The organism is Serratia sp. CoH_134_PS_4 (assembly GCF_058190535.1).
Map to the genome: position 1 here is coordinate 1 of NZ_JBXWKI010000016.1, position 56274 is coordinate 56274.

The 56274-nt window shown below is 51.8% G+C and carries 59 protein-coding genes and 4 tRNA genes (1 of these 63 only partly in view); 32 read left to right on the forward strand and 31 right to left on the reverse strand.

Annotation, left to right across the window (positions count from 1 at the left end; genetic code table 11):
* A partial coding sequence (rne, locus tag AC2FCQ_RS20590; protein ID WP_490658450.1) for a ribonuclease E occupies positions 1–2737 on the forward strand: 2737 nt, incomplete at its 5' end.
* A gap of 62 nt (positions 2738–2799) precedes the next feature.
* Here the strand turns inward: rne and AC2FCQ_RS20595 are convergent.
* Positions 2800–3087 carry a putative quinol monooxygenase gene (locus AC2FCQ_RS20595; RefSeq protein ID WP_209634167.1) on the reverse strand — a complete coding sequence of 96 codons (288 nt, stop codon included), beginning with the start codon at positions 3085–3087 and terminating at the stop codon, positions 2800–2802.
* Positions 3088–3311: 224 nt separating this feature from the next.
* Between AC2FCQ_RS20595 and pyrC the strand changes: the two genes are divergently transcribed.
* From pyrC to AC2FCQ_RS20635, 8 genes are all read left to right on the forward strand, one after another.
* Positions 3312–4358, forward strand: a complete 1047-nt coding sequence (gene pyrC, locus AC2FCQ_RS20600; RefSeq protein WP_209632725.1) for a dihydroorotase — start codon at positions 3312–3314, stop codon at positions 4356–4358.
* An 80-nt stretch (positions 4359–4438) separates the two neighbouring features.
* Complete coding sequence (gene dinI / locus AC2FCQ_RS20605; RefSeq protein WP_037423878.1) at positions 4439–4678, forward strand: DNA damage-inducible protein I; 240 nt, start codon at positions 4439–4441, stop codon at positions 4676–4678.
* A gap of 136 nt (positions 4679–4814) precedes the next feature.
* Positions 4815–5093 carry a hypothetical protein gene (locus tag AC2FCQ_RS20610; protein WP_265554968.1) on the forward strand — a complete coding sequence of 93 codons (279 nt, stop codon included), beginning with the start codon at positions 4815–4817 and terminating at the stop codon, positions 5091–5093.
* 191 nt (positions 5094–5284) lie between these two features.
* Positions 5285–5539, forward strand: coding sequence for a biofilm formation regulator BssS (gene bssS / locus AC2FCQ_RS20615; RefSeq protein ID WP_037423884.1), 255 nt, complete (start codon positions 5285–5287; stop codon positions 5537–5539).
* Between the two features lie 143 nt (positions 5540–5682).
* The gene (gene solA, locus AC2FCQ_RS20620; RefSeq protein WP_404759836.1) at positions 5683–6798 is read left to right on the forward strand and encodes an N-methyl-L-tryptophan oxidase; all 1116 of its coding nucleotides are present in this window, start codon (positions 5683–5685) and stop codon (positions 6796–6798) included.
* Positions 6799–7022: 224 nt separating this feature from the next.
* Entirely contained in the window at positions 7023–7649 is a 627-nt protein-coding gene (locus AC2FCQ_RS20625; RefSeq protein ID WP_209632722.1) for a helix-turn-helix transcriptional regulator, read from the forward strand.
* Between the two features lie 132 nt (positions 7650–7781).
* Positions 7782–7898, forward strand: coding sequence for a DUF2770 family protein (locus AC2FCQ_RS20630; RefSeq protein ID WP_209632721.1), 117 nt, complete (start codon positions 7782–7784; stop codon positions 7896–7898).
* A 4-nt stretch (positions 7899–7902) separates the two neighbouring features.
* Positions 7903–8880 (forward strand): zinc-dependent alcohol dehydrogenase family protein, encoded by a 978-nt coding sequence (locus AC2FCQ_RS20635; RefSeq protein ID WP_490307692.1) that lies wholly within the window; start codon positions 7903–7905, stop codon positions 8878–8880.
* On the opposite strand, the gene AC2FCQ_RS20640 is transcribed toward AC2FCQ_RS20635, so the two are convergent.
* Positions 8867–9919 (reverse strand): AI-2E family transporter, encoded by a 1053-nt coding sequence (locus tag AC2FCQ_RS20640; protein WP_490307693.1) that lies wholly within the window; start codon positions 9917–9919, stop codon positions 8867–8869. The genes AC2FCQ_RS20635 and AC2FCQ_RS20640 overlap by 14 nt on opposite strands.
* Positions 9920–10344: 425 nt before the next feature.
* Here AC2FCQ_RS20640 and AC2FCQ_RS20645 point away from each other — a divergent pair, with 425 nt between their 5' ends.
* Both AC2FCQ_RS20645 and AC2FCQ_RS20650 read left to right on the forward strand, forming a co-directional pair.
* Positions 10345–10899 carry a cytochrome b gene (locus AC2FCQ_RS20645; protein ID WP_404759838.1) on the forward strand — a complete coding sequence of 185 codons (555 nt, stop codon included), beginning with the start codon at positions 10345–10347 and terminating at the stop codon, positions 10897–10899.
* A gap of 23 nt (positions 10900–10922) precedes the next feature.
* Positions 10923–11501 carry a YceI family protein gene (locus tag AC2FCQ_RS20650; protein WP_265554978.1) on the forward strand — a complete coding sequence of 193 codons (579 nt, stop codon included), beginning with the start codon at positions 10923–10925 and terminating at the stop codon, positions 11499–11501.
* Between the two features lie 37 nt (positions 11502–11538).
* Here AC2FCQ_RS20650 and trhO read toward each other — a convergent pair whose 3' ends face one another.
* Positions 11539–12609, reverse strand: coding sequence for an oxygen-dependent tRNA uridine(34) hydroxylase TrhO (gene trhO, locus AC2FCQ_RS20655; protein WP_490307694.1), 1071 nt, complete (start codon positions 12607–12609; stop codon positions 11539–11541).
* Positions 12610–12818: 209 nt separating this feature from the next.
* On the opposite strand from trhO, the gene AC2FCQ_RS20660 reads away from it, so the two are divergent.
* Positions 12819–13916, forward strand: coding sequence for an NADH:flavin oxidoreductase/NADH oxidase (locus AC2FCQ_RS20660; protein WP_265554980.1), 1098 nt, complete (start codon positions 12819–12821; stop codon positions 13914–13916).
* Between the two features lie 18 nt (positions 13917–13934).
* On the opposite strand, the gene AC2FCQ_RS20665 is transcribed toward AC2FCQ_RS20660, so the two are convergent.
* Positions 13935–14096, reverse strand: a complete 162-nt coding sequence (locus AC2FCQ_RS20665) for a histidine kinase (RefSeq protein ID WP_209632714.1) — start codon at positions 14094–14096, stop codon at positions 13935–13937.
* A 275-nt stretch (positions 14097–14371) separates the two neighbouring features.
* Between AC2FCQ_RS20665 and AC2FCQ_RS20670 the strand changes: the two genes are divergently transcribed.
* The 4 genes from AC2FCQ_RS20670 to AC2FCQ_RS20685 all read left to right on the forward strand — a co-directional run bounded on the left by AC2FCQ_RS20670 (position 14372) and on the right by AC2FCQ_RS20685 (position 19139).
* Positions 14372–15292, forward strand: coding sequence for a Kdo(2)-lipid IV(A) acyltransferase (locus AC2FCQ_RS20670; RefSeq protein ID WP_037423910.1), 921 nt, complete (start codon positions 14372–14374; stop codon positions 15290–15292).
* Positions 15293–15393: 101 nt separating this feature from the next.
* Positions 15394–15678, forward strand: a complete 285-nt coding sequence (locus AC2FCQ_RS20675) for a YciI family protein (RefSeq protein WP_209632713.1) — start codon at positions 15394–15396, stop codon at positions 15676–15678.
* Positions 15679–15873: 195 nt separating this feature from the next.
* Positions 15874–17112 (forward strand): multidrug efflux MFS transporter MdtG, encoded by a 1239-nt coding sequence (gene mdtG / locus AC2FCQ_RS20680; protein WP_209632712.1) that lies wholly within the window; start codon positions 15874–15876, stop codon positions 17110–17112.
* 473 nt (positions 17113–17585) lie between these two features.
* Positions 17586–19139, forward strand: coding sequence for a peptide MFS transporter (locus tag AC2FCQ_RS20685; RefSeq protein WP_265554985.1), 1554 nt, complete (start codon positions 17586–17588; stop codon positions 19137–19139).
* Between the two features lie 49 nt (positions 19140–19188).
* Here AC2FCQ_RS20685 and AC2FCQ_RS20690 read toward each other — a convergent pair whose 3' ends face one another.
* From AC2FCQ_RS20690 to AC2FCQ_RS20705, 4 genes are read right to left on the reverse strand one after another with little or no spacing between them, the layout of a single operon-like run.
* Positions 19189–19587, reverse strand: coding sequence for a VOC family protein (locus AC2FCQ_RS20690; protein ID WP_265554987.1), 399 nt, complete (start codon positions 19585–19587; stop codon positions 19189–19191).
* A complete protein-coding gene (locus AC2FCQ_RS20695; protein WP_209632709.1) occupies positions 19587–20006 on the reverse strand; it encodes a YeeE/YedE family protein in 420 nt (139 codons plus the stop codon). The genes AC2FCQ_RS20690 and AC2FCQ_RS20695 overlap by 1 nt, the downstream gene beginning before the upstream one ends.
* Positions 20007–20010: 4 nt before the next feature.
* The gene (locus AC2FCQ_RS20700) at positions 20011–20445 is read right to left on the reverse strand and encodes a YeeE/YedE family protein (RefSeq protein WP_209632708.1); all 435 of its coding nucleotides are present in this window, start codon (positions 20443–20445) and stop codon (positions 20011–20013) included.
* Complete coding sequence (locus tag AC2FCQ_RS20705; RefSeq protein ID WP_209632707.1) at positions 20442–20753, reverse strand: ArsR/SmtB family transcription factor; 312 nt, start codon at positions 20751–20753, stop codon at positions 20442–20444. The genes AC2FCQ_RS20700 and AC2FCQ_RS20705 overlap by 4 nt, the downstream gene beginning before the upstream one ends.
* Before the next feature lie 141 nt (positions 20754–20894).
* Here AC2FCQ_RS20705 and AC2FCQ_RS20710 point away from each other — a divergent pair, with 141 nt between their 5' ends.
* Positions 20895–21656: an AraC family transcriptional regulator gene (locus tag AC2FCQ_RS20710; protein ID WP_209632706.1), complete on the forward strand. Its 762-nt coding sequence runs from the start codon at positions 20895–20897 to the stop codon at positions 21654–21656.
* On the opposite strand, the gene leuA is transcribed toward AC2FCQ_RS20710, so the two are convergent.
* The gene (leuA, locus tag AC2FCQ_RS20715; protein ID WP_209632705.1) at positions 21641–23311 is read right to left on the reverse strand and encodes a 2-isopropylmalate synthase; all 1671 of its coding nucleotides are present in this window, start codon (positions 23309–23311) and stop codon (positions 21641–21643) included. The genes AC2FCQ_RS20710 and leuA overlap by 16 nt on opposite strands.
* A 207-nt stretch (positions 23312–23518) precedes the next feature.
* On the opposite strand from leuA, the gene AC2FCQ_RS20720 reads away from it, so the two are divergent.
* Positions 23519–23896 carry a MysB family protein gene (locus AC2FCQ_RS20720; RefSeq protein ID WP_209632704.1) on the forward strand — a complete coding sequence of 126 codons (378 nt, stop codon included), beginning with the start codon at positions 23519–23521 and terminating at the stop codon, positions 23894–23896.
* Positions 23897–23959: 63 nt separating this feature from the next.
* Complete coding sequence (locus tag AC2FCQ_RS20725) at positions 23960–24508, forward strand: GNAT family N-acetyltransferase (protein WP_490307695.1); 549 nt, start codon at positions 23960–23962, stop codon at positions 24506–24508.
* 2 nt (positions 24509–24510) lie between these two features.
* Here the strand turns inward: AC2FCQ_RS20725 and AC2FCQ_RS20730 are convergent, their stop codons facing one another.
* The 3 genes from AC2FCQ_RS20730 to mdoG form a co-directional block, all read right to left on the reverse strand.
* Positions 24511–24756 (reverse strand): YceK/YidQ family lipoprotein, encoded by a 246-nt coding sequence (locus tag AC2FCQ_RS20730; protein ID WP_265554997.1) that lies wholly within the window; start codon positions 24754–24756, stop codon positions 24511–24513.
* A gap of 162 nt (positions 24757–24918) precedes the next feature.
* Positions 24919–27480, reverse strand: coding sequence for a glucans biosynthesis glucosyltransferase MdoH (mdoH, locus tag AC2FCQ_RS20735; protein WP_490307696.1), 2562 nt, complete (start codon positions 27478–27480; stop codon positions 24919–24921).
* Entirely contained in the window at positions 27473–29041 is a 1569-nt protein-coding gene (gene mdoG / locus AC2FCQ_RS20740; protein ID WP_209632700.1) for a glucans biosynthesis protein MdoG, read from the reverse strand. Before mdoG ends, mdoH begins: the two co-directional genes overlap by 8 nt.
* A gap of 259 nt (positions 29042–29300) precedes the next feature.
* On the opposite strand from mdoG, the gene mdoC reads away from it, so the two are divergent.
* From mdoC to AC2FCQ_RS20755, 3 genes are all read left to right on the forward strand, one after another.
* Entirely contained in the window at positions 29301–30431 is a 1131-nt protein-coding gene (gene mdoC, locus AC2FCQ_RS20745; protein WP_209632699.1) for a glucans biosynthesis protein MdoC, read from the forward strand.
* A gap of 325 nt (positions 30432–30756) precedes the next feature.
* Complete coding sequence (locus tag AC2FCQ_RS20750) at positions 30757–30984, forward strand: hypothetical protein (RefSeq protein WP_209632698.1); 228 nt, start codon at positions 30757–30759, stop codon at positions 30982–30984.
* Between the two features lie 302 nt (positions 30985–31286).
* On the forward strand, positions 31287–33008 hold the full coding sequence (locus tag AC2FCQ_RS20755; RefSeq protein ID WP_209632697.1) for a potassium/proton antiporter: 1722 nt from the start codon (positions 31287–31289) through the stop codon (positions 33006–33008).
* A gap of 634 nt (positions 33009–33642) precedes the next feature.
* Here AC2FCQ_RS20755 and AC2FCQ_RS20760 read toward each other — a convergent pair.
* The 4 genes from AC2FCQ_RS20760 to AC2FCQ_RS20775 form a co-directional block, all read right to left on the reverse strand.
* Entirely contained in the window at positions 33643–33774 is a 132-nt protein-coding gene (locus tag AC2FCQ_RS20760; RefSeq protein ID WP_017892391.1) for a hypothetical protein, read from the reverse strand.
* A 69-nt stretch (positions 33775–33843) separates the two neighbouring features.
* The gene (locus AC2FCQ_RS20765) at positions 33844–34347 is read right to left on the reverse strand and encodes a YlaC family protein (protein ID WP_037419616.1); all 504 of its coding nucleotides are present in this window, start codon (positions 34345–34347) and stop codon (positions 33844–33846) included.
* Between the two features lie 127 nt (positions 34348–34474).
* On the reverse strand, positions 34475–34774 hold the full coding sequence (locus AC2FCQ_RS20770; RefSeq protein WP_209632696.1) for a sigma-S stabilization anti-adapter protein IraP: 300 nt from the start codon (positions 34772–34774) through the stop codon (positions 34475–34477).
* Positions 34775–34962: 188 nt separating this feature from the next.
* Positions 34963–35057, reverse strand: a tRNA-OTHER gene (locus AC2FCQ_RS20775).
* A gap of 257 nt (positions 35058–35314) precedes the next feature.
* Between AC2FCQ_RS20775 and etsA the strand changes: the two genes are divergently transcribed.
* From etsA to AC2FCQ_RS20800, 5 genes are all read left to right on the forward strand, one after another.
* Positions 35315–36499, forward strand: coding sequence for a macrolide efflux RND transporter periplasmic adaptor subunit EtsA (gene etsA / locus AC2FCQ_RS20780; RefSeq protein ID WP_404759841.1), 1185 nt, complete (start codon positions 35315–35317; stop codon positions 36497–36499).
* Positions 36496–38436, forward strand: a complete 1941-nt coding sequence (locus AC2FCQ_RS20785) for a MacB family efflux pump subunit (RefSeq protein ID WP_265555004.1) — start codon at positions 36496–36498, stop codon at positions 38434–38436. The genes etsA and AC2FCQ_RS20785 overlap by 4 nt, the downstream gene beginning before the upstream one ends.
* Positions 38437–38439: 3 nt before the next feature.
* Entirely contained in the window at positions 38440–39804 is a 1365-nt protein-coding gene (etsC, locus tag AC2FCQ_RS20790; protein WP_404759843.1) for a macrolide efflux RND transporter outer membrane subunit EtsC, read from the forward strand.
* A 403-nt stretch (positions 39805–40207) separates the two neighbouring features.
* Positions 40208–41710 carry a glycine betaine/L-proline transporter ProP gene (proP, locus tag AC2FCQ_RS20795; RefSeq protein WP_209632692.1) on the forward strand — a complete coding sequence of 501 codons (1503 nt, stop codon included), beginning with the start codon at positions 40208–40210 and terminating at the stop codon, positions 41708–41710.
* 138 nt (positions 41711–41848) lie between these two features.
* Positions 41849–41983 carry a hypothetical protein gene (locus AC2FCQ_RS20800; protein ID WP_490307697.1) on the forward strand — a complete coding sequence of 45 codons (135 nt, stop codon included), beginning with the start codon at positions 41849–41851 and terminating at the stop codon, positions 41981–41983.
* 121 nt (positions 41984–42104) lie between these two features.
* Here the strand turns inward: AC2FCQ_RS20800 and celB are convergent, their stop codons facing one another.
* The 4 genes from celB to AC2FCQ_RS20820 all read right to left on the reverse strand — a co-directional run bounded on the left by celB (position 42105) and on the right by AC2FCQ_RS20820 (position 45561).
* Complete coding sequence (celB, locus tag AC2FCQ_RS20805) at positions 42105–43466, reverse strand: PTS cellobiose transporter subunit IIC (RefSeq protein WP_404759845.1); 1362 nt, start codon at positions 43464–43466, stop codon at positions 42105–42107.
* A gap of 57 nt (positions 43467–43523) precedes the next feature.
* Positions 43524–44825 (reverse strand): 6-phospho-beta-glucosidase, encoded by a 1302-nt coding sequence (locus AC2FCQ_RS20810; protein ID WP_490307698.1) that lies wholly within the window; start codon positions 44823–44825, stop codon positions 43524–43526.
* Positions 44818–45144, reverse strand: a complete 327-nt coding sequence (locus AC2FCQ_RS20815; protein ID WP_209632689.1) for a PTS lactose/cellobiose transporter subunit IIA — start codon at positions 45142–45144, stop codon at positions 44818–44820. Before AC2FCQ_RS20815 ends, AC2FCQ_RS20810 begins: the two co-directional genes overlap by 8 nt.
* 111 nt (positions 45145–45255) lie before the next feature.
* Positions 45256–45561: a PTS sugar transporter subunit IIB gene (locus tag AC2FCQ_RS20820; RefSeq protein WP_209632688.1), complete on the reverse strand. Its 306-nt coding sequence runs from the start codon at positions 45559–45561 to the stop codon at positions 45256–45258.
* 407 nt (positions 45562–45968) lie between these two features.
* On the opposite strand from AC2FCQ_RS20820, the gene AC2FCQ_RS20825 reads away from it, so the two are divergent.
* A complete protein-coding gene (locus tag AC2FCQ_RS20825; RefSeq protein ID WP_209632687.1) occupies positions 45969–47111 on the forward strand; it encodes a MurR/RpiR family transcriptional regulator in 1143 nt (380 codons plus the stop codon).
* Between the two features lie 242 nt (positions 47112–47353).
* Positions 47354–47584, forward strand: a complete 231-nt coding sequence (locus AC2FCQ_RS20830; protein WP_209632686.1) for a biofilm development regulator YmgB/AriR family protein — start codon at positions 47354–47356, stop codon at positions 47582–47584.
* 812 nt (positions 47585–48396) lie between these two features.
* On the opposite strand, the gene AC2FCQ_RS20835 is transcribed toward AC2FCQ_RS20830, so the two are convergent.
* The 6 genes from AC2FCQ_RS20835 to uvrY form a co-directional block, all read right to left on the reverse strand.
* Positions 48397–48482 (reverse strand) — tRNA-Leu (locus AC2FCQ_RS20835).
* A 10-nt stretch (positions 48483–48492) separates the two neighbouring features.
* Positions 48493–48566: transfer RNA gene (locus AC2FCQ_RS20840), tRNA-Cys, on the reverse strand.
* Between the two features lie 57 nt (positions 48567–48623).
* A tRNA-Gly gene (locus AC2FCQ_RS20845) sits at positions 48624–48699 on the reverse strand.
* 145 nt (positions 48700–48844) lie between these two features.
* Positions 48845–49393, reverse strand: coding sequence for a CDP-diacylglycerol--glycerol-3-phosphate 3-phosphatidyltransferase (gene pgsA / locus AC2FCQ_RS20850; RefSeq protein WP_209632685.1), 549 nt, complete (start codon positions 49391–49393; stop codon positions 48845–48847).
* A gap of 58 nt (positions 49394–49451) precedes the next feature.
* Positions 49452–51284, reverse strand: coding sequence for an excinuclease ABC subunit UvrC (gene uvrC / locus AC2FCQ_RS20855; RefSeq protein ID WP_209632684.1), 1833 nt, complete (start codon positions 51282–51284; stop codon positions 49452–49454).
* The gene (gene uvrY, locus AC2FCQ_RS20860; protein WP_012006273.1) at positions 51277–51933 is read right to left on the reverse strand and encodes a UvrY/SirA/GacA family response regulator transcription factor; all 657 of its coding nucleotides are present in this window, start codon (positions 51931–51933) and stop codon (positions 51277–51279) included. Before uvrY ends, uvrC begins: the two co-directional genes overlap by 8 nt.
* Positions 51934–52717: 784 nt before the next feature.
* Between uvrY and AC2FCQ_RS20865 the strand changes: the two genes are divergently transcribed.
* On the forward strand, positions 52718–52942 hold the full coding sequence (locus AC2FCQ_RS20865) for a DUF2594 family protein (RefSeq protein ID WP_020826235.1): 225 nt from the start codon (positions 52718–52720) through the stop codon (positions 52940–52942).
* A 115-nt stretch (positions 52943–53057) separates the two neighbouring features.
* Positions 53058–53399, forward strand: coding sequence for a GlpM family protein (locus AC2FCQ_RS20870; protein WP_209632683.1), 342 nt, complete (start codon positions 53058–53060; stop codon positions 53397–53399).
* Positions 53400–53414: 15 nt separating this feature from the next.
* On the opposite strand, the gene AC2FCQ_RS20875 is transcribed toward AC2FCQ_RS20870, so the two are convergent.
* The 3 genes from AC2FCQ_RS20875 to AC2FCQ_RS20885 all read right to left on the reverse strand — a co-directional run bounded on the left by AC2FCQ_RS20875 (position 53415) and on the right by AC2FCQ_RS20885 (position 54681).
* Positions 53415–53846: a hypothetical protein gene (locus tag AC2FCQ_RS20875; protein WP_209632682.1), complete on the reverse strand. Its 432-nt coding sequence runs from the start codon at positions 53844–53846 to the stop codon at positions 53415–53417.
* A gap of 224 nt (positions 53847–54070) precedes the next feature.
* Complete coding sequence (locus AC2FCQ_RS20880) at positions 54071–54385, reverse strand: hypothetical protein (RefSeq protein WP_490307699.1); 315 nt, start codon at positions 54383–54385, stop codon at positions 54071–54073.
* Positions 54386–54450: 65 nt separating this feature from the next.
* Positions 54451–54681: a hypothetical protein gene (locus AC2FCQ_RS20885; RefSeq protein WP_209632681.1), complete on the reverse strand. Its 231-nt coding sequence runs from the start codon at positions 54679–54681 to the stop codon at positions 54451–54453.
* Between the two features lie 168 nt (positions 54682–54849).
* Here AC2FCQ_RS20885 and AC2FCQ_RS20890 point away from each other — a divergent pair, with 168 nt between their 5' ends.
* Positions 54850–55209 (forward strand): hypothetical protein, encoded by a 360-nt coding sequence (locus tag AC2FCQ_RS20890; protein ID WP_490307700.1) that lies wholly within the window; start codon positions 54850–54852, stop codon positions 55207–55209.
* Between the two features lie 57 nt (positions 55210–55266).
* Here AC2FCQ_RS20890 and AC2FCQ_RS20895 read toward each other — a convergent pair whose 3' ends face one another.
* Positions 55267–55422 (reverse strand): hypothetical protein, encoded by a 156-nt coding sequence (locus AC2FCQ_RS20895; protein WP_209632679.1) that lies wholly within the window; start codon positions 55420–55422, stop codon positions 55267–55269.
* A 48-nt stretch (positions 55423–55470) separates the two neighbouring features.
* Positions 55471–56274: the 3' portion of an FAD-dependent oxidoreductase gene (locus AC2FCQ_RS20900; protein WP_490307701.1), read on the reverse strand. 459 nt of this gene lie beyond the right edge of the window; only the last 804 of its 1263 coding nucleotides appear in the window; the start codon falls outside the window, past its right edge; the stop codon is at positions 55471–55473.

The following is a 56274-nucleotide window of genomic DNA, read 5'->3' on the forward strand; positions in this document are numbered from 1 at the left end:
CCGCGACTATCTGCGCCCAGACATCGGCGAAATCCTGATCGACAATCCCAAAATTCTCGATCTGGCCAAAGAGCACATTGCTGCCTTGGGTCGCCCGGATTTCAGCAGTAAAATCAAACTGTACAGCGGTGAGATCCCTCTGTTCAGCCACTACCAAATCGAATCTCAAATCGAATCCGCTTTCCAGCGTGAAGTGCGCCTGCCTTCCGGCGGCTCGATTGTTATCGACTCCACCGAAGCACTGACCGCTATCGATATTAACTCCGCGCGTGCAACTCGTGGCGGCGATATCGAAGAAACGGCGTTCAACACTAACCTGGAAGCCGCGGACGAGATCGCTCGCCAGTTACGCTTGCGTGACCTCGGCGGCCTGATCGTTATCGACTTTATCGATATGACCCCGGTTCGTCATCAACGTGAAGTGGAAAACCGCCTGCGTGATGCCGTTCGTCAAGACCGCGCGCGTATCCAAATCGGTCGCATTTCCCGTTTCGGCCTGCTTGAGATGTCGCGTCAGCGCCTCAGCCCGTCGTTAGGCGAATCCAGCCATCACGTCTGCCCACGCTGTAACGGCACCGGCACCATCCGTGATAACGAATCACTGGCTCTGTCCATTCTTCGTCTGATCGAAGAAGAAGCGCTGAAAGAAAACACCAAAGAAGTTCACGCTATCGTGCCAGTTCAGGTTGCTTCTTACCTGCTGAACGAAAAGCGTGAATCGGTGAGCGCGATCGAGAAACGTCAGGGTGGCGTGAAAGCGATCATCGTGCCGAACGATCAAATGCAAACCCCGCATTACTCTGTGCTGCGCGTGCGTAAGGGTGAAGAGACACCAACCCTGAGCTACCTGTTGCCGAAACTGCACGAAGAAGAAATGGCTCAGCCGCTGGAAGATGCTCCGATGGAGCGTAAACGCCCAGAGCAGCCAGCGCTGGCTTCGTTCTCTCTGGCTGCTGACGCACCACCACCGGCTGAAGAACCGGCAGTGGCGAAGTCTACCGCCACCGTTACTGCAACCAAACAAGCCGCGCCAGTTGCTGCAAAACCGGGCCTGTTAGGCCGTCTGTTCGGTGGCCTGAAAGCGCTGTTTGCTGGTGAAGAACAGCCTGTTGTCGAAGCCAAACCCGTTGTTGAAGCGCCGAAGCAAGAAGGTAACGGTGAAAACCGCCGCCAGGATCGTCGCGGTCAACGCCGTCAAGGTACTGGTCGTAAAGAACGCGGTGAGCGTGGCGATCGTCCAGAACGTGGCGAGCGTAAAGAACGTGGTGACAACCGTGATCGCGATAACCGTGAACCGCGTGAAAATCGCGAACCACGTGACAACCGCGAAGGCCGCGAAACACGTGAAGTACGTGATGAACAGCGCCGCAACCGCCGCAATGCGCCACAAGCCACTGCATCGGTCGATGAGCCACAGTCTGAAGAGGCCGCAAAAGCACAGCGTGAAGAGCAGCAACAACGCCGTGAGCAACGTGCCGAGCGTCAGCGTCGTCGTCAGGAAGAAAAACGTCAGGCTCAGCAGGAAGTGGCCGCGCTTGAAAGCGTAGAGACCACCACGGTCAGCACCAGCAATGACGAAGATCTCGAAGAACGTCAGATGCAGAACATGCAGCGCCGTCAGCGTCGTAATCTGCCACAGAAAGTTCGTGTATTGTCTGCGGAAGAAGAACTGCATCGCGCAGCGGAAGAATTATTGGCACCCAAAGCGCCAGTAGCAAAAGCTCAGGACGTGAAGCCTGCCCAGGTTGAAGACAGCGTTAAACTGCTGCCTGAAACCCTCGAGGCGCAGGCCGAAGATGATGCACAAGGTGATAACCGCGCTAACGGCGAAAACGGCATGCCACGCCGCTCACGCCGTTCTCCACGCCACCTGCGCGTCAGTGGTCAACGTCGTCGCCGTTACCGTGATGAGCGTTACCCTACTCAGTCGCCAATGCCATTGGCTGGGGCTTTCGCCTCTCCGGAAATGGCCTCAGGCAAGGTCTGGGTAAGTTACCCTGTCACACAGATTGCGCAAGTGATTGAAGAAGCTGAAGTTCAGGCGGAGGCTATCGAGATCGCTACTGACAATGTCATGGCACCGGAAGCCGTCAGCGTAACCGCACCAGCGGTCGTTGATACCGCCGTACAAGCCGTTAGTGCGCCAGACGTTGCAGTTGAAGCACTTGAAGCAGAAACCCAACCGGTTGTTGAAACCGTTAAGCCGATTATCACGGCTCAGGCTGAAGAAATCACCGCAGCTCCTGTGGTTGAGGCACCGGCCGTAGAAGAAACGGCTGCAGCTGAAGTCGCGCCAGTGGTTGAGGCCGCTCCAGTGGTTGAGGCCGCTCCAGTGGTTGAAGAAGCGCCAACAGTTGAAACTGCCCCAGAGGTGGAAGAAACGCCCGTTGTGGACACCGCAGTGACTACCGTTACTGAAGACACGTTTGTTGCCGAGCAGGCATCCGTGGTCGCAGAACCGGAAGCCGCTGTCGAGCCTGTGCAGACCGTTGTTGCTCCAACCGTTGTTGAAGAAAAAGTGTCTGTTGTACAGCAGCAACCCGCACCGCTGTACAAGCATATCGCAACGGCACCAATGACCAAGGCCCCTGCACCGGATTATGTGCCGGAACAGCAGCAACACAGTGATTGGCAGCGCCCTACCTTCAACTTCGAAGGTAAAGGTTCCGCCGGTGGCCATGCGGCGGCGAACCAAGCCACCGCACCGGCAACCAAACCGCAGCCGGTTAACGATTAACGTAATCTGCTCCGATCAAAAAACCCGCCATAAGGCGGGTTTTTTATTGCAACAAAATCGGCTCAGGCAATTTTCTTCAGGCGTTTGATATCCAGCGAATCAAGTTTGCCATCAAGCTGGCTGACGAATTGCTTAAAATGCTCGGTGGCATTGTGCTTTTCCAATGCCTCTTCGCTTGCCCAGCGTTCAAAAAATACGAAGGTGCCTGGCTGTTCCAATTCGCGGTGCAAATCATATTGCAGGTTACCCAACTCCCGACGGCTTGGTTCGATAATCTCATGTACCGTATCGCTCACTGCAGATACAAATTCAGGTTTCGCCTGTAGGGTCGCAATTACTCGCACTTCCATTTTTTTCTCCCATTCCACATGAATAACCTTGATTACCCGGCAGTTTGCACCCGGGAACCATTAAAATCCTTCTCACTATGCGCCTGATAGCCAATTGATTTCAACTTGCTGTGAACAAACAGATGCATCGCAAGCGCTTTCAGCTTATCCTTACACCCCGGCGTGAATAACCCCCATTATTCGCTTTTATGTAGACCCGTTTCTAACCGCCGGAGCCTTGCAACATGACCGCACAACCTCAAGCCCTGAAAATCCGCCGCCCTGACGACTGGCACATCCATCTGCGCGATGATGACATGCTGAAAACGGTTTTGCCCTATACCAGTCAGGTTTTTGGCCGGGCGATTGTGATGCCGAACCTGGCTCCACCAATTACGACCGTCGATGCCGCCCGCGCTTATCGCGACCGCATTCTGGCAGCAGTCCCTCAGGGGCATAGCTTCACCCCGCTGATGACCTGCTACCTGACGAATTCGCTGGCCGCCACCGAACTGGTCACGGGGTTCGAACAAGGTGTTTTCACTGCCGCCAAGCTGTATCCGGCTAATGCCACCACCAACTCCAGCCACGGTGTCAGCGATGTGAAAGCTATCTACCCGCTGTTCGAACAAATGCAGAAAATCGGCATGCCGCTGTTGATTCATGGTGAAGTGACCGATGCCGCCGTTGATATTTTCGATCGCGAGGCTCGTTTTATTGAGCAGGTTATGGAGCCAATTCGTCAACAGTTCCCAGAACTGAAAATCGTCTTCGAGCACATCACCACCAAAGAAGCGGCCCAATATGTGCAGGAAGGCAATCGATTCCTTGGCGCCACTATCACTCCACAGCACCTCATGTTTAACCGTAACCACATGCTGGTTGGTGGCATCCGCCCGCACCTGTTCTGCCTGCCTATCCTTAAGCGCAACATTCATCAGGATGCATTGCGCAAAGCGGTTGCCAGCGGCTCAGATCGCTTCTTCCTCGGCACCGACTCTGCCCCGCATGCCAAACACCGTAAGGAATCAAGCTGTGGCTGTGCAGGTGTATTCAATGCCCCTAACGCCATCCCGGCCTACGCCAGCGTATTTGAACAACTAGGCGCACTAGAGCATCTGGAAGCATTCTGCTCACTGAATGGCCCGCGTTTTTATGGTTTGCCGGTCAATACCGATTTTATCGAGCTGCAACGCGTCCCGACCACCCAGCCGGAAGAGATCCTCATGGGTGACGAAACGGTAGTGCCCTTCCTGGCAGGAGAGAGCCTGAACTGGTCAGTGAAGGCGTAAGCATCTTTTTTTAACGTAGCCTCTTGCCCCCGGTCGCAGTTAACTGTATAAATATCCAGTAAATCGCTTCGGGGGCAATTATGCGTGTTGAAGTCACTATAGATAAAACCAAACCACTACCGTCAGGGGCCATAGAGGCTCTGACCGGCGAACTGAGCAAGCGAGTCAATCGCCAATTTCCAGACACCGTGGTTCAGGTACGTTATGCCGGCTCAAACGGGCTCTCGGTACTTGGCGGTCTCAAAACAGATAAAGACCTGATCGCAGACATCCTCCAGGAAACCTGGGAAAGTGCTGACGATTGGTTTAGCGCAGAATAATACTGCAATGTAGTTTTTGCCGGGGGTCGCTCTCCGGCTTTTTTGTATTTGAAGCCTGGCGAAGGGGGTTTAATTTTTTGCTGGAAGAAACCCTTTATCTGGTCTGTACTGAATGCTTTAACAGGAGGTATTTGACATGGCCCCAGACAAAGTGAGAAACGAAGAAGCGATGACGTTTGGCGAGTTGCTGGCACTGATCGCCGATCAAAAACGACGTTTAAGCGTGTTGGAAGTGGCATTCTCCTATCTGGCCTTTGGTCTTGATGACAAAGCCAACCAATTGTTAATCCACAGCCTAAAGCTGGAATCGCAAAATCAAAATCGCGATGCCGAAACACAGCAGCACTTTGCCCATCTGGCCTCCGAGTTAGAAAAACGGCTACACCGAAACGCCCCCCCACCTGATCTTACATAGCACCCGGTCTTCCCTCTTTCGCGAGCGAACCTGTAGAATAATCACTCAAATAAATATTTATTTTGCAAAAGAAGGTGGGAAAAGCTCCACCACCGAAACCAGATGCGTATACTGTAATTGCTCACATGATGATGGGCCGCATTGATCCTCGTTAGTCACTCACGGTAGTCACTACTCAATAAGGGGTCTTTATGGACAGAAATGATGAAGTAATTCAGACACACCCGCTTGTTGGTTGGGATATCAGTACTGTCGACGTTTATGACGCCATGATGATACGCCTTCATTACCTGTCTTCACTAGACCAGACACCCGAAGACGCCCAAGTAGACAGAACGCTTTGGCTAACCACAGATGTCGCACGTCAATTAATCAATATCTTAGAAGCTGGCATCGCCAAGATTGAAGCAACGGATTACCAGGACCTTGATCGTAAAAAACACTAGTTCACTCTACCCAAAAGCCTAAGGCGCCAGTATTTATCCCTGGCGCCTTTTTATTTGCCTGTAACTCGTGCAACAAGTGCATTGCGACGCCCAACCTTTTATCATGACGGCATAAGAGAGATGTCACAGAGAGGTTATGGCACGTGGAATATGACTTAATTGTTGTGGGCAGCGGTTCGGTAGGTGCAGCGGCGGGTTACTATGCGACACGGGCCGGCCTTAAAGTATTAATGATAGACAGTGCGATGCCCCCACACCGTAACGGCAGCCACCACGGCGATACGCGCATCATCCGTCATGCCTACGGCGAAGGCGAAAAATATGTTCCGTTGATTCTGCGTGCCCAAGCCTTATGGAACGCACTGATTAAACAAACGGGTGAAGAGTTGTTCCAGGATTGCGGTGTGCTGAACATGGGGCCGGAGCAATCAGAATTTATTCGTAATGCCCAGCACAGCGCGCAAAAATTCCGACTCAATACGCAAAACTTGAGTGCGGAAGAGATAAACCAGCGCTGGCCGGAATTCAATGCACCTGAGGGCTACGTCGGCGTATTTGAGCCGGATGCAGGGTTCCTGCGCTCGGAAAAAGCCATCACCAGCCTGATCAAGCTCGCGAAAGACGCCGGTTGCAGTCAGTTGTTCAATTGCCCAGTCAGTGCAGTGCAGCCTATCGACGGTGGGGTTGAAGTCATTACCGCTGAAGGCCACTTTCAGGGGCGCAAGGCCGTAGTCACTGCCGGTACCTGGGTAAACGCGCTACTACCCCGGCTCCCAGTTACCCCGCTGCGTAAAGTCTTTTCCTGGCATCAGGCCGATGGCCGTTACAGCATCAATAACCGGTTCCCAGCCTTTACTGTCGAAGCGCAAGACGGCAACCATTACTATGGTTTCCCTGCCGATAACGACGGGTTGAAGGTGGGTAAACACGATGGTGGCCAACCTATAGATAAGCCTGAAGAGCGTAAACCTTTTGGCAGTTTTGCCAGTGACGGCACCGAAGTTTTCCATTTCCTGCGCCAATTCTTGCCAGGTGTAGGGGTATGTTTACACGGTGAAGCATGCAGTTATGACATGAGCCCAGATGAGGACTTTATTATCGATACGCTGCCAGGCTGCGATCGCTTAATGGTTATCACTGGCCTGAGCGGCCATGGTTTCAAGTTTGCCAGCGTATTGGGTGAAATTGCTGCGCTGTTTGCCGAAGATAAAACGCCCCCGGTGGACATCCTGCCCTTCTCATTAAAACGCTTTGATTAAGCCCTTCGCTTCACTCAATCGCGCCCGCCACCCGCTGCGGGCGGCGGTTGAGTGCCTAAGTTACAACCAAAAATAGTCATAACAACCTGAAATTAAATGTAAAAAATATTTCAACGGAAATTTCTGTCGTAAGTATCCGGATTTCCGAATTGATCCGCTGTGGTGTAAGTTCTATTTTACAGCTGATATGCCATAGTAATTCTTCGATCAACAAGGACGTCACCATGAAACTGCTTGTCGTGGACGAATGCTGCTTCACTCGGGTCGGAATAGATAACTATTTTACTGACAATGTTTTCGCCCAGGTAAAATGTTGCCACAGCCTTGAACAGGCGACCCCCCTGCTAGATCACTACCGGCCAAGCCACATTCTGGTGAACCTGACCAAACAGTGCCGCCATAGCGAAGATGACGCCCAACTTCAGGCCTTTATTGATGCTACATCATCGGCACTGTTGTTTATTTATCTGGATACCCCCTACCCCTATAGCGAAACGCCAATGCGTATCGCCGACCACGCATTCCTGTTCAATAAAGCCACTCTGCCGGTGACCTTGCGCATGATGCGCGAAAAGCCGGTGTCACTGATGGACTGCAGCGTTGAACATTCGCTGTTCAGCCCACAGGAGCTGACGGTAATGAAGCATTGGATGGCTGAAATGCCCAATTACCGCATCGCGAAAAAACTGCAAATCAGTTCGCATACGGTCTACGTTCACAAACGTCATATCACAGAGAAAATCAATGCCCGCAACCGGCTGGAATTTTATTCACTGTATAACGTGCTGCGCTACTTCTATCCGCCAAGCGTGCCTTCCAGCGCTATGCCACTGTCTTTGATGGCGGTGTAACCAAAGCCTGCGCTAGCAGGCTGCTGTTAATCTTGAGGTATGCCTCTGTCCCACGTTTTGTTCTCTCGACAGTATGAACGCCGGCCGCAAAAATACTATAATCTGCCCGTCCTTACCTTGTGGCCTCTAAGAATGTTAAACAAAATACTGTCGGCGATCGTCAACAACGTGCGCGAACATCTGGTGCTGTATCTCTGTCTATGGCTGGTGTTATTGGTGCTGGACGTCTATTTCTTCTTTATCGCTTAAACGCATGCCATCTCCCCTTCCGCGCCTGTGCTTTCGCCGTTTTGGCAACCCTGAGCAAGTCATTGATTTGGAACACACCCGTCTTCCTGCGCAACAGCCCAACCGCCTGCGTTTACGGATGCATTATGCACCGATCAACCCCTCTGATCTGATCCCAATCCACGGCCAGTATGCACACCGTACCGCCTTGCCTCAGGTACCCGGCTACGAAGGCATGGGCGTTGCTATCGATTCTCATGGTCACTCTACCGATAGGCGGGCGCTGGCGATCATGGGTGATGGCAGTTGGCAAACCTGTGTCACGATTGAACAAGCCAGGGTCGTCTGGGTGCCGGATGATATTGATGATGCCAGTGCAGCACAAATCTATATCAACCCTCTCACCTGTTGGGTATTGCTGACACAGTGGCTGTCACTGAATGCTGGCGACATCCTGTTGCTAAACGCTGGGGGATCGGCAATAAGCTTTCTGTTTTGCCAATTGGCCGCGCTGCGTGGTATCAAATTGATTGTGGTCGTACGCAATACGGCACATCGACAGGCGTTACTGAATGCCGGTGCATGGCGAGTCTACGAAAAGAGTTTGTTGCAGCAATATGAGTTACAGCTACTGACCGGCCATACCGCGAAGGCAGCGATCGACTGTGTTGGTGGTGAGGAGGGTTTACAGCTGGCACGTTCGGTGGGCCCTTCCGGTGATTTTGTCGCCTTGGGGTTACTCAGTGGCCAACAGGTTGACTGGCAACGTATTGCTCAGCAATTGCGGCTGCGTACCTCACTGTTTCATCTGCGCAAGTGGAATGCACAAGCCACACTGACTCAGTGGCAAGCTGCATTCCAGCAGCTTTTTCATTTGGTCCGTAGCGGCCAACTGACCCTGCAGCCCCCAGCAGCAGTCTATCCCCTACGGCACTATAAACTGGCGCTGCAGCATACCGCCGACAGCAAAACGCAGGGGAAAGTCTTCTTTACTCCGGAGTAACCTGTTTTACTGGCTGCCCATCACCGAGAATTACAGCCAATTTGTGCCCGCCTTCGGTGGTCTCCAGTGCGATACGCGTAATAATGGTCAGTGGCACCGACAGCAACATCCCCACTGGCCCCATCAGCCACCCCCAGAAAATCAGAGACAAGAAGACCACCAGCGTCGACAGCCCCAACCCCCGCCCCATAACGCGCGGTTCCAACATATTGCCAATCACCAGGTTGATGGCGATAAAACCCGCAGCCACCACCAGTGCATCGCCAAAACCATTAAACAGCAAAGCCTGGACCAAAGGAGGAACAGCGGCAATCACCGAGCCGATATTGGGAATATAATTTAGCAGGAACGCCAGCAGTCCCCAGATAAACGCAAAACGCACGTCGACCGCAGCCAGAAACCCCCAGACAATAACGCCCGTTGCCAAACTGATTACCGTTTTGATCACCAAATAACGGGTAACGCCATCCAGTGCACGTTGAATATTGACAATACCTTCACTCGGCTTGTCGAGCGCTTGCTGTAATTTGTAAGGCAAGAGTTGTACTTCAAACAGCATAAATACCACTGTCATCAACAGCAGAAATATATTGGTCATTGCCCCTGAAAAACGGCTCAACAGGCGGGTAACCATATTCATGGCCGCACTGGGATCGACATACTGCAACATTGCCTCGGTAGAAATAGTGATATTGGCGCGGTCTGCGTAATGCTGCAGCTCTCCCAGCTTTTCCATCATCATGCCGCGGTACTGCGGTAACGAGCGGGCAAATTCGTTTAGCGAGGCACCCAATATTCCGATGAACAACATCAATATGATGACAACGGCGACCACCAACAAGGTCACGCCCAACACACGCGGTATCCGCCAACGTTCAAGCTGCGTCACGAGCGGATTCAGTACCATAGCGAGGAATACCGCCAGTAAGAATGGCACCACGACATCCGCTGCGGCTTTGACACCCGCGAGAATAATCACCACCATCGCCAGCATAATGGCCAGGCGCAGGCTGCGATCGGTCGACTCTGTTCGGCCCATGACATTTCCTTGCGTTAATAGCGCTGGCCCGACGGACCACCAGATACCCGTTATGTTAGCAAACTCTGCCTCAGCGCAGCACGGGTATTGCAGGTTGGATAGAAAATACCCTTTTTCAAAACATCAACTGAAAATAGTTGGCAATCTTGACTAGGGTTTATTTGTCAAAACCTCTCAGCACATTTACGCAAAATGACAAAAGCTGACAATAATAAATAAATTCGTTATTTTTCAAACCATAACAAAAAATTAATTTACCACAGCATCTATTAACTCCAACTATTTCACTGATTGACTTATCGCTATCTTAACCAAATCCACTGATTGATATTAATAAGAAGTAACATAGTTAAATTTATTATTGATTTTATGTTTCTTAAAGTTTAATTATTGCAGCCAGAAAATGAGGAATGTAAGGAAACGCGATGCTCTGGAAAAATACCGCGAACCGGTTTGGCCATATTTCAGTGCTGATCCACTGGTTGGTTGCGCTGGCGGTGTACGGCATGTTTGCCCTTGGTCTATGGATGGTCACGCTTGGCTATTATGATGTCTGGTATCACCAGGCACCGGAAATCCATAAAAGCATCGGCACGCTGCTGTTTGTCATCATGGTGATCAGAGTGATTTGGCGCTTTGTTTCACCGCCCCCTAAACCGTTGGCCAGTTACAGTCGCTTCACGCGTGTTAGTGCAATCTTGGCGCATTTGGCACTCTACGTGGTGCTGTTCAGCATCCTGATTAGCGGCTACCTGATTTCTACCGCCGATGGCCAGCCTATCAGCGTTTTCGGCTGGTTCGACGTCCCTGCCACCGTCACTGGCATGGCGGAACAGGCCGATACCGCCGGCACTGTTCATCTTTACCTGGCCTGGGCCGTGGTAGTGCTTTCAGTGCTGCACGGTTTGGCTGCGCTTAAACATCACTTCGTTGATCGTGATGTTACTTTGAAACGGATGCTGGGTAGCAGCGCCGATTAACCTTTGGATTTATGGAGATTGCTATGTTAAAGAAAACCGTACTGGGCCTGGCGACAGGCGCACTGCTGCTGAGCGCCGGTTCCGCACTGGCTGCTGACTACAAAATTGACAAACAAGGTCAGCACGCCTTTATCGAATTCCGCATCCAGCACCTGGGTTACAGCTGGTTGTACGGCTCTTTCAAGGATTTTGACGGTGGTTTCACTTTCGACGATAAAGATCCGTCCAAAGACAAGGTGAACGTCACTATCAACACTGCCAGCGTCGATACCAACCACGCTGAGCGTGACAAACACCTGCGCAGTGCAGAATTCCTGAATGTGGAAAAGAACAAACAGGCCAAATTTGAATCCACTGAAGTGAAAAAGAACGGCGAAGGCTATGCGATTGTCGGCAACTTGACACTGAACGGCGTGACCAAACCGGTTACGTTGGACGCCAAGCTGATCGGTCAGGGTAACGACCCATGGGGTGGATACCGCGCAGGCTTCGAAGCCAACGGTAAGATCAAACTGAAAGACTTTGGCATCACTACCGATCTTGGCCCGGCGTCTCAGGACGTAGAGCTGATTATTTCCGTGGAAGGCGTTCGCGCGAAGTAATGCAAAAGCGCGGCAAGACTGCCGCGCTTTTTAGGGCTCAGTTGGCTGAGCCTTTATCTTCTTCCGGTGCAGGAATATGCATCGTGGTCTGCAATAACCCTTTCGACTTATTGAAAATCTTGATGCCGTTCTCACGGCCGGCACGGCGTGCACGCTGCTCTTCACGCGGCAACTTCAGCTCTTCGCGGCAGATCTCGCTGCAACAACCTTCAAATTTAGCGGCACAACTCGGGCACTGAATAAACAGTAAATGGCAGCCATCATTCTTGCAGTTGGTGTGAGTATCACAGGCAGCACCGCACTGGTGGCAGTTGGCAATCACATCATCAGAAATCCGCTCGCCCATACGCTCGTCAAACACAAAGTTCTTGCCGACAAACTTCAGCGGCAGCCCCTGCTCTTTTGCTTTGCGTGCGTACTCGATAATACCGCCTTCTACGTGATAGACGTTTTTAAAGCCGTTATGCAACATATAGGCACTGGCTTTTTCACAACGGATACCGCCGGTGCAGTACATGACAATATTTTTGTCTTTATTGTCCTGCAGCATTTCAACGGCCATTGGCAATTGATCACGGAAAGTGTCTGAAGGCACTTCGATGGCATTCTCAAAGTGGCCGACTTCGTATTCGTAGTGGTTACGCATATCCACAAACAGCGTATCCGGGTCGTCAATCATTTGGTTAACGCGATCGGCCTGCAAATACTCACCGACGTTAGCCGGGTTAAAGCTTTCGTCATCAATACCATCAGCGACAATGCGATCACGCACCTTCAGGCGCAATACCCAGAAGGATTTACCGTCGTCTTCTAGGGCAATATTCAGCCGAACCTGGTCCAGTGCCGGATGCGAAGCAAACAACGCGGCCTTAAACGCCTCAAACTTATTTTGCGGCACGCTGATCTGCGCATTGATGCCTTCTTTAGCCACATAAATGCGGCCGAAGACCTTTAGCTTGTCGAATTGGACATACAGGCTGTCACGAAACGCCTTAGGATCGTCGATGGTGAAATATTTATAAAAAGAAACTGTAGTGCGCGGCTCGGTTTCCGCCAGCATGCGCGCCTTCAGTTCCTCATTAGAAATTCGGTTATGTAACACTGGCATGGTGTACTTTCCTGTCTTTCGGGAGGTGACTGATTTGAACGCGCGCAGGCCGCTGGCCCACGCGCGGCGCACATAATACCCGAAAAATCGGCTCAACACAGCATTAACCCGCTGGCGCTGTTGAGTGCGAAAACTTGACGTTGTTCACGAATCCCGATAAGCCTAAGGAGATCTTACCCACCCTATTTACCACGGACCTGGAGGACATTATGAGTCAGTTATTTACCCCGATTGCGCTGGGGAAACTGAATTTGCCCAACCGTATTATTATCGCGCCAATGTGCCAATATTCAGCCGACAACGGCAAAGCAACACAATGGCATACCATGCATCTGGGTAGCCTGTCATTATCCGGCGCCGGCCTGCTGATTGTGGAAGCCACATCGATAGCTCCCGAAGGCCGTATCACGCCCAGCGATCTCGGTTTATGGGATGACGCCACCGAACTCGCACTGGCTGAGGTGGTGAACGCGGTAAAAAAACACGCCACCATGCCGTTAGGCATTCAACTTGCCCATGCAGGGCGCAAAGCCTCCTGTGCCGTACCTTGGGCTGGCGGTGGACAACTCAGCGCCGCAAACGGAGGCTGGCAAACATTGTCTGCCTCGACCCTGCCCTTTGCCCCACAGGATGAAAAACCGGTGGCAATGAGTCTGGAAGAGATTGAACAGCTCAAAGCGCAGTTCGTTGCGTCGGCAAAACGTGCGGACCGACTCGGTTTTGAACTGATTGAGCTGCATGGCGCGCACGGCTATCTGCTGCATCAGTTTCTTTCACCGCTGTCCAATCAGCGCAACGATCAGTATGGTGGCTCATTGCAAAATCGCATGCGCCTGTTGCTGGAGATTTTCAACGACGTGCGTGCAGTCTTTCCGGCGCACAAGGCGCTCGGTGTACGTATTTCTGCCAGTGACTGGGTTGACGGAGGGTGGGATGAGCAGCAGTCGGTGCTGCTGGCAAAAGCGCTAAAAGAGCTGGGCTGTGACTACATTCATGTGTCCAGCGGGGGGACGTCACCGCTGCAAAAAATCCCGGTTGGACCTAATTATCAAGTCCCTTTCGCCGAAACCATCAAGCGGGAAACCGGGTTGCCGACGATTGCGGTAGGGCTAATCACCGAGCCAGAACAGGCGGAAGCGATTGTCGCTACCGGGCAGGCAGATATGATCGCACTGGCGCGTGGCATCCTTTACAACCCACGCTGGCCATGGCATGCCGCGGCGAAACTGGGTGAGAAAGTCAGTGCACCACCGCAATACTGGCGTTCAGAACCACATGTGTTGAAAGGTCTGTTTAAAAACGCCTGATAAATCCGGGGTGGATGCTCAGTGGCCACCCCGGCATTCAGTAAACCCGGAAGTCACTATTCCCGCCAACAGGACGATTCCTGCCGTGACCAGCAAAGGGTTAAACTGGAGGTGTGCGCCAAGGCTGCCCAACAGCGTTCCCGTGACCAGCAGCCCTACACTTATCCATGATGCCAACATAATACCCCCTAAATAATTGCGCGGGATGATACGCATCTGTCGCTGACAGGCTTTGTCCTTTCGAGCGGTATCGTCGGATTATTCATCAATTGATATCGATTCATCACCGAAAATGATGTTTTAATGCGGTGCCTTTTCACGTTGCGTGAGAAAAATGTCACAATAGTTGGTTATAAACGGCAGAAAAAGAATGCCTGGCAAAATTGCCTTTGGGTGATGGCCCCTGGTATTACTCTGTTATTATTGTCAAATGACTGCTTCTAAGCTGAGAACACATGACTCAAGTTCCTTCTTTTAATCGCTCTTTATTGCACCCACGCTACTGGCTTACCTGGTTCGGCATCGGTTTGCTCTATTTGCTGGTCCTGCTGCCTTACCCCGTCATCTATCGCCTTGGCACCTCGCTGGGTCGTTTCTCCATGCGCTTTCTTAAGCGCCGAGTAGCGATTGCTCAGCGTAACCTGGTGCTGTGCTTCCCAGACATGCCGCAGGCAGAGCGCGATGCATTGGTTGTGCAGAATTTTGAATCTGTCGGTATGGGGCTATTTGAAACCGGTATGGCGTGGTTTTGGCCAAACTGGCGAATCGAGCGCTGGTTCCAGGTCAGTGGACTGGAACATATTCAGAAGGCGAAAGATAACCATCAGGGGGTTTTGCTGATCGGTCTGCATTTTCTGACGCTGGAACTGGGTGCCCGCATATTTGGTATTCACAATCCGGGCATCGGGGTTTACCGGCCGCATGACAACAAACTGATGGACTGGCTGCAGACCTGGGGGCGTATGCGTTCCAACAAGTCCATGTTGGACCGTAAAGACGTCAAAGGCATGATCCGGGCGCTGAAACAAGGTGACATCATCTGGTACGCCCCAGATCACGACTACGGCCCACGCAGCAGCGTGTTTGCTCCCCTGTTCGCCGTGGAAAAAGCCGCCACCACCACGGGTAGCTACGTGTTGGTTCGGATGGGTAAACCCGCCATTATTCCCTTTACTCCACGCCGCTTACCCGATGCAAAAGGGTATGAGTTGATTATGCAGCCGGCGGTGGAAAACTTCCCGCTGGATAATGAGCTCGAAGCTGCCGCTTTTATGAATAAAGTGGTAGAGAAGGAAATCCTGATGGCGCCGGATCAATACATGTGGCTACACCGCCGCTTCAAAACCCGGCCGGAAGGCGAGCCTTCTCTCTATTGACCCCCTAACCCGCCGTTTGGCGGGTTTTTTTATACCGCAGATCTTGAGAAACGTCGGCAACGGTGGGATGGTAAGCCTTTGTTGCTCATCCTGGAGTTGTTATGTACATCGTTAACCTCACCTACCACCGCCCGATAGCAGAAGTGGACAGTCACCTTGAAGGGCATGTCGCCTGGCTGAAGAAATATTTCGAGGACGGCACCTTTATCGCCTCCGGCCGCAAGAACCCACGTACTGGCGGTGTAATCCTGGTGAAAGGCATCGAACGTTCGCAATTGGATGCCATTGTGGCGCAAGATCCCTTCAATGCCGTTGCCCACTATGAGATTACCGATGTCGCCCTCTCGACCACGTCCAAGGGTTTCGAACAGCTCGCCGGGCTTTAAATAGGCTTTTTCCGCGCGCACAGCGCGGAATATTGCCAATACGCTATTTTTAAAACTTTATTTCATTTTCCTCGCATCCCCCACCACATCAATTGATGCCGTCTATAATTAAGCGCATACTTACCAGGCTAACTTTTTTGCTTTGCTCCTTGCCTCCACGCAAAAGCAAAGCGTCCTCCTCAGCAGCAGGCACTTATGGCTTCGGCACCAGACCCCATCAACTGGAAACGCAATCTTTTTGTCACCTGGCTAGGGTGTTTCCTCACCGGCGCCGCATTCAGCCTGATCATGCCTTTCCTTCCGCTTTATGTGGAAACCCTTGGTGTAACCGGTCACGAAGCGCTGAATATGTGGTCTGGATTGGTATTCAGTATTACCTTCCTGTTTTCTGCAATTGCCTCCCCATTCTGGGGGGGATTGGCTGACCGCCGTGGGCGTAAGCTCATGCTGCTACGTTCAGCGTTGGGGATGTCGATTGTGATGCTGTTGATGGGAATGGCGCAAAATATATGGCAGTTTTTGGCGCTACGAGCAGTTCTGGGTCTCCTCGGAGGCTTTATTCCCAATGCTAACGCGCTAATTGCCACGCAGGTGCCAAGAAATCGCAGCGGGTGGGCCTTGGGCACGCTATCGACAGGCGGCGTCAGCGGTGCATTGATTGGGCCACTGATCGGCGGTCTGTTAGCCGATCAGTACGGATTGCGGCCTGTGTTCTATATCACTGCTGCCGTGCTGTTGGTCTGCTTTATCCTGACGCTGCTGTGCGTAAAAGAACAATTCACCCCAGTGCAGAAAAAGGACATGCTGCACGCCCGGCAGGTGTTCGCTGCGCTGAAAAGCCCCAAGCTGATCCTCAGTCTGTTTGTCACAACCATGATTATTCAAATTGCCACCGGGTCCATTGCACCTATTCTGACGCTGTATGTCCGCGATTTAGCTGGCAATATCCATAACCTGGCCTTTGTCAGCGGTTTGATCGCCTCGGTGCCGGGCGTCGCCGCGCTGATGAGTGCCCCCCGGCTGGGCAAACTCGGTGACAGGATCGGTCCAGAACGCATTCTGGTCGTTATGCTGATCGTCTCGGTGTTGTTGCTGATCCCCATGGCCTTTGTGCAAACGCCATGGCAGTTGGGTGTATTACGCTTCCTGCTTGGCGCTGCCGACGGCGCGCTATTACCGGCTGTGCAAACACTGCTGATCTACAACTGTACCAACCAGGTCGCCGGACGGATATTTAGCTATAACCAGTCTTTCCGCGACATCGGCAACGTCAGCGGTCCGCTGTTAGGGGCAGCAGTATCTGCCAGTTATGGCTTCCGTACGGTATTTTGCGTCACTGCTTTGGTGGTGCTATTCAACGCCATTTATTCCTGGTGGTGTTTACAACGGCGTCCGGCACGAATGAGAGAAGATACCCTGCAGGAAGAGCAATAGCTGTATTTATCACCAACTCCCTCACCTAAATGGGTCGATGGCCCGTTTACCCTACTTTTAGTATTGATACCCCATGCTGTCTCTTCTGCAACGACAACAAACACAATCACGTTTTAATTATTTGTTTTTAAACAAATAATAAACTTTTAGCGCAATAAACCACCTGTCAATAACATTCCTTTCCCAACCAACATAAAAACCAGAAAAGTAGATGTTTGTCGACTTTTCATCTAAAAAATGGGATACAGGGACTAGACAAAACCATCATCCAGTTATCAAATGGTTAAATAATATCACGCCCAATGTAAACCATTGGCCAAGTGAAAAAAGACCAACGCGCTTTCCACGGTTAACGGGCGCTGCGGCCGCGGTTTTGTCGGGTAATCCGCACTGGGTGGGTCACCTTCCTTAAATACACATACATACCACAGTATAAGCTGCATCAATGCAGCGCATTTTATTGGGAAGACGTTATGCAATCCTCTGTTAATAAACAAGAAAGTCGGACATTCTTCGGCCATCCCTATCCGCTGGGATCCCTATTCTTTACAGAAATGTGGGAGCGGTTCTCGTTTTACGGTATTCGCCCATTACTGATCCTGTTTATGGCCGCGACGGTCTATGACGGGGGTATGGGTCTCGCACGTGAAAATGCCTCGGCAATTGTGGGTATTTTCGCCGGCAGTATGTACCTTGCCGCCCTGCCGGGCGGCTGGTTAGCAGATAACTGGCTTGGCCAGCAAAAAGCCGTCTGGTACGGCTCGATTATGATCGCCCTTGGTCATCTGTCGATCGCCCTGTCCGCCATCATGGGCAATAACCTGTTCTTCATTGGTCTGATGTTTATCGTGCTGGGTTCCGGTTTATTTAAAACCTGTATCTCGGTGATGGTGGGCACCCTGTATAAAAAAGGCGACAATCGCCGTGACGGTGGCTTCTCGCTGTTCTATATGGGCATCAACATGGGTTCGTTTATCGCCCCGTTGATCTCTGGCTGGTTGATTCGTTCGCACGGCTGGCATTGGGGCTTCGGCATCGGGGGTATCGGTATGCTGGTGGCACTGGTGATCTTCCGCGTCTTTGCGGTACCGGCGATGAAACGCTATGACAGCGAAGTTGGCCTGGACTCAACCTGGAATAGCCCTGTAACCAAGAAAAATGGCGTTGGTGCCTGGTTGATTGCATTGGCCATCGGCGTCGCCGTGGTTGTTACCCTGATTGCCCAAGGCATCATCGTGATTAACCCTGTCGCCGTAGCCAGCATGCTGGTATACGTCATTGCGGCCTCGGTAACCCTGTACTTTATTTACCTGTTCGTGTTTGCCGGCCTTAGTCGCAAAGAACGCGCGCGCCTGCTGGTGTGCTTTATTCTGCTGGTATCTGCGGCGTTCTTCTGGTCCGCTTTCGAACAGAAACCAACATCGTTCAACTTGTTCGCCAACGACTACACCAACCGTATGATTGGCGACTTCGAGATCCCTGCGGTGTGGTTCCAGTCAATCAACGCGCTGTTCATTATTCTGCTTGCCCCGGTGTTTAGCTGGGCATGGCCTGCTCTGGCACGCAATAAAGTGCGCCTGAGCAGCATCACCAAGTTTGTTATCGGTATTCTGTTTGCCGCGGCAGGTTTTGGTCTGATGATGCTGGCAGCACAGAACGTGCTGGGCAATGCTGGCGCAGGCGTATCCCCGCTGTGGCTGGTTGGCAGTATTTTGATGCTGACGCTGGGTGAGCTGTGCCTTAGCCCAATCGGGCTGGCAACCATGACGCTGTTGGCGCCAGAAAGAATGCGCGGCCAGATGATGGGCCTGTGGTTCTGTGCCAGTGCGCTGGGTAACCTGGCCGCAGGCCTGATTGGTGGCCATGTAAAAGCCGACCAACTGGAAATGCTGCCTGACCTGTTTGCCCGCTGCTCTATTGCGCTGTTGATCTGCGCCGCAGTATTGACGCTGCTGATCGTACCGATCCGCCGCATGCTGGAAAATACCCAGGGTAAAAGCGCACAGAAACCGGCAACCAATGCCTGATAACGGTTTCGCTTAACCCTTCAGCCAGCGCCCGGTGCGCTGGCTTTTTTTATGCTTCCCACGCCCGTTGTTGTAACACTACCCGATAACCGTCCAGATCTTCGAATGTCCGCCCGTTGACATCCCAATAGGGGTTATATGCCGCAACGCGCCTAAAACCGGCGGCCGACATACGTTGGCATCCTGCCAGCCACGCCTTTTCATCCGGTAAATAAAACACCAGCAGATGGTCCTGCGTCGGCGCCTGCCCCACGTTGACACCGCGATGGTGAGTGAATTCCAGGTGGTAACCATGCTCCGGATGCCCAACCATCACGCCGTCAAATCCCTGATGATCCTCGAACTCACCCAGCCGTTCGAAACCCAGCCCTTGGCAGTACAGGGCCGCTATCTCCTGTAACCTGTCGGTCGGACGTGCAATACGCAGCACCGCGTTAGCTGTTGCCATTATTTTCTCCGTAGTATCATCGTTTCATACAGGGCCATTCCCACCAACATCGCCACAACAAACTGCACCCCAGCCAAGGATCCCGCTCCGGCAAGTACCCAGGCCGGCCCTGGGCAAATGCCCGCCATTCCCCAACCAATCCCGAATAACGCACTGCCGATCAGTAAACGACGATCCAGGCGTCTGTTGGTGGGAATCTGCATCTCCTCACCCAGTAAAGCATGCTGCCGACGACGCGCCCAAAGGAATGCGGGTGCCGCCACGGCTATCGCCCCCACCATGACCAAAGCCAATGACGGATCCCACTGACCGGTAATATCGAGAAAAGCCACTACTTTGGCCGGATTAGCCATCCCGGCAATCATCAAACCGAGACCGAAAATAGCGCCACTCAGTAAAGCAAACAGGAGTTTGAACATGCGGTTAAGCCCCCACCCAATGACGGACGGCCCATACCGTAATAAAGCCCAGCAGCATAAATACCGCCGTAGCCGCCAGCGAACGCGGCGCTAATCTTGCCGTGCCGCAAACACCGTGACCGCTGGTGCAGCCACCGCCCAACCGCGTTCCCAAACCAACCAGCAATCCCGCAGAAATCAGCCATAAACTGCTGCCACTGATCGGCATTACCGGTAAGGGTACCGCCATACGGTACAGCCAGGGAGAAATCAGTAACCCGATAAGAAATGCGGCCCGCCAACGCTTCTCTTTGCCTTGAGGTGTCAACAGGCCACCGGTAATCCCACTGATACCCGCAATACGGCCGTTAAACAGCAACAGCAGTGCCACCGCAATACCGATAATGCCCCCCCCAATCAGGGATGACGCTGGCGTAAAGTGCTGCCAATCGATGCTCATCGTGACTCTCCCGGTTGCGGACAATAGAGCTGATACAAAGTATGGATCACCGCCAAGGCTTTTTCATCACTCACGACGTAGTAGATTTGCTTACCCTCCCGACGCGTTGACACCAGCCCTTCCTGCCGCAATACACCAAGCTGCTGCGAAAGGGTTGGCTGACGAATATCCAGCGCCAGCGCCAATTCCCCTACCGACATTTCACCCTGGCTAAGCTGGCAAAGAAGTAGCAAACGGTCCTCATTACCCAGCGCCCGCAGCAGCGTTCCTGCCTGTGCCGCCGCCTGTCGCATACTGCCGATATCCATTGCTTCACCCCAAACAATATACTAAATTATATATTATATGTTTATATACTATAATTTATCACTCTGCCATAGGCTGGTACGAAATGTTTCAGCATGGCATGCTGCCGTTATCATTTCTCCGCGTATCGGGATGCCCCAATAATGCTGCTTTTCCATGGCGCTGTGCCCGCCAATCGCTCAATTGTGCCGGTCTCCAAAGATTATCAACACGGCGACTTCGAACCGCCTCACTACCATGACTGTGCGCAATTAATTCACAGTCTTAGCGGCGTGGTACAGGTGAATACCCGTCAGGGAAGCTGGGTGGTGCCACCTGGGCGGGGTGTCTGGTTGCCTGCACGGGTTGAACACAGCCTACGCATCACCGGCAGAGTGGCGGCAAGAGCCCTGTTGGTCGATCCGCTGGCACGCGCCGATCTCCCTGCACGCTGCGAGGTGGTACAAATCTCACCGCTGCTGCGCGAGCTGATTATCTGCGCGATGGATATTGCGGTGGATTATCCCGTAGGCGGTCGTGAGGAGCGGATCATGGAGCTGATTCTGGATGAGTTGCGCGTCCTGCCGATTCTGCCGTTGAATTTGCCAGAACCCCGCAGTGAAGCTTTACTGTCGTTGTGCAGACATATTCAGCAATCCTTGGCACACCCCTGGGAATTAGAGCACGCCGCCGGTTACATCAACGTCAGCGGCCGCACACTGTCGCGCCGATTCCAACGAGAGACAGGGTTGCGCTTTGGCGATTGGGTACGCCGTGCACGTTTACTGGCCGCACTGAACGCCCTGGCTGCCGGGCATTCAGTATTGGAAGTGGCGCTGGATTTAGGCTACGACAGCCCGAGTGCTTTCAGCGCCATGTTTCGCCGCGTATTGGGCGTTGCACCCAGCGCTTACTTCACCAGGTAGCGCGCCGCAACATTGAATAACGCTTGCAGCGAGGCGCTGGCAGAATCGACGTCGATTCCCACACCGTAAGCGGCCTCGCCATGTGCCAGAGTACAACGAATATAGGCAACCGCACGGCTGTGGCTCTGATGCCCTAACGTGTGCTCATGGTAGTCTTCTATTGCCATACTCAAGCCAAACCGTTGGCGCAACGCATCCACCGCACTGGACAGCAGGCCGTTGCCAACCCCCAGTAACCGTTGTTGATGCCCGTCAAACAACACCCGAGCACTAAAGCTGTAGGCCTCGACGCCGTGGCTTTCCGTCTGATAGCTCAGCAATTGCAAACGCGGTTGCTCCACCAGACCATAGTTGATACGAAACAAGCGCCACAGCTCCGCAGTGGTCATCTCTTTGCCGCTGCCATCCGTCGCTTGCTGCACCACCTTGCTGAAATCAATCTGTAACCCACGCGGCAACGACAGCCCATGGTTTTGTTCCAGTAACCAAGCCGCCCCGCTTTTGCCTGATTGGCTGTTAACCCGAATCACCGCTTCATAACTGCAACCGACGTCCGCCGGATCAAGCGGCAGATAAGGCACTTGCCACAGACCGTCCTGTCGATGCTGTTGGGCAGCAAACCCTTTTTTGATCGCATCTTGATGTGAACCGGAAAAGGCGGTGAAAACCAGCTCGCCAGCATAAGGATGCCGCGGATGTACCGGTAACTGATTACACTGTTCGACCACCTCAACAACATGCTTTAACTGGCTGAAATCCAGCCCCGGCGCAATGCCCTGGGTATACAGATTGAGTGCCAGCGTCACCAGATCGACATTGCCGGTGCGTTCACCGTTGCCGAACAGGCAACCTTCCACCCGATCGGCACCGGCCAGCATCGCCAGTTCGGCGCAGGCCACCCCCGTCCCCCGATCGTTATGCGGATGCACGCTGATGGTCACGCTGTTACGCTGACTGAAGCGACGACAAAACCACTCAATCTGATCGGCGTAAACATTCGGCGTACTCACTTCGACCGTGGCCGGCAGGTTGATAATCATGGGCCGCCCTGGGCCAGGCTGCCACACATCAGCAACCGCTTCACAAATCTCCAGCGCAAACTCCAGCTCGGTAAAACAAAACGTTTCCGGCGAATACTCAAAAGACCAGGCCGTTTCCGGCTGCAGCTCGCACTGCTGGCGGATGCGCAGTGCACCGTTCACCGCCAGCGCAACCGTCGCCGCCTTGTCCTGCTTGAACACAATGTCGCGGAACATCGGCGCAGTAGCGTTATATAAATGAACGATGGCGCGCGGGATGCCACGCAGTGCCTCAAAAGTTCGATCAATCAGATCATCTCGTGACTGAGTCAGTACCTGAATATTGACGTCATCCGGGATCAGTCGTTCATCAATCAACGAACGGACAAAATCAAAATCCGTTTGTGACGCAGAAGGAAATGCCACCTCAATCTCTTTGAACCCACACGCCAACAACAACTGGTAGAACTGGCGTTTGCGAACATTATCCATGGGTTCCGCCAGCGCCTGATTGCCGTCACGCAGATCGCTGGAGCACCAGCGGGGAGCCTGCTGCAAGGTACGCCCTGGCCATTGGCGGTCAGGTAACGTCACCGGAGGGAATGGGCGATATTTGATTGATGGATTGGTTAACATGGCGATCTCCTGGGCTGTCATAAGCAATAGCGTATTATTTCCCGCCGGGTGATCCCCTGCTCCAGCTCAGCGGACAACCTTCGTCGCAAAACGGACAATAAAAAATTTGCATCCTGCGCCAGTGCGGCAACAATTAATTCTGATGTTAGCCATGGCGCGTTGCGCCCTTAAAGATCCTTTATTAACCTCATGGGACGGGAGAAGAATATGAGCCTGTATGCAACCCTGGAAGACGCGATTGAAGCAGCACGCGAGGAATTTATTGAATCAGCAGAAGGGGGAGACGATGATGAACCCCCGGTACCGCAGCAGTTCAATCTGCAAAAATACGTGATGTTGGATGGTGAGACCATGTGGCAGGCCGAGTTTTTCGAGCAAGAAGGCGAATCGGTTGAATGTCTGACATTACGCAGTGGTGCCGCTGCCCAAGCCATTTTTGACGGTGATTATGACGAAGTCGAGATTAGCGCCGAATGGATAGACGAAAATACGCTGCACGAGTGGGAAGAAGGTGATTTCCAACTCGACCCACCCTTGGATACCGAAGAGGGCCAGACCGCGGCCGATGAGTGGGACGAACGTTGAATAATAACGGGCGGGAGCAAGCAAAATCCCGCCCATAATCCCCATAATTTTCAAAGAGGCATTATGATTATCCGTCAGGCACGCCCCGAAGATTACCCCGCCATTCTGCAGCTGCAAACACAAAATATCCCGGCCAATTTAAGCGACAGCCAAAAGCGTCAGGGTTTTATTGTTTCTAACATGAACGAAGCGCAATTGGCGCGCATTAACCAGGGGCTCGGTATTCTGGTCGCGGTTGAAGATCGGGCGTTGGCCGGTTTTGTCTGTCTGATGACCACGGACGCACAGCCGCGACCGCCGGTAGTGGATGCAATGCTGGAAAAACTTGCCAGCGAGTCCTTCAACGGACGACCGTTGAGTGAACAGCGGGTATTTATGTACGGCCCGGTGTGCCTGAATACCTCTTGGCGTGGCAAAGGTGTGCTGAAGCAGTTGTTCGCCGCCGTCAAAACGCACACCCGTGAGAGATTTGATGTGGGCGCCCTGTTTATTGACAACAACAACCCGCACTCGTTGGCGGCTCATCAGCAGGGATTAAAAATGACGGTGCTGGCCCCATTCCAGTGCGGCCGGCAAGGGTATCAACTGTTGGTGTTTGCCACTCAAAGCTAACCTTATTCGTAAGGCCCGTGCTGTGCATCAAACGGCAGCATAAAGGTGTCCACCACCATCGACAGCGGCACATCGATCACCGTGACATAGCGCCAGGGCGTATCGCGCAGATCCCATTGCACACCCGGGTAGTATTGATGGCCGTGCCCGGCGCCCGGTACTGTGCGGCTGATAATACTGCCGCAGCCGCTTAACAGCGTCACACCCGTTGCCAATAATGCCAGCCGAAGAAAAGAAGAGAGATTCACCACATTGACTCTTAGACCTGGTTGTTCCGAAAATAAACAACGCCCGGAGCAAATTTTAACATAGTTTTTGCCTTTCAGATTATCAGCATTACGTCAGCGACAAGCCAAAAAAAACGGGGAACACGCTATGCGTATTCCCCGTTGAGACAGCCGATTCAGCGTTTAACGCTGGCCAACCGGATGAGCTTTTTCGTTGTGTGGCAATTGCTGGTAGTGTTCACGCCAGGCGACACCCTCCGGCAACAACCAGACACGTTGATGCAACCGCGACATAGCAACAGGGTCGCTTAGCAGCTCCAGGCGTTTGCCCTTCACCAATTTCTCTGGCCCCAGTTGCAGTGCCTCATTCACCCGTTCTTCACGATTGCGCTCGATAGCACCGCGCAAGTGGTGACGCGCGGTCGCCAGCGCAGCCGCCAACGCGTTAAATGACGGGTTAACCACGGCATGCATAAAGCCATTCGCCAGCGCACGTTCACGGTTAAGCTGCAGATACGCTTCCGTCGCCAGCAGTTCGCGCGGCGGCGAGTACTCTTCTGGGATCAGGAACAGCTTGGCACGCTTACTCTTGATACCCAAGGTTGCTCGGCTCGACAAAGCCGAAACGATCGGTGACAAGATCAGGGAGAAGACAATCGGCGACAACCACCACAGGAAACGCAGATCAAGCCAAGCCATACCGCCAGCCCAGACCAGACCGAGCAGCATCTGTGAACCATGACGTTTAAAGGCTTCGCTCCATGGCGTGTCATCATCGTCACGTTGCGGCGAGTTCCACACCACTTCCCAACCGAGGAAGGCACTGACCACAAACACGGTATGGAACAGCATACGTACGGGCGCCAGCAATACCGAGAACAGCATTTCCAACAGCATTGACAGGAACAGACGTACACCACCGCCGTATTCCTTGGCCCCTTTCGCCCAAATCAGCACGATACTGAGCAACTTAGGCAAGAATAACAGCACCAGCGTGGTAGAGAACAGGGCGATCGCCAGTTCAGGACGCCACTGCGGCCATACCGGGAACAGCTGACGTGGCTGCAGGAAGTACTGCGGCTCCATCAGGGTATGCACCACCTGCAATGCGGTAGATAAGGCCAGGAACATAAACCATAGCGGTGCCGACAAATAGGACATCACGCCAGTCAAGAACACTGCACGGTGTACCGGGTGCATGCCTTTGACCAGGAACAGACGGAAGTTCATCAGGTTGCCGTGGCACCAGCGGCGGTCACGTTTCAGTTCATCCAGCAGGTTTGGCGGCAATTCTTCATAGCTGCCCGGCAGATCATAAGCGATCCACACTCCCCAACCGGCACGACGCATCAGCGCAGCTTCTACAAAGTCATGCGACAAGATAGAACCGGCGAAAGAGCCTTCACCCGGCAACGGTGCCAACGCACAGTGCTCAATAAACGGCTTCACGCGGATAATCGCGTTATGACCCCAGTAGTGAGATTCACCCAACTGCCAAAAATGCAGGCCTGCCGTAAACAGCGGTCCGTAAACCCGGGTAGCAAACTGTTGCACCCGAGCGTACAGCGTATCCATGCCCGACGCTTTTGGCGCAGACTGGATAATACCGGCGTTCGGGTTAGCTTCCATCAAGCGTACCAGACCGGTCAAACACTCACCGCTCATCACGCTGTCAGCGTCCAGAATCACCATGTAGCTGTACTCACCGCCCCAGCGACGACAGAAATCGTCGATGTTACCGCTTTTGCGTTTCACACGGCGGCGGCGGCGGCGGTAGAAGATACGACCGTGGCCGTCTACGTCACGGCACAGTTCCATCCAGGCTTTCTGTTCCGCCATGCAGATATCCGGGTCGTAGCTGTCGCTCAGCACGTAGATATCAAAATGTTCGAGCTGACCGGTGGCGGCAACGGACTCATAGGTCGCACGCAGGCCGGCGAACACACGTTCGACGTCCTCGTTACAGATCGGCATAATCAAGGCGGTACGGTGCGCCGGGTTGATTGGCTCATCGCCCTTGATGGTGGAGGAGATACTGTATTTGTCTTTGCCGATCAGCAACTGCAAGAAGCCCATCAGCGCAGTCCAGAACCCCGCAGAAACCCAGCAGAACAAAATAGCGAACAGGATCAAAATGCCGGTTTGCAGCACATAAGGCAGCAGTTGCAATACTGACTGCATCAGGTCCTGATCCCACATGGCCATTGGATCGATCAACGCCCAGCCCTGATACGGCAAGATGGTTTTCATGTACCACGTGGCGATACCGGTCTGCACCAGCATCAGTACCAACAGCACATAACGGCGCATAGAACCCACCACACGCCAGCGGTTTTCTGCGTCGGCCTCTTCCTTGGTCGCGTGACGATTGTGCGGAGTACGACCTAACAGAGAATCCCAAAAACGCGCCACTGGATTCGTGCGCCACGCTTCGGGGAACATACTGGTACGTTTAATCGGCGGCGTGGCCTTAAGAATGCTGCGCCCTTCCACATCGGTATCAAAATCGTCGTCGCGGACCGCATCCGGCCAGGCGCTTTCAATACGCGCCTTGACCGAGGCCAACGCCACGTCATCCGCCGACAGCGTATCAACGTTGGCATCGGTAGCGCCCATCTTACGATGGAGCGCCTCCAGTGCCTGAGCGTCATCCGCACCCGGTTGTGGTTTAAGCGCCTCTGACCGCTCAGCGGTCAGAGGCATTGCCGCAAGATAATCCTGGGCACGTTGAGTAGGCTTATTCATTGGCAGGTAGCTGATAGCTCCAGGTTTCAGACAGGGTCTTATCACCATTGACCAGCGCTGCGCGCATTTCTACCGGCTTTTTGTCGTCTTTAACTTTCAGACGCAGCGTCAAACGCCAGCCTTTGGTCACTGGGTTATAGCGGACATTGTTTTCTACCATTTCCCCGTTATCGCCGATACTCACTTGAGCGGCAACCGGTGTAGCGCCGTCCAGGCCTTTCAGCACTGGGCCAACGAAGTCAACCAGGAAGGCCACGCTACCATCGGGTTCACGAATCAGGTTGGACTGTTTCACGTCACCGGTAGAGCGCATGGTTTGGCTAACATACGCAATGTCCTGCGAATGCAGTTTGTCTTCATCACGCGTGAAATGCAGACGATAGCTCAGGGTCAACGCTGTTTTAGCGTCCGGTAAGACGTCCGGCGTCCAGAAGGCAACAATGTTGTCATTGGTTTCGTCCGCCGTTGGGATTTCCACCAGCTCAACTTTACCCTTGCCCCAGTCACCGCGCGGCTCAATCCAGGCACTTGGACGCAGATCGTAACGATCGTCCAGATCTTCGTAATCCTTGAAATTGCGACCACGCTGCAGCAGACCGAAACCTTTAGGATTTTCGACCTGATAAGTGCTGACTGACAGGTGCTTCGGATTATTCAGCGGACGCCAGATCCATTCGCCATTACCCGCATGGATCGACAAACCATTGGAGTCATGCAATGCCGGACGGTAGTTCAGGGTTGGCGACGGCTGACTTGGCCCGAACAGGTACATACTGGTTAGCGGTGCCATGCCCAGCTTGCCGACCTTGTCGCGCAGGAACACTTTAGACTCGACGTCCACAGTGGTATCGCGGCCCGGATAGACCACAAAACGGTAAGCCCCGGTGGCACGCGGCGAATCCAACAGCGCGTAAATCACCAGATGCTTGTCGCCTTGCTTAGGACGTTCGACCCAGAATTCGCGGAAACGCGGGAACTCTTCGCCTGAAGGAAGCGCGGTATCAATCGCCAAGCCACGCGCTGACAGCCCGTACACCTGCCCTTTACCCACCACGCGGAAGTAACTCGCGCCCAGCAGGCTCATAATTTCGTCGTTCTTGTCTGCACTGTTGATCGGGTAAATCACCTTGAAACCAGCAAAGCCAAGGTTTTTCACAGAATCCGGATCGTGCTTCACCGAACCAAAGTTGAAGTAGTCAGGGCTGTACTTGATCTCTTTTACACTTGTTGCGGTGACTTCGTTGATTTTCACCGGCGTGTCGAAGTACATCCCCTGATGATAAAACTCAAGCTTGAAAGGGGTTTTCAGTTTGTTCCAATAGGCTTTATCGTGATTGAACTGAATCTGCTGGTAATCCGCGAATTTCATCTCACGGAATTGAGAAGGAAGGTTGCTCTTCGGAGCCTCAAAGCCTTTCCCTGCCAGATCCTGCGCCTGCTTGGCAACATCATCGATAGAAAAAGCCCATGCTTGCGAAGTAAACAGCGTGAACAAAACGGTCGCACCTAACCAACGTACGCTCGCGGCGCGTGGCTTTTTGGATAATATATTAACTAGCACATCCCCCCCTATTCGTGTGCTCAAATCATTTAAATCCATATTAATGGATTATTCAGCTTTCCGACAACATGATAAATGGATGGTTCATGTTTATGGCTCATTGTTTAAGCAGCTGACTAAACACCAGCGTAGCAAGCCGCGCAACAAGACGCTATGGAAAAATGTGAAACGGTATAGTAGGGTTTGGGATTGCGATTTAACCATTGCCGACTTATTAAGCGTGTTAATGACCTCTCGATAAAATCACCAGCGGTAACCTATGACAAACGGCAGCAACCAACGCGAGTTTTTCCTCGATTCAATCCGGGCTTATTTGATGTTGCTCGGCATCCCTTTTCATCTCTCCTTGATCTATTCAAGCCATGCCTGGGCAGTAAACAGCGCTACGCCCTCATTCTCGCTGACAGTGCTGAACGACTTCATTCATGCCTTCCGCATGCAGGTGTTCTTCGTGATTTCAGGCTACTTCTCCTACATGCTATATGAACGCTATGAGCGCCATAAGTGGTTGAAGGTCAGACTGGAACGCGTCGCAATCCCATTACTGAGCTCGATCCCGTTAATAACTGTTCCCCAATTTTTCATGCTGAAATATTTCACCGATAAATTAAACGGCTGGGACAACTTTTCGCTCTACCAGAAAATAAATGTAACGGTTTGGGAACTGATTTCTCACCTGTGGTTTTTATTAACGCTGTCATTACTGACCACCGCCTGTTTTTATCTTTTCAAAAAGATCAAGGCGCAAAAAACGCAGGTCATTCCCTATCCCATAAATAAAATGACTGGATTAGGAAACATCTCACTGTTCTTTCTTATTTATGCGTTATGCTATTCGGCCGCGCACCGTATTATTTTAATTGTCGCCCCTCATTTACTGTCCAACGGCATGTTCAATTTCGTGGTGATGGAGACGATGTTCTACCTGCCGTTCTTTATCCTTGGCGCTTACGCATTTAAGTACGTGTGGCTTAAAGAGATTTTCCTCAAACCTTCGGCCTGGTCGCTGCTGGGCTCCTTGCTGTTGTTCATAGCCTACATGCTGAATCAGAAGTATCTGGCCCACAGTAGCTATATGTTCGAGCTGGAAGTGCTGATCAAAACCCTGTTGGGGATCCTGATGGCCAACGTGATTTTCTCATTCGGGCATAACCTGCTGAACTATCATTCGCCACGAATCACTTATCTGGTCAATGCATCGCTGTTTATATATCTGGTGCACCATCCGCTGACTCTGATATATGGCGCTTTTGTGACGCCGCATATCAACAATAACCTACTGGGTTTTCTGGCAGGATTGGTGTTTGTCTTCTCCTGCGCCTTCGCCTTATATGAGTTGCACAAGCGCATTCCGCTGATTCGTTTCCTGTTCTCCGGTAAGCCGCAATAAGCCAACCGCCCGGTAATCGTTTCTGCTTACCGGGCCCTTCACTGTCATATCGCTGTACATCAGAACCGCTATCATTTCTCCCACGCCAGAGCGGCCCTCCATTTCCGATACTGAGCACACATTGCTCACACCCATGGCGAAAGTTAAGGCAAAGTTATGCTGGAGCATATTGTTGCTAGTTGTTATAACTGCAACGCATAAGTGGAAATCCACATCCCTGCCTTACGGTAGCGATTGGGCTCAATGAACCCTGAGGGACGGCATTGCCGTTATCGCGGCAAAGCTTGCAGTATCGCCCTTCCGTCACGACAGAGAGGATTTTTTAATGACTGATGATAAAGACACTTCGGCGCAGGAAGCCGTACCGGAAAATGCCACCCTATTGAAAATCCTTGGTCGGTTACTTTCCGCACTGGATTCGTCAATCAGCGGCAAGGATCGCAGTATTCTGGTCACTGAACTCTCCAGCCTCAACCTTGATGGCATTTCAGAGTCAGAACGAAAACTGGCGGCTGAGCTGATCAAGCGAGCCCTGCAATCACTCGATCATTAACGACACCCTGCCTGCAAACCATTAAGCCTCCTCGCGGGGGTTTAATGGTTTTTCCTGCTCACTACCGCTACAGAAAGCAGGATTATTGAACGCACAGAACTACAGTGTTCTGATAAATATAGGTAAAAGTAAGAAGTTCACCCATTTCTCTGCCCTTCCTCATGCTTCCCCTCTTAAATGACAATAAATGCAAAATCTTTTCCTAATCAGCCTTGGCGTTTTACCCAAAAAACAGGCTATCATCATGGGGTATCTGCGCCCGCGCGCAACGCCTTTTCCCCAGCCTGCAGGAGAACGTTATTTTGGATGCCAGCACCATTAACAGTTTGTTCATCATCGGTGCCGTGTTGGTGGGAGCAAGTATTCTTCTCAGTTCATTTTCTTCGCGTCTGGGTATTCCCATCCTGGTCATCTTCCTGGCCATAGGCATGTTGGCAGGTGTCGATGGGCCGGGCGGCATCGTATTCAGTAATTATCCTGTGGCCTATCTCGTCAGCAACCTGGCACTCGCCGTGATTCTGCTGGACGGGGGGATGCGTACCCGCGTCAGTTCATTCCGTGTTGCACTCTGGCCCGCGCTCTCTCTTGCGACCATCGGGGTGGTGATCACCGCGGGGTTGACCGGCCTCGCTGCCGCCTGGCTGTTCAACCTCGATCTGCTGCAGGGCATGCTGATTGGCGCCATTATCGGCTCTACCGACGCCGCTGCGGTATTTTCATTGCTGGGCGGTAAAGGGCTTAACGAACGTGTCAGTGCCACGCTGGAGATTGAATCTGGCAGCAACGACCCAATGGCGGTGTTTCTTACCATCACCCTGATTGCGATGATCGCCGCTGGCGAAACCACCCTGAGCTGGATGTTCCCTCTCCACCTACTGCAACAGTTTGGTATGGGGATCGTATTTGGTCTTGGCGGCGGTTGGCTGTTACTGACGTTAATCAACCATATCAAACTGGCAGAAGGCTTATATCCATTGCTCGCCGTGAGCGGCGGCATCTTAATCTTTGCGCTGACAACGGCACTGGACGGCAGCGGCATTCTGGCGGTGTATCTGTGCGGCCTGATGTTGGGCAATCGTCCTATCCGCAACCGGCATGGCATTGTCCAAACCTTTGACGGCTTGGCTTGGTTGAGCCAAATCGGCATGTTTCTGGTGTTGGGCCTGCTGCTCAACCCGCACGAGTTGTTGCCTATCGCCATCCCTGCCCTGCTGCTGTCGCTATGGATGATTTTGTTCGCCAGGCCGCTTTCGGTGTTTATCGGGTTGCTACCGTTCCGCAGCTTTACCCTGCGCGAGCGCAGCTTTATCTCCTGGGTCGGTCTACGCGGCGCCGTACCGGTTATTCTTGCCGTCTTCCCAATGATGGCTGGGTTGCCCAATGCGCAGCTGTTCTTCAATGTGGCTTTCTTTGTCGTATTGGTTTCATTGCTGCTGCAAGGCACAACGCTGTCGTTCGCTGCGAGAAAAGCCAAGGTGATCGTCCCACCCGCACTGGCACCGATTTCCCGGGTTGGGTTAGACGTACACCCAGAAAACCAGTGGGAGCAGTTTGTTTATCAACTCTCGTCAGAAAATTGGTGCGTCGGCGCAGCGCTGCGTGAACTTAAAATGCCCCCCGGCACGCGTATTGCCGCACTCTTCCGCGGGAAGGAATTGTTGCACCCTAGCGGCAGTACACGGCTGCGTGAGGATGACATTCTGTGCGTTATCGGCCACGAACATGATTTGCCCGTCCTGGGGAAACTGTTCAGCCAGGCGCCAGTAGTGACGCTGGATGAGCGGTTCTTCGGCGACTTTATCTTGCAGTCGGACGCACGCCTAAGCGACATTTCGCAAGTGTATGGGCTTAACCTGCATGAAGGTGTGGATGAGCAACAAACGCTTGGCCAATTCGTGATTCAACTGATTGGCGGTGAGCCCGTGGTGGGCGATCAGGTTGAATGGGATGGCCTGACCTGGACCATTGCTGAAATGGATGGCAATGCCATCAGTAAGATTGGCGTAAGAATTGTTACTGACTGATCCTTGAGCAACATAGGCCGTTGCGTCTCACTACCCGCAGCGGCCACCTCAAAACAGACGGAACTTATAGGTTGAGAAAGGTTCTTAAACTCTGTGATTATCAAAACTGGGCGTTCAGCCCGACGTTTTAACCTTTTACTCTGGGAACGCCGCATCGCGGTGATGGGTAATTGATTTGAACAGTAAAACTCAATTTCTATCGGCTATGCTGGGTATTGCACTGACGATCATCGTGCTGGACCTGGGTATCGCCGATTTGATCCATAGACTCTTAATTGGATAACTGTAACGTGGCACAGCAGCAACAAGAAAAAGATATTCTAGGAAAAATACTGGTTACCGTCTCTGCGCTCTGCCTGATCATCGTGGCAGTGCTGCTGGTTTGGGGATTTTTGCTGGATTAAACCATTAGCCTGGCGCAAGTAACAGCGACACATAGCAACAACCATTTTGTTACAATATATCGACATCTCTTGCAGACCATTGCGCGTATGCTCAGTGCAGACAGTAATAACAATAAGCCCTCATACTTCTTAAGTGTTGGCCCGCCTGAAACGGGCTTTTTTTTGTCTGCAACATCTCGATTTAGACATAAAAAAAACCGCCGCAGCGGTTTTTTTATTGGCGATGGCGCTCAGATCTTACAACCTTCGCAGTCCGCTTCATCCTCAAGGATCTCGGGGAGCTCTTTCGCCTTCTGCGCCGCTTTTTCTTCTGCTTGCGCTAATTCTGCATCGATATCAAAATCGAAAATATCATCACTCATCGTAAACTCCACAGGCTAACCAGGCTTCAAAGCGTGAGTATAATCGACAACTACGCAGTCTGAAACCCTTCAGTTAAGCACGGCCACCTGCGGTTGTTCATCCTGCGGCTTCTTTGAGTACGCCAGATCGTAAACGTCATAAAAATCGATCTCGCCTTTATTGGCGATGATTTCCTGCATGCGCGTTTTCATCGCCGCACCGATCATCGGCTCATCCAACAGGGCCTTCACCGACTGCGGAGAGAGCGCACGAGTGAAATACCATTCGCCGTTATAGCATACGCGCAGATCCAACACCCCGATATCTTCAAAACGATAGACCGGTTTGATTTCAATCAGCAGCATCGCGAACATGAACAAAACAAAGGCAGTGAATGCTAAAAACGAAATGAAGCCCATATAAGGGACTTGGTACATCACCGCGATCACAGCGAAATAACCGGCAAACATGGCGAGACACAGATAACGGTGATCGCGGGCAAATTCGCTGTTAAACCGCAGCTTACCGTCGCGCCCTTCCTGTCGATTGATCCGCTCGATTTCTTTTACCAAGATGCTTTTAATCGCGTCCATCGTTACAACCTTATGCCTGGGGGGCATTATTGATAGCAATAATCTTCCCACAAACTAACACAAGTACAGTTTGCCCAGGTAGATCAGTTATGCAATTTAAAATCGGCAACTGTTATACCTATGGCAATTAGCGCTGCAGAGAGTTTTTGCCTTGGGCGAACATAAACATCCGCTGGGCGATATCATCAGCTTGTTTGATTTTTTGTTTTTGCGGCTCGTTGCACCGTTGAATCGCACGAGCATAAGCAAGCTCATGGGCCTGATCGATCATCGCAATAATTTTGTCCCGCTCCTGGGGTTCCAGGTTTCCGAGCATGGTGGTGATGATCGCTTGATAAGCGTTGGAAGCTGCCGTTAGCGACTTTTCTCTGGCTTCAAGTGCCGCTACACGTTGCAATAATTCCTGCAGTTGATCGGACTCAGACATAGCGATCTCCTGTTACCGGGCAGCATACCTGCCTGATCTCAGTCTAGCAAAGAACGATCACAAGAGAAGAAGATAAAAGAAAGGAAGAGAAACGGTTACGGGAAAGCGCACCCGAAAATCCCAACAAGGAGCCGATAGTGCAAATCAACCCGGGTGCGCTTTACGATAGCAATTCCTTAGAAGGAAGCTGGCGCGCTATGCAGGACTCGAACCCGCGTCTATCAATTTTGTAGCCAAATAAGCATGATAAAACCAATCACTCTGCCAACTGAGTTAATAGCGCATTCCTTCGCTTCGGGGCGTCATTATCCATATTAATGCTGTGGATTCAAGTTATCTAGGTATGACCGACTGATTTTACAGAGAATTCTTAAAATTTCGCTCACTTTATATTCACGCCTGCCTATTGCTTTCATCCCGCGATAGTTAATAAGTGAAACTTTTGCAGTATCGACTGCCGCGTGTTTATTGTTAGTTAAAGCGCTGGATGCGACTATTAGGTTTTCTGGAGCCATCGTTTCCTCTGTTATGGATAACACAATGAAAGTCACACCACGCCATTTGGCGTTTATCCTCGCCGGTATTCTGCTGGTCGTCATTATCCTGGTTGCGCTGTTCTCGCTGCAAAACCCTTCTCAGGCTGCCTATGTCACCGCTCCCGTACGTGAGGGCAATATTGAAAATGCCGTACTGGCCACAGGTAAGCTGGATGCTTTCGAGCGGGTTAACGTGGGTGCGCAGGTGTCCGGTCAGGTCAAATCCCTGAAGGTTAAACTGGGCGAGCGAGTCACCAAAGGCCAACCCATCGCCGACATTGATGACTTGCCGCAACGCAATAATCTGCGCAACGCCGAAGCCGCACTCAACGTTGCCAAGGCTGATTTGCTGGCCAAACAGGCACTGTTAAAACAAGCCGAGTCTCGCTTTAAACGCCAAAAGCGCATGTTGGATGATGAAGCGGGTTCACGTGAAGATTTTGAAACGGCAGAGGCGACCCTCGCCGCCACCCGCGCCGAACTGGTCGCGCTGAATGCTCGCATCGTGCAAGCACAGATTGAGGTGGACAAGAAAAAGGTGGAGTTGAGCTACACCCGGATTCTGGCGCCGATGGACGGTATCGTGATTGCGGTAATTACACAGCAGGGGCAAACGGTGAATGCCAACCAGAGCGCCCCGACCATCGTTAAACTGGCCCAATTGGATGTGATGACCATCAAGGCGCAGATTTCCGAGGCCGACATTACGCGTGTATCTCAGGGACAGAAAGCCTACTTCACGATTTTTTCCGAACCAGACAAGCGTTATGACGCCACGTTGCGAACTGTCGAGTTGGCCCCTGAGTCGGTAATGAAAGACGACTCGCTCTCCGGCAGCAGTTCCGCATCAGGCTCAGGTGCATCCAATGCATCGGTGTATTACAACGCGCTTTTGGACGTGCCCAACGCAGACAACCGTCTACGGATTGCCATGACAGCTCAGGTTTCGTTACTGCTGGGCGAAGCAAAAAACACATTACTGATACCCGCTCAGGCAGTACATAAAACCGCCGACAAAAAACAGCAAGTACAGGTACTGACCCGTGATAACCGGTTAGAAATGCGTGACGTAAAAACCGGTATTACCAATAACGTTGATATTCAGATCTTGTCCGGGCTGACGGCCGGTGAAAACGTCGTGCTGGCACAGGAAAGTGCCAAAGCTGACGAGGATGGTCTATCACTGTGAATACCATCATTGAGTTGAAAGGTATTGGCCGCACCTATACCAATAGCAGTCAGCCACTCACCGTACTGAAAAACATCAACCTGAAGATCGCTGCCGGGGAGTTGGTCGCCATCATTGGTGCCTCGGGTTCAGGCAAGTCAACGCTAATGAATATCATTGGCTGTCTGGATGTGCCGGACCAGGGCGACTATTACATCAATGGCCATAATGCCGCTCACCTGTCACCAGACGAACTGGCCAAACTGCGCCGTGAACATATCGGATTTATTTTCCAGCGCTACCATTTAATGCCGGATATCAGCGCGTTGGGGAATGTTGAAATCCCTGCCATTTACGCCAACAGCAAACGCGACCAACGTCGCCAACGCGCAGCACAACTGCTGGCTCGACTCGGGTTAGAAGGCCGTGAACACCACAAACCTGGCCAGCTTTCCGGCGGCCAGCAACAGCGTGTGAGCATCGCCCGCTCATTAATCAACGGTGCGGAAATCATCCTGGCAGATGAGCCCACGGGCGCATTGGACTCAAAATCCGGGCTGGAAGTGCTGGAAATCCTTAGCGAACTTAACCAGCGCGGCCATACGGTTGTCATTGTAACCCACGATATGAAAGTGGCTCAGCATGCGCAACGTATCATCGAACTGCAGGACGGCGAGATCGTCGCCGACAGCGGCCGTAAATCACCAGGGTCTCTGCCCTCCCTGCAAAAAAGCCAGCCAGTGGCGCAAGGTTACTGGCAGAGCTTGCTCGATCGCACCCGCGAATCCTTGCACATGGCACTCAAAGCAATGAACGCCCATCGCCTGCGCACTGCGCTGACCATGACTGGGATCATTTTCGGGATCGCCGCAGTCGTCACGGTGGTTGCCCTGGGCGAAGGCGCTAAACAACGCACGCTGGAGAATATCAAAGGGTTGGGCACTAACGTCGTCAGCATCTATCCAGGGCGCGATTTTTTTGATGGCGCCATCGACAGCATCCGTACCTTGGTGCCCGCCGACGCCGACGCACTGGCCCACCAGAGCTTTGTCGACAGCGTCAGCCCTGAGGTTACGGCTTCTGACAGCATTCGTTTTCGCAGCAAATCGGCCACGGCCTCGATCAACGGCGTAGGGCGCGATTACTTCCGCGTTAACGGCTTGACGATAATACAAGGCAGCACTTTCCGGGACGATCGCAACGCGTTACAGGAAGTGATCATTGACGATAACGCACGCCTTTCGCTGTTTGGTGAGTTCGGCGTAGAGCCACTGGGGCAAATCGTGTTTCTCGGCTCAGTGCCCGCACGGGTCGTTGGCGTAGTCCAAAGCAACCAGGATTACGCGCCAAACCGCATCAGAGTCTGGATGCCTTACACCACTGTGATGTACCGCATGGTGGGTAAACCGACGCTAAGCAGTATCAGCATTAGGTTGAAAGATGATGTCTCCAATAAAGCCGCCGTCAGTGCCATTGAACAGTTACTTACCCAGCGCCACGGTGCCAAAGACTTTATGCTGTTCAACCTCGATAAATACCGTAAATCGATCGAACACACGTCAATGACCTTGAATCTGCTGATTCTGATGGTTGCTTCCGTCTCATTGATCATCGGCAGCCTCGGCGTGATGAATATCATGCTGGTTTCAGTAACCGAACGGACACATGAGATCGGCGTGCGTATGGCGGTAGGGGCGAGGCGTAGCGACATAATGCAGCAATTTATGATCGAAGCTGTGCTGGTCTGCCTGATCGGCGGCGTATTGGGTATTTTACTGTCGTTCGCCGCCGGCTCGCTGTTTACCCTGCTGGCAGGTGGCATGTTGACCGCCATCTATTCCTGGCAGGCTGCCGCCATTGCCTTTTTCTGCTCCACCTTGATCGGCATGATCTTTGGTTATCTCCCTGCCCGAAAAGCGGCGCGGATGGATCCGGTCATTTCACTGGCCAGCGAGTAACTTATGAAAATTTTATCCCCCCTGGCATTATGTGTCGCAGCACTCGTCAGTGCTGGCTGCGGCAACACGCTTAAAAGTGAATATCAGCCACCAAAGGTGGACTACCCCGCTCACTGGCAGTCAGGAACCGATGCAGCCACACCGGTTCCCTTTGACTGGCAGGATTTTCACGATCCCCAGCTAGACCGCCTGCTACAACAGGTGATGGTAAGCAACAACGATGTGGCTGCGGCTGCGTTACGTGTTTACCGTGCCCAGTTGGCAGCGCAGCGTGTCAATATCAGCACGGCTCCGAGCGTGAACGCGTCACTCAATACCGGCGCAAATACGGCTCTTTCCGATTCATCTGCCTGGAACAAAAGCAGCAGCGCTAACCTTGGTGTCAGCTATGAAGTGGACCTGTGGGGTAAATTGGCACGGCAACGGGATGCCGCAGAATGGGCAAGCCAAGCAACCCAACAGGATTTACAAAGCGCACGCTTGGCATTGCTCGCCAGCGCCAGTAAAAATTATTGGCGTATCGGCTTTATCAATCAACGGATCGGCGTCAGCCAACAAAGCATCGCGTACTCCCGACAAACGCTGCAATTGGCGAACGCACGCTACCATGCGGGCAGCGTCTCTTCGTTGGACGTCGTGGATGCAGAGCAGAGCCTAATCAATCAAGAAAGCACCCATTTGGCCCTGTTGCGTGAACGTCAGCAAGCGTTGAACGAACAGACGCTTCTGTTAGGCGCACCGCCGGGTAGCGCATTGGTTGAACCCACGCGTCTGCCAACCGGCCCGCTGCCCCAAATCAATGCAGGTATTCCAGCCAGCGTCCTGCAGCATCGCCCGGACATCAGCGCCAAAGAACTTCGCTTGCGTGAATCGCTGGCCAACGTCGACATAAAACGCACGCAGTACTATCCGGCGTTTAGCCTGACAGGTTCTTTAGGCGCCAGCAGCAGCGCCCTGCTGGAATTTTTGCGCAATCCGCTTGCCAGCGTGGGGGCTGGTCTGTCGCTGCCTTTCCTTGAATGGCGGCAAATGAACGTCGACATCAACATTGCGCGCAGCGACTATGAACTGCAAGTTCTTGAGTTCAAACAGGCTCTCTATAAAGCCATGGCTGACGTCGATAACGCCCTCTCGTTACGAACGCAATTACTCGCGCAAGAGAAGCATCTTCGCGCTGCGCTGGCATTGGCACGTAAATCTGAACAACTCAATGAAAGCCGTTACCGGCAAGGGGCAGTCCCTATCAATTTCTGGCTAGATGCGCAAAACCGCCGCCGGCTGGCGGAGCTAGCTCTGGATGAAAACCGCTTTGACCAGTACCAAAACCTGGCGCAACTTTATCTGGAATTTGGGGGTTCCCCGCAATAACACATCGGCCTGGCATTCCGCCGGGCCTTTTTCCACGCCCGTCAAATACATAAACATTGCCGGTTTTTGTGGCATTTCTTCCTATACTTTACGCATCCACGATCAGACAAAAAAACGCCAATCAGCACATTAGTTAATCGATTCATGCACTAATTCGGTGCAAAAACATAAGATAAACTGCTAAATTTGATCGCTGCAAGATATAACGTTAAGCTATACATGCAAAATAATTAGTCACCTAAATGACATATTCTCGGTGAAAATTGAGATATTACGTGATTCGCGTCACACAAAAAATGGCAATAGCCGATCTCTGTGCAAAGCACTTAGATTAGCCAAATTGATAACTGGGCAGAAGGATTGCGAATTTACGTACGACTAAAATTGATTAAGGGATGATTATATGAAGTTAAGAAAAAAACGACATAAACCGATGCATATTAATGACATCACCATTATTGACGACAGCAAACTCAAGAAGGCCATTACCGCGGCTGCATTAGGCAACGCAATGGAGTGGTTCGACTTTGGCGTCTATGGCTTTGTGGCCTACGCGCTTGGGCAAGTCTTTTTCCCTGGCGCCACTCCCGGCGTACAGATGATCGCCGCACTGGCCACCTTCTCTGTCCCCTTCCTGGTTCGTCCGCTCGGTGGCATCTTCTTTGGCGCCATGGGTGATAAGTTCGGGCGTCAAAAAGTCCTTTCCATCACCATTATTATTATGGCGGTGAGTACTTTCTGTATCGGTCTGATCCCCTCGTATGCGTCGATCGGCATCTGGGCCCCGATCTTACTGCTGCTGGCCAAGCTGGCGCAGGGCTTTTCAGTGGGTGGCGAATACTCTGGTGCAGCCATCTTCGTTGCCGAATACTCACCGGACAGAAAGCGCGGCTTTATGGGAAGCTGGCTTGATTTCGGCTCCATTGCCGGCTTTGTCATGGGTGCAGGCGTTGTAGTGCTGATTTCCAGCATCGTGGGTGAAACTAATTTCCTCGATTGGGGTTGGCGCATTCCGTTCTTTATCGCTGCGCCTTTGGGCTTAATTGGCCTCTACCTGCGTCATGCGTTGGAAGAAACCCCCGCGTTCCAGCAGCATGTGGATAAGATGGAGAAGGAAGATCGCAACGCCATCGAAAATCCACCGAAGACCTCATTCAAGGAGATTGCCGCCAAGCACTGGAAAAGCTTGCTGGTCTGTGTCGGTATCGTAATTTCAACCAACGTGACTTATTACATGTTGTTGACCTACATGCCGAGCTACCTGTCGCATAATCTGCATTATTCGGAAGACCACGGCGTCCTGATCATCATCGCCGTCATGATCGGTATGCTGTTTGTACAGCCGGTCATCGGCCTGACCAGCGATCGCATCGGCCGTAAGCCGTTTATCATCGGCGGCAGCATCGGCCTGTTGGCGCTGGCGATACCGTGCTTTATTCTGATCAACAGCAGTGTAATTGGCTTGATCTTCGTTGGCCTATTAGTGTTGGCCGTGTTGCTCAACTGCTTCACTGGCGTGATGGCTTCTATCTTGCCTGCGATGTTCCCGACGCATATTCGCTACAGCGCCCTGGCGATCTCGTTCAACATCTCGGTACTGGTTGCCGGTGCAACGCCAACGGCTGCCGCATGGTTAGTCGAATCAACCGGCAACCTCTATATGCCGGCCTACTACCTGATGGTCGTTGCGGTGATCGGTCTGATCACCGGGTTGTACATGAAGGAAACAGCCAATAAACCGCTTCGCGGCGCCACACCGGCTGCATCGGACCGGTCGGAAGCCAAAGAGCTGCTGCAAGAGAACTACGACAACATCGAACAGAAAGTCGATGACATCAATGAGCAGATCGCTGAACTGGAAAAGAAAAGACAAACGTTGATCGACCAGCACCCTAAACTGGACTAAACAACGTTCTTTGGATAAGCCACCTTCGGGTGGCTTTTTTTGGTATGCCAAATCCAGGCAAGCCTAGACTGAGGTTTTATCCCCGAAGCGATTAATGCTAGGCTTGAAAACTTGTTAACCCATTGAAGACGATAGCCAATGAATAAAATGGATCTGCCGGTTGTCATTGGAGTGGCTGCCATGATTGCAGTATGGGTAGGTGCGATATTTAACATCGGCGATATTACCCTCAACCTTGCACGCATTTTCCACTGGCTCGAAAGCCTCCGCTAATACGCTTCATCGCTCGCTCTGCCAAGTAAAAAACCGCCTGGCGGCGGTTTTGGTGTTATGGCACGCCACTTTTGTCACTCTCTACAAAAACGGCGATGGCCTCCCTGACGGGTATGCATAATTACGGTGTCGAGGTTTGTTCACCCGCCACAGCACTTTGCACCGACGCAGCCGCATGATTTTCTTCACGGTATTTTTGCTTATCCCAGGCACGGAAGAACGGGTAGTAAATCGCCATTGAAATAAGAAGATTCACGACTTGGATCACCGTTCCCGATATATGGCCGCCGGTTGCTAAATAACCGCTAATGAAAATTGGCGTGGTGAAGGGCAACGCGATACCGACTGGGGGCGTTACCAGCCCGGTTGCCATCGCACTGTAAGTCACGATCACCAAGACTACCGGCGTCAAAATAAAGGGCAGGAAGAAATACGGGTTCATCACCAACGGAATACCGAACACCATGGGTTCGCTGATGTTGAACAGGCAACCTGGCGCAGCAATTTTTCCCAACTGTTTCATCTGCGCACTACGGCTGCGCACCAGCATAAAGATCACCAATCCCAATAAGGCTCCTGTCCCACCGGGGGCAATCCACAGATCGTAAAATTGCTGAGTAATGATGTGTGGGATCGGTTGATTGTTCTGAAATGCGACCAGATTTTCCGACATATTTGCCAGCCACACCGGCTGAATAAAGACCAATACAATGGCGTCGCCATGCAGCCCCAATGTCCATAGCAGACCAATCAGGATTACCGAGAAAATCATCCCCGGCAGTGTTCCGCCCACGTGGTGCATCGGGATCCCGATCAGCGTAGCGATCATGGTGTTGATATCGCCAAACGGCGTGGCTTCAACGATAAGGCGCAACAGCAATATCACCGCCAATACGCAAAAACCTGGGATCAGTGCCAAGAAGGATTTGGCCACCGCGGGCGGAACCCCTTCCGGCATGTTGATCACCAGGTTGCGGTTATGCACAAAACGGTAGATTTCCGTCGATAGCAACGCGACGACAATCGCGACAAACAACCCCTGACTGCCGATAAAATTCATCGGCAACACGCCTTTGACGATCTGCTCGGCCGCGCCTTTCACTGGCGCAAACAACGTGTGCTGGGGAATGGTCATGATGAACGCCACCAGCGAAACAGCACCGGTACTGAGCGGGTCCATGCCGCGGTATTTTTCCGCCAGCCGGTAGGCGATGCCAAAGCTGGAGATAATCGCCATGATGTCGTAGGTTGCCTTAACCGGGTACAGCAATTTGTCGCGCCAGGCCGCGCCGAATATCTCCCCCATCAGATTGGCATAACTGGGGATCGGCAAATAGGCGAAGATCAGGAAGAATGACCCAATCAACATAAAGGGCATATTGAGAATTATGCCGTCCCGCACCGACAAAATGTGTTTTTGCCCCGCGATTTTTAACGCCGTAGGCAATACGTAACGTTCAAGAATGCTATTTAAACCCGCCATCATCCCCCCTGCCCGGCAAAGCCGGCTCTGTCGTGATTGTTATTATGGAATTTCGACTTAATTAAACTGCGGTAAATAGGCTTGATTCAGGCTCAGCACCTCATCCAACAACGGTTGTGCAATGCCGACACCACCAATCAACGGATTCACGACCAACGCCAACAGCGCACTTTGACGATCGCCATGCACGGCGGCCTCAATAGTCAGCCGTTCAAAATCTTTTACCTGTTGAGTCAGCCCGTTCATTGCCAGCGGCATCGGACCAAAACTCAGTGGGTGTGCGCCCTGTGCATCGATCACACAGTTGGTTTCAATCACCGCATCGTCCGGCAAGCCCTGAATAGCGCCGTTATTGCGGGTGTTCACCACCAGCACCTTACCGCTGTTGTTATGAATGGCACGGATCAACTCGACCGCCACTTCAGAATAGAACGCACCGCCACGGAAGCGCAGTTGTTCGGGTTTCTTATCCACTGCGGGGTCGGCATACAAAGCAAATAACTCCGCTTCAACTTTCATCACTTGCTCAGCCCGGGTCCCTTGCGCAGCAGCTGCGGCTATCTCTTCCTCCAGCATTCCAGCCGTTTGATAAAAATAGCGGTGATATGGGCAGGGAATCGCCCCCAGAGCCTGTAAAAACGCAGGCGGCCACGGCAGCTCTTTGATGTTATTCATCGACAGCGTTTCGCCATTGCTTAGCATGTTCAATACGTCGGCGGTGACATCCTTGCCGCTTTGCGTCACCTGGTGCACCCACACCATATGGTTCAACCCGGCGAAACGCAGATCCACCTGATCGTGCGGCGCTTTCAGCATGTCGGCAATCATGTGGTGCATCGTGATCGGCACATTACACACGCCGATGATCTTCGCCTTGCTGTAGCGTGATACCGCTTCGGTGACGATCCCGGCAGGATTGGTGAAGTTGATGATCCAGGCATCCGGTGCAACGGCTTCCACCGTGCGGGCCACCTCCAACATCACCGGAATGGTCCGTAGCGCTTTGGCAAAACCACCGACGCCCGTTGTCTCCTGTCCAAGACGTTGATATTTCAGCCCTAGGCGTTCGTCAGCTGCGCGGGCAGCCAATTGCCCCACCCGCAGTTGAGTTAACACAAAGCGGGCACCACGGATGGCAGGCTCCAGCGAAAAATGCACCGAAACGACCACCTGTTCCAACCCGTTACGTTTGAACATTCTTTTGGTCAGTTCAGCAATGATGCCCACTTTCTCCCGACCGGATTCAACATCCACCAGCGCCAGTTCGGTCAATGGCACATCCTGATAATGCGCGATCAACCCTTCGACCAACTCTGGCGTATAGCTACTGCCACCACCAATTACGGTTATTTTAGTCATTGCCTGCCCCTTGAGGTAAACGACGATAAAGCTCGATCATGTCAGTGGCCAGATCCTGGATCAGCATCGCGTTCATCAAATGGTCCTGCGCATGCACCAGAATTAAACTGACCGGTATTTTTCCACAGCCTTCGTCCATGCCTATCAGTTCCGTCTGCATGCTATGCGCCCGGCCGATGCCGGACTTCGCCTCTTCCAGCTTGACATCCGCGGCGTCAAACTCACCGTGACGTGCCAGTTGCAATGCCGACAGCAGAGAACTGCGTGCACTCCCGGCATGAACCAGCAGTTCCATAACACTCGTTTCCAAATCCATCATTACCTCCCCTGGCCTGATTCCAGGCACAGCAAGCCCCGACGGATTAATAAAATAATCCGCTGTAAAATAATCAAAAATAGGGTTTGAGGGGCAATGCCCCACAGGGTGTTATCAGCCCAGCAGGCCCAGTGCCTTGTCCAGCACCTTATCCCCACGCAGGGTGCCGTAATCCAACATATCAATAACCGCAACGGTTTTGCCTAATGGGGCAGCCAGTTCCGAAAGGCGCGCGTGTTCATATTTCACCTGTGGCCCTAACAGTACAATGTCCGCCCTTTCAACGATGCGTTCAAAATCCGCTACGGGTACGGCTTCAATTTCAATATCCAAAGCACGCTTTTGTGCCTCGGTTTTCATTTTTTGTACCAGCATGCTGGTAGACATTCCTGCAGCGCAGCATAAGACGATTGTTTGCATTTTTGGGTGCCTCGATTGTGACTAGCCACCTTGGCTGTGCAAATATAAAACAGTGCTGTAACACGCTTGTAAATACCTTAGATCCATACGATTTGATTATGATTTTCACTTAATCGTTAAAAAACAAATTGTTAACTAAAAATTATCATGAAAATTTTTTTCAACACTGTGATCGACGATAGAGTTTTATTCACAGACAGAATCCATAAATCCTATTTAACCTTTAAAAACAGCAAGATAAATTATTAACAACTAAACGATGAGAGGAGCATCTCGTTTTTACACAGGATGAATTGAAAATTATTTTCAGTAATTTATTCTTCTGGTTATGGCTTTATGCCGCGCGAAAAACAGGCTAGTTTGAAACACAGATCGCCGATTGGCATAACAGAAGGGACACTGCAGTCATGGATCTCGTTTACCACATTCAGTTTCGCCAAAGCCCGTTCAATCGCCAGGAGGCGAAAATTGCCCGAACCATCCTGGATAATCCCGGATTCACGTCAACGGCAACCATTGAGCAGCTGGCCGAACGTGCCGGTGTCAGTACCGAGATCGTCGCGCATTTTGCTCAGTCCCTTGGCTGCCAGGATCTTAACGACTTTGTCTCTTTGATGCGCACCCAACCCGTACCAGCAAGCGCCGCTACCGCGGTGGCTCAACCTGTATTGGGCAGCATGGATATCGCTTTCGCATCAGCCGCCGGCATCGGTAAGCTACCGGGCGTCAGTTCCACAACGCTCAGTCGTTTTGCCAAATCCATTGGTTGCGAAGATATTGGTGACATTGTCTATCAGATCCGCGCACGCCAAAATCAATTCAGCCAGCAGGAAGCAAAGGTCGCGCAAACCATTTTGGACGATGTCGCCTTCGCGTCTTCCGCCACCATCGAGCTACTTGCCACCCAGGCAGGGGTCAGTCCGGCAACGATCACGCGCTTTGCCAAAACCATTGGTTGCGATGATATTCGCGATTTGCGAATGAAATTGGCGCAGGCCAGCGTAAGCGGCTCACGCTATTTAACCGCACAAACGGCGCCTAATGGGCCACCACGCCTGTGGTTACAACGCGTTAATGACATAGAAACCACGCTCCATCAACAGCTGCAGCAGGTAGAGCATGCGGCGTTGATCGAAGCCAGCCAACACTTAAGCCAGTCCAAAAGCGTGCATATTTTTGGTGTAAATAGCATGGCACTCTACGTCAATGAATTGCAGCAACGCTTGGTCGGACTCGGCTATCCTGCCTTTGCCTGCCAGGACGCCGCGCTGATGCGTATGACGGCCTCCACGCTCAGTACGCAACAATGCGTTGTACTGCTGTCAATGAGTGGGGAAAACGCTGATTTGCTTAACGCCGCGAAGTTGGCCGGCGCTACTGGCGCTTACCGTATCGCCTTGGCCCCGGTTGGCAGCACGCTGGCTGGATTCGCCGACAAAGTATTGCCACTCAGTGGCGGTAGCGCTGCACGTTATGGACTAATGTTAACGCTCGATCTGCTGCTGGCGCAGCTACTGCCTGAGAGCCTGAGTTCGCAGACGGAAGATTAAATCTGCCTCCCTTTACCATTCGGTTCCTCCTTCAGCACAGCCCGCACTATGCCCATAACCTGAGGATTTTCCTAATTAACCATCTGGATTGCCGTTGCCTATTGATGGGAATATTCTTACTACGTTATCGTAAACCTTCCACATAGATATCAACCTAAGTGGAATTTGCAGGACTTTATTTTTTATATGGCTTCTCTGCCAGCTTCGGCTGGCATTTTAAATTTCACCAGCGGTAAAATTCTATGATCGATTATTCCCTTTACGGTCTCTGCGATAAAGATATCGAGACGTACCGTGAACACATATATCATCTGGTCGGTAAAAGTGTCATTCATGTGCTTTCCGCTAACACCCCCATCACCAAGCAAAGTATTCTCGCCTATCTGATCAAAGAGATCGAGAAACAACCCGATGACTACAGCCAAAAGCTGCACAGAGCAGCAATCGAAGTTATCGGGGTAACAGGCCGCTAAGGAGCAGCATGCGCAAGTCGGATCTATGCACCATCATCTCTATTCTCGCCGTCGTAGCCATGATGTTAGTGGCGAACTGTAGCGCGGGTGATATTTCGCTACTGGGTGCCGGGAGTTAAGATCTGACGCTTTGAAAGGCAATATCCGGTTTACATAACCGGATAGGGTCTTCATAACGGAGTGTGGCAGGCGTTATGTCACGTTAACCGCATCCTGGCAGCGCTGTGAGTTGGGCAGATGTACGCGTTGACCAAACCATGCAGGCCAGAAGCGGGTAAACCCTTTTAGATACGGCATCTTAAACCCTGATAACTAACGGCATTCACCCGTAATCGAGTTTCTGCCCTGTGGGCAAATGTCAGAATGCTGGGGAATCACGCCCAAGATTGACCCCAAAGGCCCTGAGCAGCCGGATAGCATTAAAATAGCCAACAAAAATAATCCCCCTCTCATCCCATTTTCCTTCTCATTTGCGCTATTTGGTTATAGATCACTTATCGCCGGCCGTCTTTAAAAAATGGCTTACTTTCATGTAAAAATCTGCGTATCAGGGCAATTAACATGATGACTCTTTTGCAGATTGCACAAGCTTATCGATCGGCATTGTAAGCCGACGACAGAAATGCTGATGAAATGGCCGATAGCCACCACGGTGGTTTATGCATCAAACCCTATCTGGCGCTTTGTCAGCGAGGAATCATACAGGAGAAAATGAAGAGATATGATGAAGAGGAATTTCAGATACAAAAAAACCGCCTTCCGGCGGTCACGACATTACTACTTATTGCTTGTTATTCTTGAATTTATTTTCCTGGTACCCGGGGCGGGACTTGAACCCGCACAGCCATAAGCCGAGGGATTTTAAATCCCTTGTGTCTACCGATTTCACCACCCGGGCTCGGGAAAATTGGAGGCGCGTTCCGGAGTCGAACCGGACTAGACGGATTTGCAATCCGCTACATAACCGCTTTGTTAACGCGCCTAAATTCTATTTGCCTTGTTCAGGCTAAAGCTCGTGAAACACCAGCTTTATCAAATTTGGAGCGGGAAACGAGACTCGAACTCGCGACCCCGACCTTGGCAAGGTCGTGCTCTACCAACTGAGCTATTCCCGCATCAATCAGAACTTACTGATTTTTTTGCTATCTTTCGGCAAATCACTGCTGCCGTCTGATGCGATGCATTCTACTTACCTGACGTAATGAGTCAATAAAATTGTTGTCTCATTACGTTTGTTTGACGATTTTTGCACCGCTTTGATCAGGGTTCCAGCAAATCTTTCCTGGCAGCGTTCAAATATTGGAACATTGACCAGAAAGTCAGCACCGCTGCGATGTACAACAAACCAAAAGAGACATACTCAACGGAGCGATCTGGACGCCACAACAATCCAACCAGCGACATCATTTGCGCCATGGTTTTTACTTTACCAATCCAGGATACGGCCACGCTGCTACGTTTACCAATCTCCGCCATCCACTCACGCAGTGACGAGATAATAATTTCACGGGCAATCATGGTCGCCGCAGGCAGAGTGATCCACCAGGTGTGGTAATGTTCCGCCACCAGCACCAGTGCCACAGCCACCATCACCTTATCTGCCACCGGGTCAAGGAACGCCCCGAAACGGGTAGTTTGCTTCCAGCGACGGGCGAGGAAACCATCAAACCAGTCGGTTATGGCAGCAAACACAAAGATAACGGCGCATAGCATCGGAGCCCAAGTGAATGGCAGATAAAATGCCAGTACAAAGAATGGGATCAGAACTACGCGGAACAGAGTAAGCCAAGTCGGTATATTCAATTGCATAATGCTAGGGTAACTATCTGGCTGGAGTGGAAATTAAGAGTATGTTGCTACATTGCCCTCAGTGTTTCAATGCATTGTAGATCTTTTCTGCCAATGCTTGTGAAATACCCGGCACTTTTGCAATTTCCTCCACGCTGGCGTTCAATAATGGTTGAAGTCCGCCCATATACTTCAACAACACCTGTCGCCTTTTTGGCCCAACACCGTCGATCAGTTCCAACGCGCTGGTATTTCTTACTTTTGCCCTTTTCTGGCGATGTCCGGTGATTGCGTGGTTATGCGAATCATCGCGGATATGCTGGATCACATGCAGCGCCGGCGAATCCGACGGCAGAGCAATGCCCTCGCCTTCCGGTACAAAGAACAACGTCTCTAACCCGGCTTTACGATCGGCGCCTTTAGCAATGCCAATCAGTAAAGGTTTGTTTTTATCCCAGGTCACATTCAGCGAGTTAAACACATCAATCGCCATGCCCAGTTGCCCTTTACCACCATCAATAAAGATAACGTCAGGGATTTTTTTCTCTTCCAGCGCCTTACCGTAACGGCGTTTCAGCACTTGCGCCATCGCGGCATAGTCATCACCCGGCGTAATACCGGTGATATTATAGCGCCGATATTCAGAACGCAGCGGCCCATTACCATCAAATACCACGCAGGACGCGACCGTTTGTTCTCCCATGGTATGGCTGATGTCGAAGCATTCCATGCGGTTAATCTCGGTCAGGTTCAACACTTTAGCCAATTCTGCAAGCCGCTGGTGAATCGTCGACTGCTGGGAAAGTTTGGTCGTCAGCGCGGTCGCCGCGTTTGTACGCGCCAGTTTAAGGTAACGCGCACGATCCCCTCGCGGTTTACTCTGGATCTGAATCTTACGACCCGCCAGTTCAGAGAGCGACTCAGCCAGCAGGTCTTTTTCCGGCAAGGTGAAATCCAACAGAATCTCCGCCGGCAAGGTGCGCATCTGGCTACCCTGTAAATAGAACTGGCCGACAAATGTTTGTACGACTTCGCTCATTTCGGTGCCGCCCGGTACTTTCGGGAAATAACTACGGCTGCCCAACACTTTGCCCTGGCGAATAAACAGCACGTGCAGGCAAGCCATACCTGCCTCGAACGCCACGCCGATCACGTCCAGATCGTCACTATTGCCAGAAACAAACTGACGTTCAGTTACCCGCCGAACCGCCTGGATCTGATCGCGTATGCGCGCGGCGTCTTCAAAGTTCAATGCTTTACTGGCGTTTTCCATCCGTTCAATCAACTGATGCAATACCTGCTGATCTTTACCCGACAGGAACAGACGCACATAGTCCACCTGCTGTTGGTATTCATCCTCGCTGACTAGCCCGGCGACACAAGGCCCCAGGCATCGACCGATCTGGTACTGCAGACAAGGCCGTGAGCGGTTGCGGTACACACTGTTCTCACATTGGCGTATCGGGAACAGTTTCTGCAACAGCGCCAGCGTCTCGCGTACAGCATAGGAATTGGGGAATGGGCCAAAGTATTCGCCCTTGGCGTGTTTGGCACCACGATGCACAGCCAGCCGCGGGTGGCTGTCCGCACTGAGGAAGATCAGCGGATAAGATTTATCGTCTCGCAAAAGAACATTATATCGCGGCTGGTATAACTTTATGTAGTTATGTTCCAGCAACAGCGCTTCTGTTTCGGTATGCGTAACAGTTACGTCTATTTGCGCGATATTTTTAACCAACGTCTCCGTTTTGCGGCTACCAACCTGCTGGCGAAAGTAACTGGAGAGGCGTTTTTTCAGGTCTTTGGCTTTGCCGACATAGATAACCGTGCCACTAGCGTCATACATACGGTAGACGCCAGGTTGGCTGGTTACGGTGCTTAGAAATGCTTTGGCATCAAAACGGTCACTCACTGCTTAACAACGTCTCCGCATTGAACAATCCGTGTCGGATAGCCAGGTGTGTCAATTCGACATCGCCGCTGATATTCAGCTTACTGAACATACGGTAACGGTAACTGTTCACTGTTTTAGGGCTGAGGCTCAGTTGCTCTGAGATTTCATTCACCTTTTTGCCTTTGGTGATCATCAGCATAATTTGCAGTTCGCGCTCAGACAGGCAGCTGAACGGCGTCTCAGTCTGCGGTTCCAGCTGGCTCAGAGCCATCTGCTGGGCGATGTCGGACGCGATATATCGCTGCCCGGCCTGCACGGCACGAATAGCATTGACGACATCCTGTGGGGCCGCCCCCTTGCTCAGGTAACCCGCAGCGCCCGCCTGCATTACTTTGGCAGGCAATGGATTTTCCGTATGAATAGTCAGCATGATGACTTTAACGTCGGGCGCATAACGTACAATTTTACGCGTGGCTTCCAACCCGCCAATACCCGGCATATTCATATCCATAAGAACGATATCTACAGCATTGCCACGGCACCATTTAACGGCATCCTCACCGCACTGGGCCTCACCGACAACTTTTATACCTTTGATATCTTCCAGAATGCGTCGTATCCCTGCGCGCACCAGTTCGTGGTCATCAACAAGAAGAACGCTAATCAAGGAAAAATCTCCAAAAAGAAGGGAGTAACGCAATCAGCCTCTGTTATAGCCTGAGATATTACTTGTTTTTCAGACAAGAATGAACACAGATTAATACTTACTCCCGATTAACTTTGCGCAGTGGGCCTGACTTTTGAATTTTAGTCCCTAACGCAGCCCGATAAAAGCCAGCCTGCCGATGAAAATAGGCGATGTAAATATTACGGTGCATACCTTTGCCCCATGATACAGAACCCAAGGTTAACTACAGGTAAAATCAGTGTAAGCAATCGCAACATTGATAATATTAACACGAATACAATACCATTGTAATTCATTGAAAATGAACAAAATAGCAACCATTCATTTATCTGCCCCTTGGGTAACCACGATGGAAGACATTATTTCCTTATCTTACGGGCAACACATGGCAGGTAGATAGCATTGATATTTTAAATAACTTGTGCACGTTAACTGCGAGTTAGCGATCAAATACTTATTAAGTTTGGAAAAATAACTAACCTATTATTCTCCAACAAACCTGATGTCTGGCAGCAAGCTGCCGATTCATTAATCACTAATGAGTACGTGCCCTAATATGGCGACAGTGACACCTTCGCCCGATCCCGCAGCCTCCTCCCCGTGCTGGCACAGCCCCATCAGTGCAGATGCATTTCTGCATGCTATGCTATACTCCGCGCCCAGTTAAAGACGCATCTGCACGCCAGAGTGAATGAAGCCGGTGCGGGTGCGCATCAAAAATGCATATTGTTTCAGGCTTCGGCCTCAAAAATCAGGAGAGAAAATGAGCAACGTTGATTTCACTACGTCTGCAAACCCGGAAACGCTGGCAACAGAAGTCGCCTGTCTTAAAGCCACGCTGACGCTGATCCTGAAGTCGATCGGCCAGGCTGATGCCGGGAAAGTCATTATCAACATGGAACGCTTTATCGCACAAATCGAAGATCCGACCCAGGCCGAAATCTTTAAAAACAGCATTCAGCAGATTAAGCACGCCTACCGTCAATAATCTGTCTCCTTCAGGCCTGCCGTCAGGGCGGGCCCGCTTTCCTCTGCGGTTTCCGACGAATTGATTCCCTTGGTTATTTCAGGCAATGTGTTTTTTATTTACGCCAGAGAGACATATGGGCATCGTGGTTAAAGCGCTGATCGGCGCGTTGGTGGTGGTATTCATTGCGCTGCTTGCCAAAAGTCGCAGTTACTATATTGCAGGTCTTGTGCCATTGTTCCCCACTTTTGCACTGATTGCTCATTACATTGTCGGCAGCGAACGTTCGATAGAAGCCCTGAGAACCACGCTGATTTTCGGCATGTGGGCCGTGTTACCCTATCTGGTCTACCTGATCTCACTGTATTGCTTTATCAACAGCATGAAGCTGTCTTGGGCACTGCTGGCTGCCGTATTGTGTTGGATCGCCGCAGCGTGGCTATTGGTTAGCCTATGGGGATGGTGGCAGGGGCGCTGACGGCCCCCGCCAGGTTTATGGCTTGCTGGCCTGCAGGACAAATCCGCGTTGCATATCGCCGGCGATTCGGAAATAACGGCTCTCACCGGCACGTAACGTCATCGGTAAGCGGCCGTTGGTATCGCGCCAAATGCACAGGCTATTTTCGATCATATCCTGCCCAATGCTAATTTCATTATTACCTACGGGTATCCGAAACTCGGCCTTCTCTTTGGCCGCCAGTGATGCAGCAAACTCTCCGTTGATATACACCCCGGTACGGCAACTCCCTGCCAACATCCCGCTGTCACGAACAACGACTACCGTTGCAAATGGCGTTTGCGGCACGTTCTGATAAAGCAACAAACGGCTAGGTGGTGGTAACTCCGCCTGTTGTAATGGAACACTTTGGGTGGCGCAGCCAGACAACAACATGGCCGTAACGAGTAAAGCGGCGTAATGCTTCATCCTGAGCTCCTGAAAAAAAACGATCCTCATAGTAGCAAGAGAATAACCGCCGACCGTAGCACTGAAGCGCTGTTGGTAGAAAAATAAGATAACTTCCAATGCTCTGGGGAGGATAGAAAAGAGGGCCATCTCCGCTTACCCACATTTTTCTATGTATAACAACCGGAAACATAAGAATATTCTGGTGTTATTATATTGAAATAGATAGGATTTTTATGGATAATCTAAAGCTTAACCATGCGTTTCTTAATGTCATCTTGAAAAACGCCACTCACATAGTTAAAGCCTTCATCTGTCACGTAAACTCGCGAATAGCCATTTTCCGATAATTCAGTCACCATATAACCGGAACTGATCATCTCCGGAGAGGGTGCATTCATCAGGGTGATAAAGCCCCGTCCTCGACACCACTGATAAAAACGCGTACGACCATAGCCCAATGAATCACCCACATCTGAAAGATTTCTCAACCCATCATAATTATCTGATAATGAAGGTAAACCAGCACTGTTTTTAGGCACTTCAGGTTTATTCGCCAAAATAAAACTCCCTTTAATGTCTTCATCATCATGACAATCATCTATCGATCCTGAATCTAGAAAATTTACACATGGATTGCAATCGCATTACCTGAAAATTCAATAATAGTTTTAACTGTGAAAACCCATAAAAAGCAATATAAATACCCTGCAACCAATTTTGCATACTTTAAATATCCTTTCTTAACCAAGAATAAAGAAAAACCCTTGGGTAAATATCTTAAAAATGCAGGAATATAAAACCCGAAAAAAAACTTAGCGCGTGTATTATCACAATTAATTATTATTTCAATCATCAGTGAATTTCTCAGCCTCCATCCAGGCCGGCAGACTACATCAACCTCATCTAAACAATAACTATTATCATTTCCTTTTTTGGCACCAATTTATTACACTCCCCCCTTCCTCTGCTAGGAAAATTCCTAGGGAGTGCGTATAGGACGAAAGGAAGAGTCAGGGACACCATGAAGACGTATAGATTTTTGATTATATTACCATTAATGACATTGAACGCCTGTACACAGTGGGAAAGAGCGGGTGCTGGCGCTGCCACTCGCGATGCTGAATATGCCGAATGCAAAGGGCGCGGCTTCGAGCGTTTTCCACCCGACGTGGTGAGAGATTTTGAATTTAGCTACGAAAACACCTATCAGACTTGCGAGAAAGATAAGAAGGACTGCCCGGCAGGTTATCGCTACGAAAAACAACCCTCGTTTAAAACGGTGCAAAATGATCGTAATGAGGGGGCCCGTTCGGCAACCATCGAAGCCTGCATGTACGGCAAAGGCTGGCATGAGAAAACGTATTATTGGCCACAGTATTAGGAATGCCAATGACGGGGTTGGCATGGCGCCTTCACCGATAGCGCGTGCCGCCGGAGATTATTCATCATCACCGTGCGGCATGCCGGACCTGGGTTTACGCTTGTCCCCTTCCGGCTTTTTATCTTTTGCCGCTGATAATGCCCGGCCAATCAGCCACAACAACAGCGGCATTAGCAGCAGGCACAGCCCCAGTGTAATCAGTGCATTTGTCATCCGTTCTCCGCCCGATTTTTCCGCTCACTCTGTCTGAGTGTAGCAGGCTTATCCGTCGGTTTTTATCCTTCCCAAGCGCGCCAATGTTGCCCCCCTTACCGGTGTTAATGGAATGCGCGGCGTTGAAAACTGCCAGCCGAACACGTGGCGTGCCGCTGTCGCACAGATCTTGCCCTGGCAGGCCCCCATGCCACAGCGGCTCCTCAACTTGGCCGACGTCCAGTCAGGCAAGCCACTAACCTCCCCCAGCGACACATCTTCACAACGGCACAACAATGTTTCGGGTGTTGCCAGCGCTTTCAATGCTGGATTAAGCACAAAGGCTCGCGCCACCGCATCAGAAAATTGCTGCCACTTGGCACGTTGTGCCGTTAATGCCTGCATATTCTCCAGATTGCCGGTTGCGGCATATCCAGCAATGGCGCCTTCAGCCAGCGCCAGTTCACTGCCGCCAATACCGGTACATTCACCGGCTGCATAAATATTCGCTTGGCTGGTCTGCTGGTCATCGCCCACCGCAATAACGTCATTGTCGATACGGCATCCCAATAGCATCGCCAGCTCGATATTCGCCACCAGCCCAAAACCACAGGCCAAACGTTCGCAGTCCAGTGTCACCACGCGCCCGCCTTTTTTAATCCTAACCGCTTTTAGCCGCTGTTCACCTAACGCCTCCAGCACATGGCAGCCTGGACGATAATGGCTATTGGCGAGAGCAAAAGACTGGCGTAACTTCACAGGCCAACGCCATAACCCGCCGGCAAAAGCCGCTATTTGCGAGACGGGCGCTTGCTCCGCCAGCATTATCACTTCCCCCCCTGCGCTGGCAACACTGTTGGCAACGGCCAGCAG

Bases quoted from the DNA above. Each gene is read 5' to 3' on its own strand.
- AC2FCQ_RS20595 (WP_209634167.1), bottom strand. From the start codon at position 3,087: ATGGAAGTGCGAGTAATTGCGACCCTACAGGCGAAACCTGAATTTGTA.
- pyrC (WP_209632725.1), top strand. From the start codon at position 3,312: ATGACCGCACAACCTCAAGCCCTGAAAATCCGCCGCCCTGACGACTGG.
- dinI (WP_037423878.1), top strand. From the start codon at position 4,439: ATGCGTGTTGAAGTCACTATAGATAAAACCAAACCACTACCGTCAGGG.
- AC2FCQ_RS20610 (WP_265554968.1), top strand. From the start codon at position 4,815: ATGGCCCCAGACAAAGTGAGAAACGAAGAAGCGATGACGTTTGGCGAG.
- bssS (WP_037423884.1), top strand. From the start codon at position 5,285: ATGGACAGAAATGATGAAGTAATTCAGACACACCCGCTTGTTGGTTGG.
- AC2FCQ_RS20625 (WP_209632722.1), top strand. From the start codon at position 7,023: ATGAAACTGCTTGTCGTGGACGAATGCTGCTTCACTCGGGTCGGAATA.
- AC2FCQ_RS20630 (WP_209632721.1), top strand. From the start codon at position 7,782: ATGTTAAACAAAATACTGTCGGCGATCGTCAACAACGTGCGCGAACAT.
- AC2FCQ_RS20635 (WP_490307692.1), top strand. From the start codon at position 7,903: ATGCCATCTCCCCTTCCGCGCCTGTGCTTTCGCCGTTTTGGCAACCCT.
- AC2FCQ_RS20640 (WP_490307693.1), bottom strand. From the start codon at position 9,919: ATGGGCCGAACAGAGTCGACCGATCGCAGCCTGCGCCTGGCCATTATG.
- AC2FCQ_RS20645 (WP_404759838.1), top strand. From the start codon at position 10,345: ATGCTCTGGAAAAATACCGCGAACCGGTTTGGCCATATTTCAGTGCTG.
- AC2FCQ_RS20650 (WP_265554978.1), top strand. From the start codon at position 10,923: ATGTTAAAGAAAACCGTACTGGGCCTGGCGACAGGCGCACTGCTGCTG.
- trhO (WP_490307694.1), bottom strand. From the start codon at position 12,609: ATGCCAGTGTTACATAACCGAATTTCTAATGAGGAACTGAAGGCGCGC.
- AC2FCQ_RS20660 (WP_265554980.1), top strand. From the start codon at position 12,819: ATGAGTCAGTTATTTACCCCGATTGCGCTGGGGAAACTGAATTTGCCC.
- AC2FCQ_RS20665 (WP_209632714.1), bottom strand. From the start codon at position 14,096: ATGTTGGCATCATGGATAAGTGTAGGGCTGCTGGTCACGGGAACGCTG.
- AC2FCQ_RS20670 (WP_037423910.1), top strand. From the start codon at position 14,372: ATGACTCAAGTTCCTTCTTTTAATCGCTCTTTATTGCACCCACGCTAC.
- AC2FCQ_RS20675 (WP_209632713.1), top strand. From the start codon at position 15,394: ATGTACATCGTTAACCTCACCTACCACCGCCCGATAGCAGAAGTGGAC.
- mdtG (WP_209632712.1), top strand. From the start codon at position 15,874: ATGGCTTCGGCACCAGACCCCATCAACTGGAAACGCAATCTTTTTGTC.
- AC2FCQ_RS20685 (WP_265554985.1), top strand. From the start codon at position 17,586: ATGCAATCCTCTGTTAATAAACAAGAAAGTCGGACATTCTTCGGCCAT.
- AC2FCQ_RS20690 (WP_265554987.1), bottom strand. From the start codon at position 19,587: ATGGCAACAGCTAACGCGGTGCTGCGTATTGCACGTCCGACCGACAGG.
- AC2FCQ_RS20695 (WP_209632709.1), bottom strand. From the start codon at position 20,006: ATGTTCAAACTCCTGTTTGCTTTACTGAGTGGCGCTATTTTCGGTCTC.
- AC2FCQ_RS20700 (WP_209632708.1), bottom strand. From the start codon at position 20,445: ATGAGCATCGATTGGCAGCACTTTACGCCAGCGTCATCCCTGATTGGG.
- AC2FCQ_RS20705 (WP_209632707.1), bottom strand. From the start codon at position 20,753: ATGGATATCGGCAGTATGCGACAGGCGGCGGCACAGGCAGGAACGCTG.
- AC2FCQ_RS20710 (WP_209632706.1), top strand. From the start codon at position 20,895: ATGCTGCTTTTCCATGGCGCTGTGCCCGCCAATCGCTCAATTGTGCCG.
- leuA (WP_209632705.1), bottom strand. From the start codon at position 23,311: ATGTTAACCAATCCATCAATCAAATATCGCCCATTCCCTCCGGTGACG.
- AC2FCQ_RS20720 (WP_209632704.1), top strand. From the start codon at position 23,519: ATGAGCCTGTATGCAACCCTGGAAGACGCGATTGAAGCAGCACGCGAG.
- AC2FCQ_RS20725 (WP_490307695.1), top strand. From the start codon at position 23,960: ATGATTATCCGTCAGGCACGCCCCGAAGATTACCCCGCCATTCTGCAG.
- mdoH (WP_490307696.1), bottom strand. From the start codon at position 27,480: ATGAATAAGCCTACTCAACGTGCCCAGGATTATCTTGCGGCAATGCCT.
- mdoC (WP_209632699.1), top strand. From the start codon at position 29,301: ATGACAAACGGCAGCAACCAACGCGAGTTTTTCCTCGATTCAATCCGG.
- AC2FCQ_RS20750 (WP_209632698.1), top strand. From the start codon at position 30,757: ATGACTGATGATAAAGACACTTCGGCGCAGGAAGCCGTACCGGAAAAT.
- AC2FCQ_RS20760 (WP_017892391.1), bottom strand. From the start codon at position 33,774: ATGAGTGATGATATTTTCGATTTTGATATCGATGCAGAATTAGCGCAA.
- AC2FCQ_RS20765 (WP_037419616.1), bottom strand. From the start codon at position 34,347: ATGGACGCGATTAAAAGCATCTTGGTAAAAGAAATCGAGCGGATCAAT.
- AC2FCQ_RS20770 (WP_209632696.1), bottom strand. From the start codon at position 34,774: ATGTCTGAGTCCGATCAACTGCAGGAATTATTGCAACGTGTAGCGGCA.
- etsA (WP_404759841.1), top strand. From the start codon at position 35,315: ATGAAAGTCACACCACGCCATTTGGCGTTTATCCTCGCCGGTATTCTG.
- etsC (WP_404759843.1), top strand. From the start codon at position 38,440: ATGAAAATTTTATCCCCCCTGGCATTATGTGTCGCAGCACTCGTCAGT.
- proP (WP_209632692.1), top strand. From the start codon at position 40,208: ATGAAGTTAAGAAAAAAACGACATAAACCGATGCATATTAATGACATC.
- AC2FCQ_RS20800 (WP_490307697.1), top strand. From the start codon at position 41,849: ATGAATAAAATGGATCTGCCGGTTGTCATTGGAGTGGCTGCCATGATT.
- celB (WP_404759845.1), bottom strand. From the start codon at position 43,466: ATGGCGGGTTTAAATAGCATTCTTGAACGTTACGTATTGCCTACGGCG.
- AC2FCQ_RS20810 (WP_490307698.1), bottom strand. From the start codon at position 44,825: ATGACTAAAATAACCGTAATTGGTGGTGGCAGTAGCTATACGCCAGAG.
- AC2FCQ_RS20815 (WP_209632689.1), bottom strand. From the start codon at position 45,144: ATGATGGATTTGGAAACGAGTGTTATGGAACTGCTGGTTCATGCCGGG.
- AC2FCQ_RS20820 (WP_209632688.1), bottom strand. From the start codon at position 45,561: ATGCAAACAATCGTCTTATGCTGCGCTGCAGGAATGTCTACCAGCATG.
- AC2FCQ_RS20825 (WP_209632687.1), top strand. From the start codon at position 45,969: ATGGATCTCGTTTACCACATTCAGTTTCGCCAAAGCCCGTTCAATCGC.
- AC2FCQ_RS20830 (WP_209632686.1), top strand. From the start codon at position 47,354: ATGATCGATTATTCCCTTTACGGTCTCTGCGATAAAGATATCGAGACG.
- pgsA (WP_209632685.1), bottom strand. From the start codon at position 49,393: ATGCAATTGAATATACCGACTTGGCTTACTCTGTTCCGCGTAGTTCTG.
- AC2FCQ_RS20865 (WP_020826235.1), top strand. From the start codon at position 52,718: ATGAGCAACGTTGATTTCACTACGTCTGCAAACCCGGAAACGCTGGCA.
- AC2FCQ_RS20870 (WP_209632683.1), top strand. From the start codon at position 53,058: ATGGGCATCGTGGTTAAAGCGCTGATCGGCGCGTTGGTGGTGGTATTC.
- AC2FCQ_RS20875 (WP_209632682.1), bottom strand. From the start codon at position 53,846: ATGAAGCATTACGCCGCTTTACTCGTTACGGCCATGTTGTTGTCTGGC.
- AC2FCQ_RS20885 (WP_209632681.1), bottom strand. From the start codon at position 54,681: ATGATTGAAATAATAATTAATTGTGATAATACACGCGCTAAGTTTTTT.
- AC2FCQ_RS20890 (WP_490307700.1), top strand. From the start codon at position 54,850: ATGAAGACGTATAGATTTTTGATTATATTACCATTAATGACATTGAAC.
- AC2FCQ_RS20895 (WP_209632679.1), bottom strand. From the start codon at position 55,422: ATGACAAATGCACTGATTACACTGGGGCTGTGCCTGCTGCTAATGCCG.